Raw genomic sequence first — 55,697 nt, 5'->3', positions numbered from 1 at the left:
AAAGGCGAGGCATATTTTTTACGATAATAAGATATGAAATCTTAAAGAGCAGCAAGGGAGGCTGGTATGATCGTATACATCCTAATTGGGCTGGTTGCCCTTCTTCTGCTGATCTATGTCCTGTTTATTCTCCCGACCCAATGGCTGAAGATTGAGAGAGTGACATATAAGACAGGTGCAGGTATAAAAATCCTGCAAATCAGCGATATTCATATCGAGCATATCCGAATACCGGCAAGCCGGTTAACGCGGTTAATAAAAGCCGAGAGGCCCTCGTATATTGTCATAACGGGAGATTTCACGGAGCTTGCCCCTTATTTGCACAAGGTTCAGCGTTATATCAAGGAGCTTGCTTCTGCGGGCGTGCCAATCCTGGCCGTATACGGGAATCATGATCATCATCTGGCTCCCGAAGCTCTGCGGCAATTAACGAAGATACTGGAAGGTGCGGGGGTTCGGCTGCTCCATAACGAAGTGCTGGATAAAGGGCATTACCAGTTTATCGGCATTGACGATTGGACCAGCAAGAAAAGCAATCCGGAGCTGGCATTTGCCAAGGCTGATCCCGGGAAGCCGTCGATCGTTCTGACGCATGACCCGAATGTGGTGCTCCATATCAAGCAGCCTTTCAACTACTTGATGGCGGGGCATTTCCACGGGATGCAGTTCCATCTTCCGTTCCTGTTCAAGTACTTGAGGAAAGGCGCTTTGCCGGCGGCGGGAATCTATAAAGGGATGCATCAAATGGAGAACGGCATGATCTATATCTCCAAAGGAATCAGCCAGACGGGAACCAATGCCAGATTCCTGCTCAGGAGCGAAGTTACTCTTCATCAATTGTAGACAATGGGGAGCGGGCAGCCGTTGATGAATCAACAGCAGAATTCATGCAAAATCAAGCGGATAGGGATCGTGTTGGAAGTCAAGGAAGATCGGGTATTGCTTGAAATAGAGGGTAAGCCGGTAACGGTTCCCCGCAGCAAGACGGAGGAAGCAATCGCTCTTGATGACCGGGTGCACTGGAGCGGGACCTTATGGGTGAAGATCGAGGAAGAGGAGGTGAAAGACCGATGAAAATGAGCGTTACTCCTGCCGCAACGGCACTTTTCAAACAAGAATGGGGTTTTAAAAACAATGACAGCGTGCGGATCTTCGTCCGATACAGCGGCGGCGGAGAAGACGCCTTCGCCTTTGGCATTATGAAGGATAAGGCCCGCTATCCGGCGATCGAGACCGTTGAAGACGGCATTACGTTCTATATGGAGGAAAATGATGCGTGGTACATGGATGGAAAGGATCTTACCATCGACTGCCGCAATGACAATATCGTATTTCTTCGTTAATATCCGGCATAAAGAAAGACGCTTCAACCAAGTGAGAGCCTGGTGATGAAGCGTCTTTTCTATTGCTTGGCCTTACTTTACAAGAACGGTATCTTAAATGATTTCTTTACGAGCGGATACAGCCATTTCACGCCGCTTGGCGTTAACGTATCCGCAATCAGATGCGACAGGTAGCCGGCAACGGCAATGTACATGATGCCTTCCAGCTGAAGCTGCTTCTCAAGACCCCATGCAATGGCGCCCCAAGCGATAACGGCCCATACGGTATGGGTTAATCCGCGGTGCTTCAGCCATGGCACCCAAGCAACAAATACGCCAAAACCAATCATCCAGCTCATGTTCATGGTCAATCCGCCATAGATCAGTGCACCGCCAACCGCGCTGACCAGCGCATTGCGGATCGTGCCGCTCCGGACGACAAGTCCGAGCAGCAGGAGGGCGGCACAAGCGATGACAAGCGGGATGTCTATGTAGTGATCGCTTAAGTACAAGTATGCCGTAACCGCCGTTAGCAGCCATCCACTCCAAAGCAGCAGGCCATGCAGCCATTTGGACAGCTTGCCGGCTTTCGAGCTTAACAGGCTGGGTCCGTCGAGATCGGCGCTTAAGGCGGAGAATGCGGCGACGGCAAGATAGGTAGCTGCGTTTACAACGGTAAACGGGTAATGGGCCGCAGCGGCAGCGCCTATCGCAACGCCGATAGTAAGATGAGTCGTGCCTTTCATTAGACCTCCTGTGACTGTTTTGTTGGCATCAAACATATGTTCGCATGTCTATTATAGCGCATATTTACGCGGATTACTACATCGCTTTTATGCCCGCTGGCACGGTCTAATAAATTGGAACAAAAGGGTTCGGCTCAAGGGCTGAATCCTTTTTTATAGGGGTCGGCATACGGGCTCAAATCACGATAGATACCTTGTGCATCCAAACGCAATATTCCCGACGCTTTTATTTACATTTTCGAAACATCTGTTACTATTTTTGGAACATTCTTTTGATACATTTTATATGTGCTTAATCGAAGGCTTAAGACAAGATTGACACAAGAATAGAAATCATAGATAACAAAAGGAGAGAATAACATGATTAAACTTAAGACAGCAATGAAATGGATCCCGGTAATGGCCGCTGTATGCATGCTTGCGGCTTGCTCGACAGGAGGGACTGAACCGTCTTCCTCCTCTACACCATCAACGCAAAATTCGAGCAGCGCTCCGACGGCTTCACCCGTCCAGGAAGACAACGCGGCTGAGACTCCTCAGGCAGCAACGGAAACCCCGGCGGCTACGGAGGAGCAGACTTCCCAGACGGATCGTCCGCAAACCCAAAGCTTTGACCTGAGAACGGGGGAGACAACCGCCGCCTTGAAACAAGGGGAACAATTCTCCTTCTATGCATTCGAGGGATTCGACTTTGACGCTGCGACAGGCCGACTGAGTCTGGCGGCCAACGACGATTATTACGCGGATATGAAGCGTCTGCCGGAGGGCGAAGATTTGAAGCAGCTCCGTGAATCCGCCGAAAAAGAATTGAAGGCGTTCGGCAAAGTATCCGATTACAGCGGCGAGCTAGTCGAGCATCCGCTTGGCCATGCCGAGTTGTATCTTCAGTCTACAGGCGCGGAAGGGATAAGGGATTATATCGTGTGGAAATCCGAGACCGGAGAGCAATACCTGTTCCGCATAAGCAATCCGAAAGGAGAGGAAGCTTCGGCTTTCAGCGAAAAGTTATGGGTTTCTCTGTCTACGGTACGGGGAGAATAAACGTAATACGCAACCAAATGCTGTTAGGCAATCAAGGAGATGGGAGGAAAGGCCATGATTCGACTTCTTACGGCAATAAAAATGATCCCGATCGTAGCTGCTGCTTGCATGTTTGCCGCATGTTCGGCAGGAGACAACAATCCTTCTTCTTCGCCTACTCCGAAGATAACCGTCATTGACGATGCCAATAATCAGGCTGGCGAGCCCGGCGTGTCCGTTAAGAATATGGTGCATTTGGATCATGCGGAAGTCATGGATTGGGTTGATGAGAATACGATAGTCGTCTCGAAGGAAAACGAATCGCTCGATAAAATGTCCCTCGCGGAGCTAGCGGATTCTTATCCCCGGAGTCTATATCTGTACGACCTCGATACCCGTCAATACACGCTGTTGAAGCAAAAGGAAAATACGCATTTAGGCAGTGCCGTGCTGTCTCCCGACAAAAAGCATCTGATCTATTCCGAATACTCGCTAGGGGACCCTATTTATTCGGTCATGAATATGGACACTCTTGACACATTCCGTCTGACCGGGGAGTCGAACGGAGGAGCCGTAAGCGCCAAATGGGCGGATTCAGAGACGATTATAGGAACGGCTTACAACGGAGGAGCTTATACCGCGACCGTGGATGGCAAGATCACGGGGGTCGACAAGCTGGATGAAACGGGATTGTACATCGTGGAGAAGGTTGGAGATACGCTCTACTACAACACGCAATACGACGCCTCGCTTAAGGCGCTGAACTTAGTCAGCCTGGAACAGAAGAGCTTGAACCTCGACAACGTGATTAGAGCTCTTCCTTCGCCGGACGGCCGCCAGATGCTGGTTCTGCAGGCGAGCGGCTCCAGAACGACTCTCCTTCTATGCGACATTAACGGAAATATCGTCAGAACGATTGCCAAGGGAACGGAGCTAAACGGCATTTCGTGGTCGCAGGATCAGCGAATGATCGCCTACGGCATGAAAGCCGATGTGAGCGGGGCGACGGTAAAAGGACTCTATCTGTACGATATGCTAAGCGACAAGTCTACCCGAATCGCCGTCGATGTTGAACCGGTAACCACTGCTTGGAGTCCTTCCGGCGAGAAGCTCGTTTATACGGAATGGAACTCAAAGCCTTACAGAAGCGGCATCGTCGAGATTAACTATTCCTTGCAAAGATAGCTACAGCCGCAAGAAGGCGGCCCGTCTGTTGCCTTATGGGCAGTGAACGGGCCGCCTTTTTCGCGGCTTGATCGATATGATCAAGCTTCTGATGATCCATAGGCAGGGAATACGATACGGAACAAGGTGCCTTCCGAATCGGTATGAACGAGGGTGAGGGAGCCTCCCTGAGATTCCGTGTATTGCTTAGCCAGCGAGAGGCCAAGTCCGGTGCTTCCGATTTCGCGGGAACGGCTTCTATCGACGGTGAAGAACGGATCAAAAATCTTGTGGGCGACGTCACTTGGAATCCCGATGCCTGTATCGGCAATTTCAATAATGACTTGATCAGCAGATAGCTCCGTCTTCACGAAAATGCGGCCTCTGGTTTTGTTATACTTGATGGCATTGTCCATCAGATTCATAAGCACGATGGAGAGGTGCTCCTTGTCGGCATCCACGTAGGCCTCGATCAGATCGGTCTCCACCGTAATGCCGAACTTATCCATTTTCCCCTTTAGGCTATCCAGCACCGTTAACAGCTCTTGTCGTACGTCCAGCTTCTCCTTGTGGAATTCGAATTCGTATTTCTCCAAGGCGGACAGGTGCAGCACCTTTTCGACCATCTCGTATAGCCGCTGCGTATCGCCCAGAATGTTTGCTTTGGCGGTGTCCAGCAGCTTATCGTCGTCAGGATACATATCGAGCAGATCAATATACGATTTAATCGAGGTTAGAGGGGTTTTGAACTCATGGGTGACGTTGCCGATAAACTGCTTTTGCTGCTGGTCTAGCTGCGATAATTTGCGAACGGCCAAGGCTAGCTTCTCGCGCTCCTCGTCCTTATCCCGCATCGTCTTCATGATTTGCTCGCTCATCATGTGAATGCCTTTGCTCAGCTGTCCGATTTCGTCCTTGCGTCTGAGTACGGTGGACACCAAGTTGCCGGCGCGAATCTGGTCCACGATCCTATTCAGCTTAATGATTCCGCTGGCGAACGAATTGAAGTAGAAATAAGCGAGTATAAAGCTGAGAATAAACACGCTCGCGCCGATGTAGATAAACATCAGCTTGATCTGGTTGTAGAAAGCAAGGTTGTCCGTTAAGGAGTAATAGAACTGAATGACTCCAACCTGCCCGTCGCCGATCCGCAAGGGGGCAAAGTAATACAACGAATCGTTCTCGATGAGATAAGCCGTCTTATTGTTCAGGGCGAAGTCCAACGTCTGGCGGATACCGCCCGACATGGCGAGAGGGGGATCCGAGCTAAGGACGGTTCCCTCCTGATCGTACAGCACAACCGATTGTCCCGTAATCAGCTCCAGCTGCCTCGCGAAATCCCGGCCATTGGAGGCCAGATAGGTTTGCGGTACCTTGCGGGATTCCCCCATCAGCGTTTGGATAAAATAGACATTTGCGGTTGCGGCCTGTTGGGAGAAGAATTGCTCCAGCTGGGCCTGCTGATTTTTCTTGATGCCTTCGAGCACGAGCAGGCTAAGGATGAAGACCGTAAGAAGCAGCAGGAAGACCAGAAAGACGCTGAATTTAAGCTTAATGCTAATTCTCACGATACCCTCCCAAGGTTTTATAACCTACGCCATGGACGGTTTGAATCATTTTGCCGTATTCTTCCCCCAGCTTTTTCCGAAGCCTTTGCACGTGGATATCTACGGTTCTCGTGCCGCCGATATACTCTAAGCCCCAGACCCGGTCAAGGAGCTGCTCTCTTGTAAATACCTGATCCGGGCTCGATAGAAGCAACGTCAATAAATCGTATTCTTTAGGCGGCAAATCCAGAGCTCTCGTTCCGACGTAGGCCGTTCTCTTGTTGAGCTGAAGAACGACTTCTCCTAGAGAGATCTCGGCTGCATCTTGTTTTTCCTCGGCGGCTTGCATCCTTCTGAGCAAAGATTTCAGGCGGGCCAGCAGCTCCCGCATATCGAAGGGCTTTGTTATATAATCATCGGCGCCAAGTTCCAGCCCCAATACTTTATTAACGATATCTTCCTTGGCCGTCAGCATAATAACGCCGATTCGCCGGCCCTTTTCTCCAAGCTTCTTCAGTATCTCGTAGCCGTCCATTCCGGGCAGCATAACGTCGAGAATGATGGCGTCAGGCTGGAAGATAGGCAATCTCTTGAGAGCGGCGTCTCCGCGATTGACGACATCGACGAGATAGCCTTCCCTTTGCAGCGCATAGGAGATGGCATCAGCGATTTTCTTTTCATCTTCGATCACCATTATTTTGTCGCTCATGAAAAATTCCTTTCCTTCATTTATTCATAACGTCTCTATTTCATCTTATCATAGTTGCATTTTTCTTATTTTAACGATTGTAAAATAAAGTTATGGTGCATGGCCAGGAGGGAGATGGCGGACGAGTATGCATGGCGAAAAACGGGGGATCATTGATTGTTCTTCATTAATGTTTAATCTAGGAGATTACGAGCTAAGCAGATCCTATCAAAGCTTATAAAATTTATCAGTGACTTAGTCACGCAAATACGAAAAGCCCCATTTGGGGCTTTTCATTATGATACTAAGCAATAATAGGTTAACATAATTATATTTATGTAATAGCAGTACGTTTGTAAAAGTTTGGTTATCTATATTTTCCCATTCCCATAATGTGCTTTCGTTCCGTACCTGGCTCCTAACGGTTCCTCCGGGGACGGCGGTCGATTTCCTCGGACACCACAAACGCAAGCTCCTCATTGCCAAACAAAGAGAGCACCTGCAGCACGGTAGCATCATCAATATCGCCAGCTTGCTCCTTGGGAGCCGTTACAGTCATTGCCTCCAGCAGACGAACGTTTCCGGCTTGACGCGGATAGGCCCTCGAATACAATTCCACGGCATCGAGCCCATGATTTACGCACCATTGAGCGAACACGAGAATCATTGTATCTTCATCCTGTTTGTATCTTTCTATGATAATCTGTTCCATTTCTTTTGAATTCATTGCTATTTCTCCTTTAAGAAGGTAATATAATTTACGAAAAATTATTCATAATAGACGGATTGTAATATGAATATCGCCTGAAAACAATCCTCATTTTTACCTCGTATGGAAATCCAATTCGTAAGGGGAAATCATGCATGCCATCCTGCTATTTAACGGATCTTGACGGGACTCTGCTGCGTACCGATCAGTCATTATCGGATTATACGGTAGCTCAGTTGAAGGAAGCTCTCGAAGCGGGTACGATCGTGAGCTACGCAACGGCAAGAAGCTATATGAGCTCCGAGCGTGTCACTTCCATTATTCCTTGGCGTTATCCGGTTGTATTGTATAATGGAGCAATGATCTTTGATCCGATTGCGAAGCGGGTCATTGAGGGGAATTGGCTTAGTCCGCAACTATCGAATGATATTATGGAAGCGGGACGGCTATACGGGCTGATGCCGCTTGTATTTGCGCTGGATGAACGGGATCGGGAAAAGGTGCTTCATGAGAAGCTGTACCGGAGCGGGGAAGTGGATTTCTATAACAGCAGACCGGATGATCCCCGTTTTCAGGAAATGGATAATCTAAAGGTCGATGATTCTTACCGCCCTCTAATCCTGACATACATTGGGTTATACGAGGAGCTTCAGCCCTTGAAGCTGACGGTCGAGCAGCAATTTGGCGGGCTTGTTCATATTCAGTTCATAAAAGACGCGTATATTAAAGATCATTATTTTCTCGAAATGAGTCATCCCCTGGCGAACAAAGGGGAGGGCGCGCGAATATGGGCGAAGCTTGTCGGCTCAGAGCTTGAAGATGTAACCGTATTCGGAGATAACCTGAACGATCTTGGCATGTTCCGCGCGGCAGGCACCAGAATCGCCGTCGCCGATGCCCATGAGCAAATAAAACAATTGGCGGATTCCATCATCGGCAACAGCAATGAGGATGCAGTCGCCCGATATATAGCAGTAGAACGGTCGCGTTTGACTACATGAGGATAAAGAGGGGAATTATGAGACCACTTCAAGGCCTGATTGCAATGATGTTCATTATTCTCGCATTACTATCGCCAGTACCCGTATTTGCGGAAGAGTCTGTGCAGCCAGCCGAGGATCAGACCCAGCAGCCTGCCGAGCAGCTGCCCGAAATGCCGCATTCGGAATCAGCCGTTCTGATTGACGCCAAGTCCGGCGCAGTGCTTTTCGCCAAAAACGAAACCGAGCGTTTGTATCCGGCAAGCATTACGAAGATTGTTACCGGCATTATTGCCCTGGAGCAATCGGATCCTGCCGATATCGTGACGGTCTCGAAGAACGCGCGCGGCGAAGACGGGACCCGGATCTATCTGGCGGAAGGCGAGCAGAAGCCGATGCTGGATCTGATCGAGGGGATGCTGATCAACTCGGGGAACGATGCGGCTACCGCTATCGCCGAGCATATTGACGGCACGAATGAGCAGTTCGCCCAGCGCATGAACGAGTTTGTCCGCAAGCTGGGAGCTTGGGATACCAACTTTGTGAATCCAAGCGGACTGCCCGATGAGAATCAGTATACGACGGCAAGGGATATGGCTAAGATCGCGCAATATGCGATGGAGAACGAACAGTTCCGTCAAGTTGTGGCCACCAAGTCGAGGCCGTGGGTCGGACAGGAATGGGTCTCCAAGCTCGAAAATCATAATAAAATGCTAAAAAGCTACGAAGGTGCCATCGGCGTGAAAAACGGATTTACGCAGGCAGCCGGCTATACCTTGGTATCCGCCGCTGAACGCGGGGATATGGAGCTTATCGGGGTAATACTTAAAGGCGATACGGATGCAGGCGTGTATACGGATATGGCCAATCTGCTCGATTATGGGTTTGCCCATTATACGAGCTCGCAATATATGGCCGAGGATGAGAAACGCACGTTTGTGACGCGGGATACCGGCAAATCGATGGAGTTTATCGCCGACAAGCCATTCTGGGTGACCATGAAGGATGGTGTGGTTCCAACCGTAGCCGTTGATTCGAGCGGAAGAGCTTACGTCCAGTCCTCGGAGGTCTATAGCCCGTCTGAGACGGCTGCGGCATTAGTGCCCATCGTTCCGCTAGCAGAGCAGGCGGAGGTTCAGATAGCTTCCATCACAAAGTCTGATCCGCTGAACGGAACGACTCGAACGCACAAAGCTTCCGGCTGGAGCTTGGGAATAACGATTGCCTGGTCGGTCATGCTCCTCTTTATGCTCTTGTCTGCCCGGATCATGTATGTAAGACAACGCAGAAGAAAATTATATAAATAACAAGGTAAAGAGCCAAGACTGATGAGAAGTCTTGGCTCTTTTGCGCAAGCGGCTAAAGCGTTATTCACAAATGAATCAATAAATTTTATGTGCCGGGAACAATAGTTGTCCTAATTAAAAGCAAAAATTGTCGAATTCGATTACAATAGAGTTTGTGATTCATACAACAGGAGGAATAAGCAATGAACGGTAAAACACGAATTATTTTGGATGTAGATACAGGGATCGATGACGCGCTGGCCGTTCTGTATGCCTTGCTGTCACCGGACATTCACGTGGAAGGGTTAACAACCGGATTTGGCAATATTCATGTGGAGCAGGCAACCGAGAATACGCTGCGGCTCATTAAGCTGGCGAACTGCGGATATGAGGTTCCGGTAGCGGCAGGCGCAGCAGGTCCGCTGCAGCGGGATTACGCGGGTCCGGTTCCGCATATTCACGGTCATAACGGGATTGGCGATGCGAAGCTTGCGCCAACTGAGCAACAGCCTCTCAAGGAATCCGCCGCGGAATTTATCGTCCGTAAAGCACATGAGCTTCCCGGTGAGCTTGTTGTCGTAACGGTAGGACGAATGACCAATCTGGCGTTGGCGGTGGCTATGGACCCGTCTATTGCAAGCAAGATCCGAAACGTCGTAGTGATGGGCGGAACGGTATTTGCCCCCGGCAACGTAACGCCGGTCAGCGAAGCGAACCTGTGGGGAGATCCGGAGGCGGCACAGCAAGTCTTCCGCTCGGAGCTGCCGCTTACGATCGTAGGATTGGATGTTACGCTTCAGACGAGATTGTCGCGCACTCATCTCGATCAGCTGCGCCGGCTGGCTCCAGAGGACAAGCAGCCTATCGTTGATTTTTTACATACGGCCTTGGAGAAATATTTCACCTTTTACCTGGAACAGAATCAATACCTCGGGGAGTGTCCAATGCATGATCCGCTAGCCGTGCTGGTGGCAGTGAATCCCTCTCTCGTGAATACCAGAGTTATGCGTGCCGATATTGACTGCGGACATGGTCTCACGGCGGGCATGATCATCACAGATCGCCGGGTTAATCCGCAGGTCGGGAGAGAAATTACGTTCTGCCTGGAAGTGGATGCGGATCAGGCGCTGCGTCAAATGCTGTCCGTGTTTCTGGCGCCGTAAGCTTCATGAACGCGCACTCGCGGATGAAAGACCAATGAGTACCTAAAAGAAAAGCGAAGAGAAGAGGATGGCCCCGATATGGAACAACGATATTCTCGCGAATCCAGATGTTATAAAACGTCTAGAATTTTTCCTACGGACGTGAATAACCACAATACGTTATTTGGCGGCAAGCTGATGGCTTATATCGACGATATTGCTTCTATAGCGGCAACCAAGCATTGCCGGCGTGCGGTCGTTACGGCCTCAACCGACTCCGTTGACTTCCTGTATCCGATCCGGCCTTCCGATTCCGTGTGTCTCGAGTCCTTCGTTACTTGGACGGGGCGAACTTCCGTAGAGGTGTTCGTTAAGGTCATTAAAGAGGATTTGTTAAGCGGGGACCGCGATGTCGCGGCAACGTCCTTCCTGACCTTCGTTGCGCTGGACGAGAACAGGCGTCCCGTACCGGTGCCGAAGGTCATTCCGGAATCGGAAGAGGAATTCAAGCTGTATGAGACAGCTCCTCATCGCGCCGAAATGCGGCGGATTCGCCGCGAGGAAAGCAAGAAATTCGCGGATTTTCTGACGGTAGCACATCCTTGGGATTAGTCAGTCAACAAGAATAGGCAATAAAAAAGGCGCATTCAGCTCGAATGCGCCGCATTAACGACATATTGGATACAGCAATATACGAATAATGCAAGAGCTACACAGATTCCAACTACAATATAAACTGCCTTACGTCCGTTCATTTAAGCACCAGCTTTCTATGTACATCGATACTTGGTCTATTATATACGAATCCGCAGGCAAAGTCATGGCGAGGAGATGCTTGCTTCATCACCCGTTGTTACATATACTTTTAGAATCGGGTTAATCGCCCGGATAAAGAAGTATCGCAAGAGGGGAATGACGACAAAATGGAGCAAGCTTCCAAACCGCAGCAGGATGCCACAAACATTCCGCAGGAGGAATTTTTCGCTGCTGCCGCATTATTTTGCCGCGCATATCCAGTATTCGTCGCGGAGATTGACCGTGTAGAGGCCGAACGCGGAAGACTAAACGACTTCCAGCTTATGCGTGCGGTGAACAAGGCCAAAGAAGGTCTTGTGATTCTAGGCTGGGATTGTCGAAAAGCCGTTAATGCGCTATTTGATACGTATGTGGAAATCTATAAGCATAGCAGCAAGGATGACGCCAACCATTGGGCAGAATCCACCTTCGGGTGCAACAAGACGTTAATCTACGAGCCTCCTTTTGAAGAGGACGTGGTACTGGAGCATGGCGTGTCCCTGGATATGAGAATTGAGCAGCTAACTGCACTTATCCATGAACAGGAAACGACTCTTCTGCAGAACTACAGGGAGCTGTACAGGCTGAAGATCGCCGCCGCCCATGACGCCGAAGCAGATCACGGTCCGGAAGCAGCGGAGCAGGCAGAGAGCAACAAGCAGGAAGAAGAGTAAGAGGAGAAACCGCTGCCGCATTTGGCAGCGGTTTTTCGATATGCCTCCGTAATCGATTTCATGCGGGAGGTTGTATGCTATACTTAGGACATGCCTGTGCAGGCACGGAGAGGAGACGGGATACAGATGGTCAAAACGATGTTGGTGACGGGAGCGGATCGCGGTGTCGGTTTAGCGCTCACTGCACAGTGGCTGCAGGACGGCAGCCGGGTATTCGCCGGACAATATGCCGACAGCGCCGGATTGCAGGAGCTGCAGAAGGAATATGGCGAGCAGCTGTCGGTGTTTCCGCTTGATGTAGCAAGTGAAACAAGCGTCAAGCAGGCCTTTGAATGGGTAGAGTCGAGAACCGATAGGCTTGATGTACTTATAAATAACGCGGCAATCCTGGGAGAAATTGGAAATACCATTCACGATGAGCTTCAATATGAAGAAATGCTGAGCGTATTCAACGTTAATGCCTTGGGCAGCCTGCGCATGAGCCAGACCTTTACGCCGCTCCTCCTGCAAAGCGATTCCAAGCTGATCGCCAATATTTCCTCGGAAGCAGGTAGCATTGCAGACTGCTGGCGAGATGCCTGGTATGCTTACTGCATGTCCAAAGCGGCGGTCAATATGCAATCGAAGCTTATACATAACGGCCTTAAGCCTCAAGGCGGACGTGTGCTGGTCATTCATCCGGGCTGGGTGCAGACGCATATGCAAGGCAAGCTGGATGAAGCGGCAGAGCTGACACCCAAGCAGTCTGCGGCAGGTATTACGAAGGTCATTCATTCAGCCATAGGAAGAGAAGCTTCCGCGATGGAATGCGAATATGTAGATTATGAAGGTAGGAAATTGAAATGGTGAAGACACTTCTTGAAGCTTATAACACGGCAGAATATCCGGTTCTGGGACATGGAAAGCGTAATGTTCAAGTATTAAAGGATACATTCGATCATCTTCAAGGCGAGATCGATAGCGATATATACGGAACGGGAAAAGTAATCGAGGATTTTCAGGCGAAAATCGCGGCCTACCTGGGCAAGCCATCCGCTGTCTTCTTCCCAAGCGGAACGATGGCCCAACAGATTGCGCTGCGTCAATGGTGCGATGAGAAGGGTAGCAGGAAGGTTGCTTATCATCCATTATGCCATCTGGAGATTCATGAGCAGGACGGCCTGAGGGAGCTTCATCATTTGGAGCCCGTGCTTCTGGCGGACAAAGACCGGCTAATCACACTCCAGGATGTTCAGAGCATGGATGACGATATGGCTTGTCTGCTGCTTGAGCTGCCGCAGCGGGAAATCGGAGGACAGCTGCCTGCATTTGAAGAGCTGGAAGCCATTGCTGCCCATTGCCGTGCGAAAGGCATTAAGTTGCATCTCGACGGGGCAAGACTTTACGAGATTTTGCCGTACTACGGCAAGACGGCCGCCGAAGTCTGCGCTTTGTTTGACAGCGTGTACGTGTCCTTCTACAAAGGGATCGGAGGAATTGCCGGGGCCATTCTTGCCGGAGAGGAAGCATTCGCGAGTCAATCGAAGATCTGGAAACGTCGTCATGGCGGCGACTTGATCAGCCTCTACCCTTATATTCTTAACGCGGATCAAGCCTTTGACGAAAGGCTGTCTAAGATGGAGCAGTATTATAAAGCTGCCGTCGAATTAGCCGGGATGTACAATAACGGCATCGAAGGCGTCGAGACTCGACCGGTAGTACCGGTATCCAATATGTTCCATGTTCATGCGGCTCTGCCGAAAGAGACATTCGAGAAGATTCTGATCGCCGTATACGAAGAGACCGGGATAGGCTTGACCGGCAGCGTGCGCGACACGGGAGAAGGCGCTTCTTATTACGAAGTAAGCCTCGGAGACCGTTATTCATTTGTTCCGAAGGACCGACTGAGAGAGGCTTTCGTTCAACTTCATGAGAAAGTAAAACAAACCTTGAAATGATTATGGTACTATTTTCAATATAGAGGGTGAAGGAGGAATCGAGAATGTCGGATTATGATGAACTATCGGAAAGACGCAGGAATAAGCTGAAGCTTATGCAGTTCAGCAAGGATGAACAATCCTTTGTCGAGACGGATAAACCGAAGGAAACCTTCGAAGACGTCGGCGGCCTTGAAGAGGTGAAGAAGAAGATTCGGATGAACTTTATTCTGCCTCTGAAGCAGCCTGAAATCTTCAAAGCATATGGCAAGGAAGCCGGCGGCAGCCTGCTCTTGTTTGGACCTCCCGGATGCGGCAAGACCTTCCTGGCTCGTGCAGTGGCCGGTGAGATTGACGCGAATTTCATCCATATCGAGCTGCAGGCCATTCTGGGGATGTATGTCGGGCAAAGCGAGCATAACCTCCATGACGTGTTCCAGAAAGCCCGGGAGAACAAGCCCTGCGTGATATTCATTGATGAGCTGGATGCCATGGGAGGAAGCCGTCATCAAATGCGGCAGCATCATGAGCGGATGCTCGTCAATCAGCTGCTGACCGAGCTGGACGGGCTGCAATCCGGCAATGACCAGGTGTTTGTTATTGGGGCAACCAATACGCCGTGGTATCTGGATTCCGCCTTGCGCCGCCCTGGTCGTTTCAATCATCTTGTATTCGTGCCGCCTCCGGAAGAGGAAGAGCGGACAACGATTATGCAGCTTAAGCTGGCGGGCAAGCCTACGAATGCCTTGAATCTTGGCAAGCTGGCAGCCGAGACCAGGCTGTTCTCTGGCGCGGATCTGGAGCAGGTCGTAAATGATGCCGTCACGTCCGCCATGGAGCGTACCTTCGAGACGGGAGAAATTCAGCCGATTACGCAGGATGATCTTCGGAAATCGGCTAAAGCAAGGAAGGCGACTACGATTGAGTGGTTCGCGACAGCAAGAAACTATGCCACCTTCAGCGATGTGAACGGCGATTATCAGATCGTGCTTGATTATGCGAAGAAGCATGGCATCAAATAGTTTTTACGGCAGGAGGATTCTATGGTAGAAGAGACAATGACCCCAAGCTCTCCTACAGCCTATAGTGCCGTGTATCAGCTGATGTCCTGGAAGAGGTATAAGGAAGCATTAGCCGAGACGGAGAAGCTGTTGCGGGAAGATCCTCACGATCCGGATCCGTATGCCTTATATGCGCAGATTTGCGCGTTGATGGGAGATTACCAGAAAGCCCAGCATTGGGTAGAGGAAGCGTTAAGACGGGACCCCGAGCATCATTTAGGCTGGTATGTCCGTGTTTCCGTTTATTATGAGACGGGCAATGAGGCTGCCTTTGACGAGGCGATCCGGGAAGCGCTGAGGATTGATCCTTACGAGGCTCATTATTATTATCTGCAGGCCAACCAACTGAACAAGAAGGGCAAGTTCTCGGAAGCGAAGGAGCAAATCGAGACGGCTCTGGAGCTGGATTCCGAGAACCCGCAATATTTGTCTATTCTTAGCTACACGCAAGCCTTGCTTGGACAAGATCATCGATCGAGAGAAATAGAACGCGAAGCACTCCGCTATGGCGCTGAGGAGCCTATCGTTCTGATGTATCTCGCCTGGGCGGCTGCGCGGCGAGGTGATTATAAGCTGCAGGAGACGTACATGCGCAGCGCGGTGCGCCTCAATCCGGACGAGAAGCAATACCAGGACGAGTACCTGGAGTCCCTTCGTCATCAATATGTGCTGTACCGGATCTGTTTGTGGCCTAATAAATTATTCCGCAAAATGAAGCCATGGCAAATATTTGTCATGTGGGCCGTATGCTGGCTCTTGTTTAAACCGTTAGTATTGCTCTTTATTTGTCTTCATTTATTTGCCCATTGGTCGACCAGAGCTATCGTTCATGTAAAGGTCTTTGGCTGGCGCAGACGGCGCTCCTAAATAAACATAAACCGGATCGGATCTCCCTGGGAGTTCGAACCGGTTTTTTTGTTTTTCCTCTTAACGGCCCGTTTCCTTATCCCCCGGATGACTCCGCTTGAAAATATGTCCCGAGGAACGCCATGTACTGCTTAGCGGCCCGCGGCAAATACCGCTTCTCATTCCAGGCAATCGAGAACTCGCGCTCACAAGCCGGCGATTCAATGCTGAGCAGCTTAACATTTGGATCTTCATTCGTATTATGAGGGACAAAGGCGATGCCAAGTCCCGCTTGGACAAGGCTCCATAAGGCAGACGGCTCATCCACCTCGCAGATTACGTTTCTCGAGATTCCTGCAGCTTCGCAATATCTGTCGTTGATATGACGGAAAGGATGCTCGGCATGATACTCGATGAATGCTTCATTCTCCGTCTCGGCTAAAGAAATACTGTCTCTCGCCGCTAATCGGTGGGTAATCGGAACAGCAAGATTGACGGTTGCTTTCAATACGATTTGTTCACGAATCCAAGGTTGATTAAGAGGCGCGGCAATGAAGCAGAGATCAACATCGCCTCTCTCCAGTAGGGAGATCATGTCGCTTGAAGAGGCAGGAGGAATCTGGACGACGCGAAACAGGATCTCCGGGTTCTCCTTGCGGAATGCGCTTATGGAGGAGGAGAGACGATTCAGCGTAGATGTGGCAAGTCTAATCGTTCCTTGCTCTGCTTCCAGCATATCCGTTAGTTCCCGCCGTCCTTCGTCCAATGCTCCCAGCGCGGTCTCCACCTGCTGCAAAAAGGCTTTGCCAAAGCGATTCAAACGGATTTGCCGATTCTGCCGATCAAACAGAGGAACGCCGACATCTTCTTCGAGACGCGATATCGTCTTGCTAAGCGCAGGCTGAGCGATTCGAAGCTCCTCGGCTGCTTTTGTCATGTGTTCGTATTTCGCTACCGTGCGAAAATATTGAAGCTGAAGCAGTTCCATGGTCACACCCTCCAAAATCTGATCATCTATTCGTTTCATATACTAAAGTATATGATTTCATATAATAATATATATTATCATTTATCAATCTGGAAGGGTATAGTGGATCATGTAAAGATAAGCAGAAGGGAGATCACTATGGCCTCAGAACAAATAAATTCCAATCCACCCCTGAATGGGAACATTCTAATTCGGCTTCTGGCGTTCACACTCATACTATCCTCCATGAGCGCTACGATGTTTAACATCGTGCTCCCGGAGATTCGGGCAGATTACGAGCTCTCAGTCGCTCAGGTCAGTTGGGTATCGACCGCATACCTGCTCATATACGCGGTTGGTTCCGTTCTCTACGGCAAGCTGCTTGATCGATATCAAGCCAAGCATCTGATTACGTTCGGCTTGCTTGTATTCGCATCCGGCTCGCTTCTTGGGCTGCTCGCCGGATCCTACACGTTCGTGCTGACGGCAAGAATGATGCAAGCGGTTGGAGCTTCAGTCATCCCGGCGTTAGCGATGCTAATTCCTGTTCGATATTTTCCGCCGGAGAGAAGAGGTCATGCGCTCGGGATATCGGCTACCGGCTTGGCCTTGGGAAATGCTATTGGGCCGATTGTGTCCTCGCTGCTCGTGTCGCTTGTCCACTGGAGGTGGCTGTTTGCGATTCCCATGCTCATCCTGCTCACGCTGCCGTTCTATCGTAAGTATCTGAGTACGGAGATAAAATCAGCTGGGCGCATCGATTGGCTGGGAGGATGTCTTCTGGCAGGTACGGTAGCTTTGTTGCTGCTTGCGATTACGCAAGGAAACTGGTGGATGGCAGCAGGCAGCGCTTTGGTGCTTATAGGTTTCTTTTTGCGTATTCGCCTGGCATCTGATCCATTCATCTCCAGGACACTTATGAGAGACCGCGTTTATTTAACGGGATTAACGATTGCCGCGCTTGTCATGAGCGTGAGTTATGCCTTGCCATTCCTGACGCCTCAACTGTTGGCGGATATCAATCGTCTAGAGCCTGGCTGGATTGGCTTCGTCATGGTTCCCGGTGCCTGCGTATCCGCTTATCTTGGAAGAAAAGTCGGCAAATTGGCGGATTCGAAGGGGAATTCCTTTGTCTTTCATATCGCTTCTCTATTCCTGTTCAGCTGCTTCTTCTTGCTAGCCTTTTTCGTTGGAAGTCATGCCGTATGGATCGGCTTTATTTATACAATCGGAAATGTGGGATTGATGTTCATGCAGATTGCGCTCTCCAATACGATCTCCCGCAGTATCCCGAAGGATCAGGTTGGCGTTGGCATGGGGATGATGACCTTATGCAACTTCCTGTCCGGCGCTGTATCGACGGGGATCTACGGAAAGATTATGGACCAGGGCGCAGCAGTGAGCTGGCTACCATGGCATACGAACGCTGCTACCTATGCATTTAGCAATCTGTATCTGGTTCTGGCGATTATTCTCGTTGGGATTCTCGCGATCTACCGGGGCGTTTTTGTAAGCAGGAATAAGACTGAAGGTGTGCGTGTGGTCAGCAAGCATTGATATTCTCAACTTGTGATGAACCAAGCATATCGAGAATAATAGAGGAATATAGAAAACCGGATCGATTCTCCGATGGAGATGGGTCCGGTTTTTTGTCTGTGCGTTTAGGATTACTTTAGATTTTCCTGTTGATTACAGGTTGACAGATTTTTATCCTAAGATTAGAATAACTAATATTAGGATATTGAATGGCCGTATTCATCCTAATAAAAATTTTTGTTACACCCGGGTTGGTGGAATACTATTGCAGATATGATACTTGCGGTCTTACGACCTAATTATCAGGCCAGATAGGGGGATGAAAATTGACACAACGCGATTCTCAAGGCAAGGAACTTGATTTAAAGCTAATACGCGTATTAAGAAATATGGTGAAAGAGCTGTATGCGAGCTTAGAACGTGATATTGACAATCATGGCCTCAGCGGAGAGACCTTTCAAATTTTGGAGCTTCTTTATAATAAAGGACCACAGCCAATCCAGAAGATAAGCGATACCTTCTCCATTCCAAGCGGAAGTATCACTTACGTGGTCGATAAGCTTGAGAAGAAGGGGCTTGTGGAAAGGCTTCCCATCCCGGGTGACAGGCGAAAAACAAATGTGACATTGACTGCTGAAGGGCGAAGTAACTTTGATGATATTTTCCCCAAGCATGCTCAATTAATTTCTGACAATTTATCTTTTGCAACGGATGAAGAGAAGCTCGAGCTTATTCGAGTGCTGAAGAACATCGGATATGGGATCAAGGATCGTGCAGGCAATACCAAATCATAATGATAATGCAGGAGGTTTTTAATATGGAAATTGGTGTAGATACATTCGTTGAAACAACTCCGGATATTAATACTGGAGAGACCATAAGTCATGGTCAGCGTTTGCGTGAGGTTATAGAAGAAATCGTTCTTGCTGACAAGGTTGGACTCGATGTGTTTGGGGTTGGCGAGCATCATCGCAAAGAGTTCGGGGACTCCGCTACTGCCGTCATATTGGCGGCGGCAGCGCCCATGACCAAAAGGATTCGCTTGACCAGCTCGGTTACCGTGCTGTCAGCTGCGGATCCGGTACGTTTGTTCCAGCAGTTCGCTACGCTTGACGGCATTTCGAATGGTCGTGCCGAGATTATCGCGGGCCGAGGTTCAATGGTCGATGCGTTCCCGTTGTTTGGCTATGATCTGAAGGATTACGATGAGCTTTTCGAGGAAAAGCTGGAGCTCTTATTACTATTAAGGGACTCGGAGAAGGTAACCTGGAGAGGAGGGTTCCGGCCAGCCTTTACGGATTTGGGTGTATACCCGCGTCCAGTTCAGGACCAGCTACCGGTATGGCTTGGCAGCGGAGGCAATCCGGATTCGGTTATTCGCGCAGGAGTGCTTGGCCTGCCATTAGTTCTGGCCATTATTGGAGGGAGCCCAATGCATTTTGCTCCGCTTGTACCGCTATATAAGAAAGCAGCTGCACGTGCAGGTCATGATGTATCGAAATTACCGGTTGCCGTGCATTCATTGGGATTTGTGGCGGAGAGTACCTCACTAGCGGTTGATAAATACTTCCCACCTACTCAAGCATCGTTTAACTATTTCGGTAAAGAGCGCGGTTGGGGGCAGTATACCCGTTCACAATTTGATGCATCACGCACTTTAGAGGGTGCATTGTACGTCGGTGATCCTGAAACAGTGGCCAATAAAATTATTCATATGCGCAAACAGCTGGGCTTCACTCGGTTTTTCCTGCACCTTCCGGTTGGTACCATGCCGCATGAGGATGTCATGAAAGCTATTGAATTATTGGGCAAAGAAGTTGCGCCGCGGGTACGGGAAGAGGTTGCAAAATGGGAAGCCAATAACGAAGGCTGATCTGCTGAGCGGGAAAACCATGAAAAATAAATAAAAGTGCCTAGGATAGGGTTAGTAAGCTAGAGACAAGGGAGAGAAAGTCATGCATATTTTATCCATTATACTTCAGGTTATATTGGGATTAGGATTCTTGATGTTTGGGTTTATGAAGTTCGGATCGAAACAGATGGTTGAAGGATTTAGTCATTATGGTTATCCGGGTTGGTTTAGAATATTTACAGGAATTATTGAAGTCATCTCAGGGATTTTGGTTATCGTTGGTATCTGGAATGTGACATTGGCTGCATGGGGCAGTTTGATTATTGTTCTTACGATGATCGGAGCTATTCTAACTCATATAAAAATTCACGACAGTGTAAAACAAATGATGATGCCGATATTATTGTTCATTTTTGGATTAGTCGTATTGCTGATTAATTTCGATAATCTGATTTAAGTTAAATGATTCGGATTTACTGCAAGCTTACCTGACCATTGAATGATTTGGCAGCACTTATGCAATATTAAATTACACGGACAAGCCGAGGAGGAACATCATGAACAGCGAAACTTCAAAGGGCATACTTGATAACAAGATCGTACTGATTACTGGCACAGGGGGCGGTATGGGACGCGTTGCTGCTCTGACCTTTGCGCGTGAAGGAGCAAAGGTTATCGGATGCGACATCAACTCCGATGCCAATAACGAAACGGTCGAACTCGTAAAGAACGCCGGCGGTGAGATGACGGGCATCGCGCCGATCAATCTGACTGACCCCGAACAAGCGAAGAAACTAGTTGAGGAAGCAGTTGCCGCTTACGGCGGACTCGATGTGCTTTATAATAATGCAGCCATGCAACGATTTGGTCCAATGCCCGATTTCTCTATTGATGACTGGCGGATTACTATCGCCGGCGAACTCGATATTCCATTCTTTATGTCCAAGTATGCATGGCCACATCTGGTCAATCGCGGTGGAGGCGTCATTATCAACATCGCGTCCGTGGCCGGGATGATCGCTGGCGAGACTCCGCCAATGGTCGCGCACTGTGCGGCAAAAGCCGGTGTCATCGGCATGACACGTCAGCTTGCTCTTGAAGGCGCACGTCATGGAATCCGTGCGGTGACAATCAGTTCCGGACCGGTTCTTACCCCGGCCAGTGACCGTGACCTTGGCAATAACCAGGCAGCCCGGGATGCGATAACAAGCAAGACCCTTCTCAAGCGTTTCGGTCAACCTGAGGAGATCGTAGAGCTCGCGGCTTTCCTAGCTTCAGACCGAGCTGCCTACATCACAGGTGTTAACTACGCTGTAGACGGTGGCGCTTCAGCCTGGTAAGCTTGATAGATGAATGAAGAAGAGGCTGACCTTGAATAAATAGGGTCAGCCTCTCGATATTTGAAAAGAATTGTAAGCGTTTGCATTTTGATAATAAAAAAAGAGCATATTGAAGCTGAAATAAGCTCCACAAAGCAAAATAATCCCGGATCCTAGAAATGAATTGAATAAAAAAATAAATGCGGATTTAGGAAAAGATTTGACTGGATTAAACGTTAAACCAGAAACTTGTGCAGCTGAAGCTTGGAATCACTTAAGATATATTAAGAAAAATTCTAAGCTAGAAATTATAAGGATCAGAATTGCATATAAACTCAAGTTGAAAACTACATGATCAGAAATAAACCCAGGTTGAAAACTACAGTGAGTCAATTCCAGAGTGTATAAAAATATAGAGACTTAAGAATTCAACGGAAATCAACTGTGATTCTGGTTTTCCATAAATACTTTTTCACAAAACCCGTATTTTATACATATGTCTATATAAACGAAAACCTTCAGGTATAACCTGACGGCATGTGTCGGATGATGTCGGAGGACAAGAAATACTATCGATAAAAGACAAGAAGTTATTCGGTTTTACTCTCTTCACTACATTACAACGATAAAAAGCTGCCGGTACTAACCGGCAGCTTTTTGGGGCATTGTCAGAGGCGCTTACGTCATTAGGTTTCTAACATACTTTTCGACATTTCGTTGTAGTTCTTTATTCTGTTCGTTGGGATTATCATAGATTTTCATAGCCACAGCTTGTGGAGAGTGCGATTTCATTTCACGTAATGCTTGAATTGATGCCTTTGTTAAAAACGGACATTCGTATCTAATGTTTTTTGTCGTTTCCGGCATGCAATAGCATTCAATCAAATTATTATCACTTGGCACTATACTATATTTGAATGCCATAAGTGGGAAACTGCTATCGACCATTTTGTCTATGTGCTGCCAACTAGGGACTTTGACGTCACTTACCCCCTTCCCAGCTTGATGAAGCCATTGCCTGAAAAAGTTAAAACAGAATTTAGCTGTAATTTTATCCATTATCCAATAAAGCTGAATTAATCGAGTATTATGCGTTCTGTATTCTCCACTAGTATGGGACCAGAATCTGCTTCTCAGGTATGATAATTTATCACTGATTATTTGAGTAGCGATACCATTTTTTTCATCTATGTCGTCTCCCCAAGGTATTGAATAAAAATTCTTTGATTTTAAAACGGTTGTTCTCCAAAATACGTATGCGTAAGCATATGGGCAAATTGGTGGAAAATCCTCGCCTTCAGCTTTTAACAAACACTGTAGAGCGTTAATACAGTGACGATGATTTTTTAACATCTTCTTTCTTATGAACCGTTCGACAGCTTTAAAAACCTCTTTATTTCGATGGTTAAATTCGAGTTGTAATCGTTTTGAATCCCCCCACTGCTCGCTCTCTTTATTTTCCACAGAGCGCACAAATGCTCTATGTTGACATTCCTCAGCTATTAGATTGATTGTCATGTGCTGAAGCATGAAGAGCCACTGTGACTGGGAGTTTGTTCGTGCTGCACGTGACACCAAAGCTTTCACTGTTGAATCCTGAATGTCACCGACCGGTTCACCCCATACAACCTTCCATTCAGAGCAGATTGAACTTGATAATGAATAGCCGCAGACACACGTAAATGGATAGCTAAGTCCCTTATCACTAAGGAGAAAGGGAATATGTCCACCACACTTCGGACAACAATCATGTAGTACTGTCCCGTGAAAAGGGCAGTTTTTTATCAAAATAAATTGATGAAACCAACTGTGGTATCCTTTGGATAAACAAGCTGGACACCAATGAAGAACCTTAGGGAACCATTGATCTAGTGGTTCATGGAAATTTTTAAAAGGTTCGATCAGAGAATTGATTGATTGTTGGCAATTCCCGATTAAATCAAAATTCAACACATTGTTTAGCAAATCCGTGTTAAAACCGCTTAATTGTATTAACTCCCTTCTGCTATCACCGATATTAGGATTTTTGATTTTTTTTACGTCATTCCCCCCAAAGAAACGAAGAATATCATTTCTTTCAACGCGATTGGAAAATGCCAACTTTTCGAAAATGGACCAAGGCGTTTCATACGCCTTGATCCATTCCTTTCTCCAAACATAGTTCATTTTCAGCCTCCTTGTGCCACGGCCATATATACTTCTGATTCGATGTATCCAGAGGAACGAATTGCTTCTAACCATTGGTTTTTACTTATCCAATCACATTGGTCACCATGTACTCCATTCTTCTTTAGTGCATTCTCGACCGTAAAGGCAAAATACTCCATCGGAATCTCGAAACTGGTTGATAAGCCGTACTCCTTTCTAACATCCGTGAAGATCTCATACAGGGCTTTGGCTTCCTTTGCAAGCCGTTCGCCTCGTTGAAAGGCATCTGGGAAGAAATAGTCGGTATAGCTACATCCGCTTTTCTCGGGATATTCTGAAATCTCCGGAGAGTCGTAGCACGTAAGCGCCAGTTTTATATCATCCATAGATCGGATTCCATAAAACCGATGTTCATGTGTCATAAACCTCCCAATAATTTGTGATTTCTTATTCTCCAAGAAAAAGGTCCTTCTCGCCAGAAGTTCCTCCTGTCCAACTGATATTACGGACATACTCACCTTCTCTCTATCTAACTCATTGTAAATGTCCATCAGCCAATTGTACTGGAGCTCAGTTAAGCGATGAGCTTCTTCCATCACTAAGATTATTCTTCGTTGCTTAGACTTCTCTGCTTTCTCTAACATTAGATTTACGATTTGACGGCGCATTTCAGCAGGTTTACGCTTCGCAGGAAACGGAAACTTAAAGTCATTAAGCATATCCAGGAAGAATTTCTCCTCACTAGGCACACGATAGGCATTACAATTAGCCACCAATATAGGTAATGGTGCTCCCACTTGGGTTGGCAAGTTTGCAATGGCGAATTTGACAGCTGATGTTTTCCCCAACCGCGGTCTGCCATAAATGATCATTCCAGGTAAGCGATTGTTTACGATCCGGCTCATAGCATCCATGAGCCGGAGTACCTCCTTGGTCGGGATCAAATAGTGGCCTTGTTCAACTGGGTGAGTACCGATTTGCAGCATAGGTCTCTGCATATAAGTCTTCGCCTCCATTAAATTGATTTAGTTTTAAATTTACCAAGCATATTCTCATATCTTGCTATCTCCATCTCTGCTTGTTCTTGGTTGGATAGCTCACGAGCTTTGTCTAACGCTTCATTTCTTTTCTCTGCGACCTCCAAAGCTTCTGTTTGTCCTTGTGGCTCGTTAACTCTTTTTCGCTTGTCATTTACTACTTCATTAACATGCGTAATTTTATTTGCTGCACCACGTTTTTTCTCAGCAGCTTTTGTGATCAAATAATTCGTATAAGCAAACACCGGGTCATCCCAGGTTGTGTAGTGAATCAATTTACGTAAAACTAATTGGTTGATGGCTTTCCTCATATGAAGTGTATGAGGGGTAAGAGCCCATTTTCCCGCTGCTGTTAAATAGCCAAACTCGCTTCCGTCTGGGAGAAATGCCTTTAGAGTACGCAGATCATCAACATTTACGTGCAATGTCAATTCAGCATTGATCAAATGGCTTGAGTTAGAGAGCTTGTCACTCCGATACTCGACACCTTCATACTGCACATAAGGTCGTTTCCCAGATTGTAAAGAGCCGCGAACGACTCTAGTTATGGTTGTTTGCAGAAAGAGCACCTCCGACCGTTTATCTTCACTTAGAAGTCGAGGCAACAATCCGTTTGCCATTCGTTTACCCAATAGCTCGAGTGGAGTTTGGTGATAAATACCACCATGAGGCGTACCGTTGTAATTTGATATCATTACATCAATAAGCTCCTTCAAATGGTCGTACGTGATCTCCCACTTTAGTGCGTTCTCCTGAGGGCTAGTGCGACGAGGATCATCTGGAGAACTACCGGTCGTATTAGGTAATCTGTGGAAACCAGCTTCTTCGAGCGTTTTGAAGAAACGTTCAATTATCCCCCTACGCATAGGTAGATCAACTGGTCCCATATTAATCGAGCAGCCAATCAAGCAGTGTAATCGGTCCTGTACCAAATTAGCGAGATGTGCTTTGGCATTATCAAAACAAATCACATCCCATATCGCCCACTCAATATCAGGAAATACATCTGATGGAAATCCGCCTACAGAATCGTAGGACAAACCACTAATTGTTAGCGTCTTTTTTTGACGTGGCAAAACAGCGTTGCGAATACATTGCATGACATCACTCGCGTTATATTCTTTCATTAGACTTATCGAGTAACCGAGAACAGCTCGCGTTGCAACGTCAATAAGACAAAGTATCCAGAAACGATCAAGTAGACGTGTAATTTCATCTCCATCTGGGGTCGTTAGCTTAACGGCAAACATTCCGTCGATACGATGTGCATCGAACTGTACCTTTTGGTAAGGGGTTAAGGTTGAAGGGTGATTTTGTTCCCCAACACCAGTATGTTTTGCACGTTGTTCCGCATCATGTCCTTCACGAGATGAACTACTTACAAAGTGATCATATGCTAAGCGTCTCAGATATCTTTGAAGTGCCTTACTGCCCATATGTCTTGTATTAAAGGGATAATCCGACAAAGGGATTCCCTTCTTCCTGCATTCATCGATGAATCTTTTATGTATATGTTTAGGCTTCATAATAGGCTCGAGTGCTCTCCTATTTCTGCCCAAATAGAGGTCATCGATCAAGTCTTTGATATCTGGGTGTTTATCCAAAAGCTGTATGAACTCACCGCTTTTACGAGATTCATTTCGTTCCTCATGAAATGGATTTAGTCGATAAACCTTGACATGTTTATTTGGGATTAACGCCCGAAAGCCCCAAACGACGCCGCTTTCATCAGGACTTATGCACCGTCTCACCATGCGCCGCAAATTTTGCTCACCGACACCAGTCACATCTTTAATCTCATTGAAGGACATTCGCTTCTGGTAGAGCATTAAAATGGCGTCCCTTCGACGATGGTAAACTTCTTTATCCTTTTCATTTAGATTTGTTTCATCAACAGTTGGCCACAACTCAGGGTTAATTTGCTCTGGCAGTAACCCTTCTTGCTCGGTAATCCTTAGTCTAGTCAGTTTTCTTGCCTCCTATGGTGCGACTTATATTAGATAGGAAACTATTTGACCGGAGTACTCGTCTGTTATAGTTGCCATCCAAAACCGGTAAAAATTTAACGTATTATCTTTGTTATAATTTCCACACCTCCATTTCATTTCCCCATATTTTTGTGCAGATGTCAGCTCCGATTCTCCCCTCGTAAAACAACCAGTGACATGTTGTCTGCAGTTCCTGAACATTCACTGTCGACATCAATTCTTTCCATATCTCCCCTAGTGTTTGCTTGGATTCTGATATGTGATCTAGAATTTCTGCCCATGATGCTGGCTTAGGTAAGTTAGTTACCGACATGACAATTTTAGTTAGATTTTCAATATAGAATCTGCTTATGCGAATCGTTTTCTCTGTTCGTACTTCGTACAGGTATCCCTTCTGTTCGCACCATATCCTTTGTGCTTCAATCTGTCTTCTGGTACGCTCATAGTTCTTGTGGGATGGCTGTAATTCGCATTCGTACTTCACTTCAACATATAGCTCTGTTCCATCGGAATGTCTAATGTACATGTCCAGTATTGAAGTGTGCACTTTACCGTTGAAGACATAACTGATCTCTTTCTCTTGTTCACAGTATGTTTCAACGTTAAAATTGGCCTCAACAGTTAGCCAATGATCATATTCTAAATCGCTGTATAAAATCACCTCCCTTCTGCCGACCTTGAGTCCTTTTGAATTCCAATAATTGTTGCCATAACGAGAACTGCGTGGCATCACAATGGGCTTGTCCATTCAGTCTCACCTCCTTTCAAGTCGTTTCCATGATATGTATAACCAAAATGTTGGTAATGAATACAAAAAACAAAAATTTTCTTAATTTAAGTGTAATATGAATTTTGTTACACTCTGCCAGAGCTAACAAAAAATCAATTTTTTTTGATTCCTGGAGAGTTTTATTGCAATTCAAAGCTACAAATCCTATCGATAAGCTATGATAAGATTCTATTAAGTCACGGTGGTATATTAATTAAATTATTAATATATATATGAGAATGAGCTGAACTTTCAATTGAATATTCAATCCCCCACTTCCACTTTGCTTGTGATAGAGTTCTAGAATTCGAATACGTTGGGAATACTAGTAGAAATAAATAGATTCTAAGAGGAGAACTTCGAGATGAATAAAAAAGCGGTTTTTGACCATGTTGATTGGAGAAATGAAGCAAGGTTATATACCGAAATAGGGAGGCGTATTAGGGAAGCGCGGAGAAGAAAAGGATTTACCCAGGAGGACTTGAGTGATCGAGTAAGTCTTTCTAGACCATCGATTTCATTTGTAGAAAACGGTCAGCAAAATATTTCACTACATGCAATTTATGAAATCTGTTTTGTACTTGATGTTTCTATTCATAAAATTCTGCCAAACAATATGAAAGAATAGACTTAAGTTTCTATCCCTCCTTTTGCTCGACTAAGCTGCTCTTTCAATGCTCTAATTGCACTTTGATATTGAAGAGTTTGATCATCTACTAACGGAGCTTGAACAGTTGTAGCAATTTCAATTGCTTGAATTTCAAACAATAATATGTCAGTAGGATTTTGAGGATCGTGCAAAATGATAACCTTCCACTCACCTTTTGTGGCATGCTCGAACCACTTTTGTTTGATCATATTTGAACAAGTGTAGACCAGACCATTAAATAGTACCCCTCTGTTGGACACAGTCGCCAAACCCAATTCATATTTCTGTTGACTATCCATTTTTATCACCTCATCAATCATTTTGATCAGAAACACAAAAAATAATACCTACAGGTCTCAAAATATGAAAATGAGACCTGTATGTGCATGTTGCCACATTAAGCCTTTGAGTACTCTATATTTGAGGTGTAATGATGGATAATAATGTGCTAGTAATCATCGGTCAGAGGATAAGAGATCTTCGAAAACAACGCGGGTTATCTCAGGAACAACTAGGTGAGATGGCCGGCGTACACTTTTCATATATTGGTAAAATTGAACGAGCAGAGAAAAATGTTACGATCGTTAATCTAGAAAAAATAGCAGCAGCGCTCGATGTTTCGTTTTTTGATTTATTTCTATTTGGTAAGTTCGTTAGACCCGATCAAACAGAGAAGGATAAAATCCTGAATCAATTATTTCAAAGTCTTGCGCTTATGAAAGTCAAGGATCTGCGTAAGCTAAATATTTTAATTCATAGTTGGTTTCAAGAACAATGATACACCATCACCGCTTTTAGAATGATGGTGTATCTTTTATTTCACGACCAAATACTCCCCTCCCTTTCAAATTGTATGTTTACGGAGTTTAGACAGATCCAGTTTCATTGTTTTAATAAGGTTCGATACTCAGTCTTCTCATCTCTCCACAGCCCTTGATTTCTAGTGACTAAAAATTTACAACAGAGAACAAAAAAGGGGAAGGCCTTAAGACTTGCGTTGCTTGAATTGTCCTTGCTCTTGGTTAGTGGTTGGTAACACTGAGATAATTGTCTAGAATGCACGCTCGATAAACCCTAAAGTTCCTCGTTAGTGTAAACCCGAAATTACTCAACCGCCCGAGAGATGAAGGCCCTAATACTTAACTGCAGGACCTGAATCAACCGACATTATTACGCAACCAGACTAGCTTAATTTCATACTCTGTCAACAAATAGTCTTGCAAATTTTTCATTAGATCCATACAGATCTCAGGAATCGTATATTCAGCGCTTATCGTTATTTCGATTGGACGGTTGGAATACTTAGGATACTGTTGGTCCATTTCTCCGCTCTCCACAAAATCCAGATAACGATACACTTTCCCCTGGATCAAACTCATATGAGTTTCAACATCCGACCAGTCCAAATCATCGACTATTGTAAGTCTTGTTGTGTTCGAGGACGACTGTATGGATATGAAATCAATTATATCTAAATTGGTAATAGCCAAGAATCTTTCATCCTTTCATACCGTAAAATCCTCACTTCTCTTTCGGTAAGGGGATATATCCTTTCCTTACCGAAGTGTTGTGCTATCGTCTCCCGATAGTTCAACGCGCGTAAGTTCAAAACGTATTGTAGAGGGCATCTGAACCTTAGTTGCGAAAGCGAAGCTGCTAAGCGCTACTCTAAGCCGATTAAGTAACAATCATTACTGGGCTGGCTATAGTTAAATCACAAATACGGAGGTTTCGGTCGAGTGCTTCTTTTGAGCTCCATGCTCCCTCTACTGACCTCATAAACCATCTGATATTGACCATTCTCTTCACCTTTACGCCAACGTTCGGTGAATACCACATTATAAGTATCCTTTCGAGAGGATTTCTCAACTTTCGTTTCCCTCTCAATGTAATAGTTTTCAATTTTCAGCTTAACTTTTCCCTCTTCCTTAGGGAAAACGTCAATAGATGTGCCTTTACCGGCTGTGGCAAAATGTAAAGCATCATCTGCCGAAAATGGGGGCATCGGAGGCGACGGAGGCGATATCGCATTGATAGTACCCGCAATAAGCACTAAAGAAAAAATAGGCAAGGCGAAGAAAATTAATCCTGTCTTTAATCTAAGACTTAGGATGTAACGAACGATGAGTAAATCTAAACTGAAGAAAAGGAACGACGCGACTCCCCCAATGAGGCTTAATTGTGGAGAATGAATCAGAAGGCCAAAACAATGACCAAAAGTGACATGGAGTAAACCGGATACTAATACCGCAACCAGACCTTTTACCTTTAACCTCACAGCTATTGCTTCAAGGATTGAAGAAACTAGGACTCCATAAATAAAGATGACGGGACTTGCGTACAAAGCAATCACTTGAACCGAAAGCAAATAATCTGCTGCGTTCCAGTTGGCTCCTCTAAAAACTATGTTAGGAAAGGACAACCAAAGGGAAATTGCCCAAGAAGTAAAATAAGCGGCTACTAGTTTGCGAACAAGCATCTGAGTTACGTCTGCCTGAGTCAAAATAATCCCCCCACGAGTTACTCCTACAGTTTCTTCGAGTGTATCAGGAAGTTCATGTGAGAAGCAGTACTAAGTTTCGTAGGACCCGCAGTAAACGGCGGTGGAATCCATAGAATATGTGTGGGGGAAACTAAATGGACATATTAGAACTAAACTACATTAGTATATCATGCAAGGATTAATGACAAATTGCAGCTGATTAGCTACCCTTTTCTTATTCAACTAAAGTTATCCGTTAGCTTAATCCGTCAACCAAATTAATAGTCTGAACTACTCAATCGGGCAATAAATTTATTACTTTTTCAAACAAATTGAATTCTCCTTTGCTCACTCTGCCAAACTCATCATGAAAAAACGTAAGTTCCCCAGCTGCTCCTACAGTTCTGAAAAGGCTCGTCCTGTCATTTCCCAATTGTTTAATGGGTTTAAGTTCGTATTTATACCATGGTTCATACGATATATATAAATTTCCACCCTCTACGGTAATCACTGGATTGAATTTTTTATTGCTTGTTGAGTATCTACCCGAATAAATAGGATATAACGTATAATCCACTGAAATGAATTGAGGTTTCTGTACTATAGGAACATACTCTCCTAGTACAATACGTGCCAAATCATTTAAGATAACTGCCGGTTGCGAGGGATGGACATTGCTCATGACAACGATCATCAAATCATCATTTATAAATCTCTGATACTCGCACATAAAACCATCAATTCCTCCGCTAAGCCCAATCATCTTATGTGTCTGGAGTGAATTTTTAAATAAGACATTATTTGAGATGTTCAACCCATATCCGTAGCTGGTAGTACCATTAACGAGTACATGTGGTGTCATCATGGATTTTCGCGATGATTCAGACAGAATTGCACCTGAATAAAAAGCTTTATCCCACAGAAATAGATCTTCAACCGTAGAATAAAGCCCGCCAGCACCAGTCATAATGGACATATCAATAAAGTCAGCATGTACATAATCCCCCCAAACTTTATAACCGGAGGCACGATGAGGCAGCACAGTATCGTAACAGTCATTTCCCGTATTATGCATTTCTAATGGTTTAAAAATGGAGTTATCAAGAAAGTCGCTAAAGTTTGCTTCACTTATGAGTTCTACAATTCGTGCAAGCAAAATGTATCCCGAATTGCTGTAAAAAAATCTATCCCCCGGATCAAAATCGAGTGGTAATGTTTTAAACTGAGTTAGAGTCGATTCAGGCGGAGAAAACAAACGTGAAATTGATCTGTATTCTATAAAGTTGGTGAAATTAGGTATGCCTGAAGTGTGTGTAAGCAGATGATGTATCGTAATTTTGTCACCGTTTGGATAGTCACTAATAAACCTGTTTAGCTTATCATTGACAGATAATTTCCCTTGTTCTTGAAGCAACAAGATCCCTGCTGCCGTGAATAGCTTGCTGATTGATCCGATTCGAAATTTTGTCTCAGAATGATTCAGAGCCAGATGTTCACGATTTGCGAATCCCCATCCTTTACTGAGTAAACATCTACCTGATTGCGATACAAGAACAGTTCCGTTAAATCCATCTACACCTACTTGTCCTTCGATGTAGGCTTCTAATTTATCAACCATCTGCTGATCCATCCGTCAAGCTACTCCTTCCACACATATGATGTTTCTCTAGTAATCATCCAGCACATCAATCCGTAGAGGCATATGCCATCAGTACAGTTCTATCCAGTTGTTCAATTATCCTGCCCGTTAACGTAATAAAGCTGCCGATCAGCGCCGGCAGCTTCTTCCTGTTCCATTGTTCAACTATCGTCTCCCGTCCATTCATGCATCTGACATTTGCACCACAGAGCATCAAAGATAATCCGTTCTTTCATGGTAGTTTAATTTTTTGTCATCCGACCAAAGGAAATTTTATTGGGTAGATCAGTGCTTTTTGATTGTTCGTAAACTTCTATAATGTCTGGTACATTCTCCTTAGTAAGAATCAGTCCACTTATTACATTACTGGTAACAACTAATTCATCCTGGGTGAATGTTTGAAGTTCTGGAATTAAACTTTGGATCCTTCTTTCGAATACCTTTGATAATGCATCGCTTACCATTTTCATTTCCTTTTCAGTAAGCTTTTCACACAGATTTATAATTGTATTTATCATTTGTTCATACCTCTCCGGCTCCACTTTGATCCGATTATTATAATCCTACCATACATACTTTGAACTATAGGTTTTGGTTGCAACAAATCCCCATTAATGTAATGAAGTAGCCGTTCGAAACCGGCTGCTTCATCTTCGTCGTTTATTGAACTATTGTTCGCCGGTAGTTGAATACGTGGACCCTTGTTATTTTACCGATTGAGCTATCTTTAGCATATTCTTTTCGGGTAAATAACTTAACATCTCAATATAGGTACCATCCTGCACCCATCTTAAGTATCCGCCTGGTGTTTTATCTGCCCATGGAGTAAACCGAGCTTCAATACCACTAATATCTAATCTTTCACCACTTGTATCAAATTTGAATTCTTCTTCGACAATCGTCCTTGAACTTTTGTTTGTACGAGCATCAATATTTATTACTTCTTTTTTCATTATGTATCCGACAGCATTGTGCTGCTCTAATCCAAACATAAAGTTTTCTTCCTTATCAAAGTAGTTTAATATGATTCTTTGAATTGGCTTAGTGGTGTCAAGCGGATAGGGATATTTAAGCTCTACCGTCCATTCGTTAGGGATGCTTTTAGGTACAAGTAATTTAAATGCAGCATTATTCTTGACTTTGTCTTGTGTTGTTGCGTCCAACTTATGGTACGTTAACGCTTGAGAAGGCCTTACTTCTGCTTGAACCCCCGTGCTAGAAAAGAACATCATTGCAATAAAAGATACTAAAAATCTTCTCATGTTATCCCACCTAATGTTAATTAGGTGTATTATTCCCAATCATACCGCTTTAACAACCCCAAAATAATCAATTCTGCCCGTTAGATGAGAAAACGGCAGCTCATCATGTATGAGCTGCCGTAGTGTCTTTCTTGAGCTAATGTTCCCAGTTAGCGTAACGACTTGTTAATTCTCGGGGAACGGTTTCCAATTCTCATCTTGTTCGTCGTTAGCGGTTGGCTTACGATTAACACGTCCCAGTAAATAGGATTTTTGATATTGTCTTAATGATTCGATATTCGCACCACCTTCATAATCGGGGTCGTTATATTGAACACCATCATCCTCCCAAAAACAAATATCACAAATATCATAGGTGCCTGGTGGTTCATAGTCCAAAGTCTTATAACCACAACAGGGACATGCATACTTCATATTAATTCTCCTCTTAGAAAACCGTTTCGCACTTTGATGTGTCAGACAAACTGCTCCTGTATGGCTGAACTAACGTCTCCCGTTAGCTCAATAAATTTTTCAACATCTCAAATTCTTGATCAAGGTTACTATGCCAATATTCATTCCATTCTTCTTTGTTTAATTGCTGAATAGGAAACGCACATTTCTGTTTGACGTAAAACTTTAATTTCAAGTAACCACTTAGAGGAAAATCAGCAGCAAGCCAATTTGCCTTATATCCAACAATTCCATATTTGCAAAGCATATTTTCGAGAGAAACAACCAATAGGTTTATGAAATCATTCAATGCACATACTTGATCAAAAACAACCTTACCCTCTTCGCCAATTTTACCATCCTTATAAAGCCATACTTTTATACCTAGGTTAGTGTCACTCTGCCTGGTGAGAATCCACTTATGTATCGCTGGTTCCGAATCCCACTCAAATACAGATTGTTTCTTAACTTCATCTTCTGGTACACATTCAGGCAGAAGAGACATAACGCCATTCATTAGATCAATTAGTGGTTCAGAAAGATAGCTGGGATTAATAAAAAGTCGTTGACTATTAATTTCCAGCTGTACACTTGCCCAGCCGACAGATTCTAAATCGTAAGAGAATAGCATCAAACTGTCCTCCGTTCTGATAAATATTTATTTCACTAACGTTCGCCGTTAGCTTAACCTTCTATTGTGAATTCTCCACTTAATGACTCAACATCGTAAGTGTTTTTCTTCACGGGAACAAGCACCGGGGAAATTACCCTATATTGCCCGATAGGAATGTCATTTGTATATTTACTAATATCGTAAATGCGTGTGATTTGAGTATGAGGCTCTAAGCTTATCTGTTCTTGCGAAAAACCAATTGCCACTTCACTATATACATCTTCCCATTTACCATTAATTTTCTTTTGAATATAAAAGCTCTGTTCACATAATAATTGTTTGTCTGTATTGTTTTTCAATATAAAAACAATTTGCTTCGTTTTAGAAGGATAATTTGATTCTTGTGGGGTCACCGTAACACCCTTCACTGATAATCGAGCAGTATCAGTATCTCTATGCGGTGATGAGTCATCATCTGATATCCCATTCCCAACCAATGGCTGAGAAAACTTCATTTCAATTATTTTGATGTTGTATTTATTCGACAATTCATCTTCATTGATTACCCCAGTGGCAAGTGGACTTGAAATACTTACACGACCAGGACTGTAATCTGTGTAATTCTTATACCCCAAATAATATTGGGGATTCCCTATGTCAAAAATAATACTCGTACCGCCTTGACCTTTAATGAAACCATCAAATAATTTAACTCCATATTGATAATCTTCAGTAAATAAAAATGATGCAAGCTTATTTCCATTGGCTAAGCGTGCTTCCCATTTAATGTGTTTTCCATTCCCTTCATCCCAACCAAAACCATTAAATTCACAAATCAAAGTATCTTCGATTACTTTCATTTCCCCATCAATCACATAAACTAAGCGAAATGGAAATTCACCATATGTGTTTTCGGGTTTCGGGGGATTTGGTTCCAATTGTCCAAATATAAATATAAACAACCAAGGCAATGTAAAAAAACCTACGATTGCAGTTACTAAAATTAATGGAATGGCTATAATAAGTTTTATTTTCAAATGATTCCCCTTCTCTATGCATCTCCTGTAAATACTTAGTCCAATATAACATGTTGATTCATCAGAGGAAATAACAACAGTTTTTTCCACTATCCTGCCCTTTACTTTAATAAAAGATCAGCAGCGGATCTCTAATCTGCTGCCGGTCTTTGTTTTAAACTAATGTTTCCCGTCGTTGTGTATTGAATGCTAATGTTACCCGCTAGCGTAATCACAACTTGCTGTTAATTCCATAATTATACCGGTCTGGAACAGACCAGATGTGTTTTGTCATATGTGCTTCGTTATGAGCGGGAGATCAGATTCCCACGGACTGCGTATCCGTACGCCTCAGCATATCTTTACGCCGGTAGGCGCCAAGCATCAGCCCAACCGCTCCTAGCTCGATAAGCGTGATGCTCGACCAATTCATGATCGGCATCTGCATGCCACCGAGGATGGGCATCAGACCAACGGACATCAGCAGACTCCACGCATATTGAAACCCAAGCACCGTTGTTAATCCGATGACAATCCCTTTTGCGTAACCATCTTGCAGCCGCATGCCCATCTTCGCGATGCGAAACAGGAACAGCAGAGATAATAAAGCGATAACGATGCCGAAAAGCCAGCCAAGGCTGTACACTAGGTAAGAATACGTCATTTCGCTTGTAATAAGAGGCAACCGCTTTGTGACTATACCAAACCCTTGTCCCCACAGGCCTCCGTCGTGAATCGCTTCCATCGAGCGGAGAGTATGAAATGAACTCATTTCGCTGCGATCGAGAAAAGTCGAATACCGTTCCCATAATCTCAACAACAAATCTTGATTATAAAACGACTGCAAGATTAACACCAGCGCACCCATGGAGCAGCAGGCTGCAAGTAAAAACCGCCATCTTCCCTTCATAAGCAACAGAACCGTTACGCCGACAAGATACGTCAGGAGATTCCCAAGCGCCGGAGCCGCAATGAAGAAACCTGAAGGCACGACCATGTAGACAGCAATGTCCTTAACCAGCTTTTTAAACCGCTCAATATCGTTCCCCTCAACAGGTCGCTTTAACGTATCTCGGTGTAGCATGCCTGCCGTAGCAGCGATTAGCAGATAAGGGGCAATCGCGCAAACATTGAGTGAGAATGCACCCACGTAAATCCACTGCTTAGCTCCGTTCACGCCCACACCCTGCCAATGCGGTGCGGCCATTATCGCCAGCGCTCCTCCATACAGGAAATTAGAGTAATCCAGCAACCTCTGGTAATTGACGAAATACAACCCGCCCATCACGCTTATTCCCGCCAACACGAACAACATTTTTCGCTCGATGCTAAGCTGCCCGTCCATCGCATAATACAGCGATAATAACGTTACCGCCCCGATCCCAAGCATGCCAACGACGAGTCCAATGACGATCCACTCCGGTTTTGGCTTATGCGTGGCGTCCAGTTGCCTGCCCACCGTATCCGGATCGCCCATCTGCCCAATGGCGGCTTCGATCGCCTCATTCTCTTCCATTCCTCCGTCCATTTTCTCGTAGACAATAGCCTCCAGATGATCGAGCATCTCCAGCCGAATGTCCTCATGCACGTTCTTAGCCCTGACCTGCGCGCACATCCGCTCGAGAAACGCTTGGACCACCGGACGCTGCTCCATTCCGCTGCCGCTCATGCGCTTCCCTCCCCGATTATCCGCGATACCGTGGAGCTGAACAGCGACCACTCCAGCTCTTTCTCTCCGAGCTGCCTGCGCCCTTCTTCCGTGATCTGGTAATACTTGCGCTTGCGTCCACCCTCCTCGTGCCAATAAGCGACGACAAGCCGTTCCACCTCAAGCGTATGCAGAATCGGGTATAGCGTCCCTTCCTTAAACGTGAACAGACCTTCCGATTTCTGCTCAATCAGCTTCATCATTTCATAGCCATACAAATCCTTACTGTCCAGCAACTTCAGAATCAGAATGACCGTGCTGCCCTTCATGAGCTCCTTATTGATTCTCATAGCTAGACTTCCTCCTCACCTATTGGTTATCTATGTATCGGTTATCTAGGTATAAGTATAATACTATTTCCATGCGTTTACAATCAACACAAAGAAGCCGCCCCACTGGCCTGCCGTTATCCTGCCAGTTCAACAAAGGCAGCCGTTCGTGGACCGGCTGCCTTCGTGGGTTTACTCAGCTATCGTTCTTTGGTAGTTTAACATCCAGTCAGTTTTTTTGTCATCTTTGCCGATATAATCGGCTGGATCAATGTCCTCCATCAGTCCCCATTCGATCATATCTGGCATTTCGAGTTAGCACTTTCTTGTTCAATAAATATTGCACACAATTGCCTTGCTGCTTTATGTGTTCATACCCGTTGTTTTTCAAAAAATTATAGACTTGGGATGATTCATCATTCCCACCTCCGCCGCATCCAGCAAGCAAAATCAAAATAACAAGCCTCAGCAGCATTTGTCTCATTGGTTACGATTCCTCTCCATCCATCTCCCTAAGATGAGAGTACCCTCGTTAGGGTAATCAATGACCAATACCTGGTATCACTTAGCCTTATCATGAAGATATTGATTTAGCTCAACCAAATTATCAGTTCGAAATATCTCTTTTTCTGTATCGAATATAATATAAACAGGAAATTCATGTATGTTTAAGGTCCTTAGCTCAACATCATTTGGTGTTCCGTTTTGATAATAACCAGATATTCTTTCTTTATTCTGATCAAATACTTGTTGAAGTTCAAGATCTTGTTCTTCATTGGTTCCTAATGCAACGAGATAATATTTACCTTCTTCTTTAGAATGCATGTATGAAAGGTTAAAGGATGGTGTAGGTGTTGGTTTAATACTTGTTTCACATCCCGATAGAACAATCATAAATAATAAACTTAATAAATAAAATCTCCTCATTAAGAACCCCCTTGTTTAATTGGAATCAACAGTTTATTAAACCAATATTTATGACGGTTTTATCTAACGAAAGTTTCTTTAATCTGCCCTTTAGTTGAGTAACCTCAACAACAATTTATTCATAAGCCTGCTGCTACTCAACCATGTGCCTAAAATAAGTGACGATATAACTCTCTTCTTCGCTCCCCACGTAGCTGGCCGTATATTTGAGTATCGGTAGTAAAGTAAACTTCCCTTTGTTTGGCACCCTTGCCATTGACAATAGCTGAGCAGTTTTCCCAATTCAGGTCCTCAATGTTTATTTTTTCTACCTCTCCTATTCGGCAGCCTGTACTATAAAGAAACTCAAGAAGTGCTCTTTCCCGGAGTGACTTACAAGAGATCTTAAGATGAATAACATATTCCTCCACAAGAAATTTCGGAATACGTTTATCCATTTTGGGCTCACATAATTTTAAAGAAGGATTGCTAGGCAGATAGGTTTCCTCAAATGCAAACCGAAAAAGAGAACGAATAAATCGAATGCGGTGTCCTAGGCTACTTGGCTTTAATCGATTAGACTGCTTAGCCAAATACTCCTTCAACAAATTTAAGGTCACTTCAGTAATATTCAGATCACCAAGCTCTTTAACTAATATTTTCAGTTGCAATCCATAAGCTCTCAAAGTATTCGTGCTAAATCCCTGAATACGTTTATCTGCCTCATACAATGACCATAGATCGCTTATAAGCATAAGAAAAACCTCCCATTAGAGCATCTAATACTAGTTTGCTTCTAATAGAAGGTTTTAGACATCTTTATTAAGCTAGAGTTTCCCGTTCCTACAGGGATTTAGTGAGTTCCTCAGGCGGTAGTAAGCTCTTCCTATTCTGCTGGTCGAACAGGAGCTCCCCGCTCATATTAATTTTCACTGTAATTTTGACACTTTTTCCATTTTACTTAGTCTATATCATATAAAGAGTTTGGGGGCGAATTCGATTGAAGGGCGAATATATGAAATATTTAGCCGAGATCAGTCTAGTCGACTTCCGGCGGGCGGTTGAGGATTACTCGGAGGTTGTGTGGAATTATGCGTATATTTTAACCCGCGACAGGCATCTGGCGGATGAAATCGCGCAGGACAGCTTCGTGAAGGCTTATCGTTCCTTTCAAACCTTCCGAGCAGAGGCTTCCATGAAAACCTGGCTACTCAAAATTACACGAAATACATGGCTCACCTACCGAAGGTCCGCTTTCATTCGAAAAGTCGTTTTAGCTCCATTCCTGCCCGATACTAGTTCAGTGCCATCGGCTGAGAATCAGTACATGAATAAGATTGCTGCCAGCGAGATGTGGGAGATCGTGTTGCAGCTTCCTGCCAAGTATCGGGAGATTCTGCTGTTGCATGCACATCATCAGCTCGATCTGCAGGAGATTGCTGAATCCCTGGGTATCTCGGAGAGCGCTTGTAAGACAAGGCTGCGAAGAGCCAAGCAGATGGCACTGAAAATCATGAATGAGAAAGGAGATTCGTGATGACCAACAAATCAGAAATTAATTGGGAACATATGCTAAAAGAGCCCCCTTCACGCGGTATGCTCAGTAATGAGATGTGGGATCATATCGAGCATAAGATCGAAGCAAGGAACGCTCCTTGGCTCGGCATGCGATGGAGAATTAGTGTCGCAGCACTGGCAGCCTTATGTGCCGCTATCCTTATCATTGGAACGCTGCTGAATCTGCCAAAAGAGTCTTGGAATTCAGCGATGGTTGGAGATCCGGTCTATGCAACGATTGAGCAAGAAGTGCTTAAAGAGATCTACAACAGCCCAGGTACTGAAATCATCCAAGATTACAGAGGACATACAGATAATTGGGTTGTCGTTTTTCTGGATTATCAAAAGGCAGGCGAAGATATACATACGCAGCGTATCTTCCTAAACTATATCGGCGAGGGGCCCGAGCCAAGTGGACGATTCAGTTATTATTACACAGGCGGAGATAGTATAGCTTCGGATATTACTGGCGCATATGATTGGGATCATGTCGTTGAAACAGGCTCTAGCGGACACAGCGCGGGAGATGAGCCGATCCCTTCCTCCATTAAAATAAGCATCAACTGGAATTGGCATACAGAAGAGCTTACGCTGCACAATCATCATCCTGACAAGGTTACCGATGTATTCGGAGCCGCCAGCTCGTGTGAAAGTCCGCCGCTGGAGGTTAGACTTTCAAGCGGCGCCTACTATAAACTCACCGACAAGAATGCTTTCGTCGAGCCCGGGATGAAGCTCGCATCGGTATCCTGTACCGAAGGGCTGTTCAAGCAAGATCTGGAGCCAGACAATACTTCCTTCACTGTATACGCTGCCAGTGATCAGCCTGACGGAAGCAAATCAATACTTCTTATTGGTAAATGGGGACGGGCGCTGTACACTGCGTTGAAGTAGAGTAGTTTACAACAATTACCTATATAGAGGAGTTTACTCATAAATTAGTCTTATAAGACCTCAGTTCATGTTACTTATCTAGTTTCCGTTGAAAAGATAAGGAGCAAACTACCCCTGAACTGCCCTCCTCGTCAAGTAGATAAATTAGTTAGGCGGTTTATGTCCTGAATTCTCAGACTGAGGCCGTCTAATTTGCCTGTAAGTAGTTTAGAACACAACAAAGCAGCCGAGTAATCAGCTGCTTTTGTGTTCTAAACTATCGTTCCCCGTCCCTCGATTTGTAATTCACTTTACTTTGGTCGGGAATAACTCCGAAAAAGTCGTATACCAATCAGATCGTTTGGATTTAATCAGTCCCAATGCTTCTTTTAAAGCAATCCCTGTCAGACTTCCTAATTGCTTAAAATCGATGATACTTCTTCTTATCCAAATATCTGCTAAAGATTCTCCTGCACTGGCTCTTATCATGTCATCGAATGAAGCTTCATTTGCTAATTTCATAAGAATATGGATCACATCATCGTCATCAAATTTGGATATATCCATAACGGCATCATCAATTTCGTCATCTCTTGATGTATCGTTATAAATAACCTCTATCAATTTTTCTTTGTCCGTCTTCACCGCCGTCACCCCTGACAAAATTATACCGCATTTCTAGTATAGGTTGGTTGCGCTAAACTGCCCTTTAGTTCAATAAAAGCAGCCGGTCTATAAAGACCGACTGCTGCCGTATTGTTGAGCTATAGTTTTCCGTTAGCGTAACTTGACTTCAATCTTCATCTTTTCTGTCCTTCAAAAAAACACCGGTTACCCCTAAGATTACACCAGCAAACACAAGGAAAACCTCATAATCTCCTCTAACAATCTCAGAAGTATTCAAGTACAATGCTACTACCACACACAGTATTCCTAGACATAACAACTTTAGACCATTCATTGTTTCACTCCTCCCAACAAAAACCTAATATCAAATAATTTGTAAGTCGACTTTTCCAAAATTTAGACGCGACGCTAGCCAACTTAGTTGCGTTAAACTGCCCTTTAGTTCAACAAAAACGCAGCCGAACGTAATGCGCCGGCTGCTGTCTTGTTGCTGAACTATCGTTTCTCAATAGCTTAACCTAAGGTTTTTAATTCAAGCGGAGTGCTGGGTCTGGTATTACAGTAAAAACACTCGCTCTTGCCGCAATTTGGAGTTACCCATTCATCACAATACACACAGAAGGTAGCATCATATTTATCGTAGTAAAAGAGCTCTTTACCACAAGACACGCAATAATTATCAGGCTCAGGAACCCCACCAATTCTAAAGTAATTGTCAATAATAATAAGCCTTTCCTTACGCACTATCTTTATTTTCAACCTACACCTCCGAAAAGTTATTTTAACTTATTTTACCACAATTATTGGAAGTATCCTGCCCTTTAGTTCAACAAAAAAGCAACCGGTCGTTGACGCCGGCTGCTGTCTCATTGTTACGCTATAGTTCCCTGTTAGTCATAATGAACGAGGCGGCCCCATTCGCTTAACGTAGGTTACGTTTGGTTAAAATGTGTAGTGGATTCTACTTAAAACACATGCAGAGCTACACTCGAAAGGAGCCGCTAATATGAAGGATTTCATAAAATTTGTTGGTTTAGACGTATCAAAAGATATCATTTCTGTTGCTGTCGCAGATACTGGTCGTGGTGAACCTCGTTTCCTAGGGAACTTTCCACACACACCTGAAGCCATGCGTAAACTCATGAAGAAGATTGGAACACCGGAGCAATTGCACGTCTGTTACGAAGCTGGACCAACGGGGTATGGTCTCTTCAGGTTTTTGTTATCGCTTGGAATTGACTGTGTTGTCGTTGCGCCAACACTCATTCCTAAGCGTGCTGGAGATCGTATCAAAACCGATCGAAGAGATGCCTTACGATTAGCACAACTTCTTCGAGCTGGAGAACTTACGCCTGTTTGGACCCCGGATGAAGATCATGAAGCGTTGAGGGATTTGGTTCGTGCTCGTCATGACGCAAAAGAAGACTTGCACCGTGCTCGCCTTCGCCTTGTCCAGTTTTTACTTCGTCATGACCTGCGTTCACCAAAGGGTACACGCAACTGGTCCGTCACACATCGAGAATGGCTGCATGGTCTTCGCTTTGAAAAATCTTCATTACGAATAGTATTCCAAGAATATCTTCATGCCATTGATGAAGTTGCGGATCGAATAAAGCGAATCGAAGCTGAAATCCATGAACAAGCAACATCCAGTACTCACGCCCCTGTTATTCAGGCTCTTCAAACAATGCGTGGCGTAGCAGAGGTAACCGCAACCACGTTAGTAGCGGAAATTGGGCAGTTCTCTCGCTTTTCAAGTCCCAGGCAGTTAATGTCGTATGCAGGGCTCGTTCCGAAAGAATATTCAAGTGGTGCTAGTCGTTGGCAGGGATCCATTACGAAGGTTGGGAATGCTCATATTCGTCATGTCATCGTAGAATCTGCTTGGTCCTATCGCCACTCTCCTTCTCTAAAAGGACAACTCCGCTCTCGCCAGGAAGGTCAGGATCCAGAAGCCAAGCGTATTGCCTGGAAAGCTCAACACCGTTTGCATCAGAAATATGAGGGCATTACTTCTCGGGGGAAAGCCGGGAAGCAAGCTGCTGTTGCTGTTGCCAGAGAACTCATCGGGTTCGTTTGGGCTATTGGATGTGCCATTGAGAAAAAGCAGTCGGAAACCATATTAATCGCTTAGTTTGTAAGGAATGCGCAAAACTACGGGGATTTGAAATCTTGGCTCGGGGGCAAACACCGGTAAGGAGAACCCTCATGTTAAGCTATGCACTAGGCAGGGATTTTTAGCCGAACGTGCGCCTTTAGTCCGAGGCAGCTCCGCGACGGATGGATTGAAATGCGGTACCCAACCCGCGCATATCAGACTGTTAACCACCGTCAACGCTTTGCCTTCGTGCCAAGATTTTAAAGCAATTCCCCATTATAAAATGATTTTAAATGATTTTTGAAAAAAAGGGGTATTGACCGCCTCGTTCATATCGAAAAAGGCAACCGATCTTAACACCGGCTGCCACATTGAGCTAATCGTAACATTTTATTATAGAAGTATGTTTAAATCCTGCCCTTCTTACTCCTGGGACATGGTACTCATGTCCATATAAGCAATTTCCCACAAGTGCCCATCTAGGTCCTCGAAACTTCTGACGTACATAAAGCCATGGTCTGCCGGTTCTTTGGACTCCTTGCCTCCGGCCGATAAAGCTTTGTCAGCCAGTTCATCTACATGTTCTCTGCTGTCTGCAGAGAGTGCAATAATTTTTCCAGCTGCGATAGAGACATCGGCAACCGGTTTATTGATAAAAGTCTGAAAATACGATTCTACGAGCAGTTGAACGAAAGTATTCTCGTTGATCACCATACATGCTGAATTTTCGTCTGAGAACTGTGAGTTAAACTCGAAGCCAATACTGCCGAAAAAATTCTTTGTACGATTCAAGTCTTTAACCGGTAAGTTTATATACGTATAATTCGATTTGTAAGAAGCCATGATTTCACCTCATTGATAATAAATTTTAATACATCAACTATTCTTAGTTCCTCATAAGGATAAGATTCGTTTCGCCAGTGCACTGAACGATTAATAAAATGTTGTTATTCCTGATCAGCAAGGTCATTGTATGTTATTAGTCAACATTTATCAATATGGTTTTCTCTATTAAAATGATAGATGAAATAAATTAAGAAAAGTTGTTAGACATCTACGTTAGTACAATGCCAACAAGTCAAATGGACGCTTATCCTTTTGATAAATCCGTTAAACATAAAAAGAGTTATCAACAGTTATGTTGCGTTAAACTGCCCGTTAGTTGAGAAAAACGGCAGCTCATCATGTGTGAGCTGCCGTAGGCCTTTATTGAGCTAATGTTCTCCGTTAACTTAAATCGCTTAATGCACCTGGCTTAAACAACGCATATCTATTGATTTATTTTTCAATATTTATAGATTAAGTCGTCATAATACGAATCCCATTCTCCGGTAACGAACTTAGCTTTGACTGCCTCCTCTAAACATACAGGTGACCAAGATTCAAAATCTTTTATTTCTTTAATCTCACTTGAGCTAGGGTACTCATTAATTACTTCTCCCTTATAGTTTACCAAGTTATATCCATTTTCTGTATCCGCTTTATAAAGTGGGAAGTTAATTGTTGGTATCGTATCGTTTCCAATTACCTCCCAATGTCCATCCTCAATTCTAGAATTCACAGTTTGAATTATGAAAATAATGGGATTTGAAGTAATATAATTAGCAGCTGGATGCTCTTTAGTTACCAAGTCAAATACAACCATACAATCAGAGATACTTCCTTCAGCAACTACTTGCCCGTAACTATATCTTGCATGATCAAGCTTAATAGCAAATATATCCCCAATATTCACCTTTTTTTTGCGTGCCAAAGTCTGCCCCTCCCCCGCTAAAAGCCGAAGCTGAAAAATAAATGCCGCAATGTTGTTATGAACTATCGTTCCCAGTTAGCTCAATGAATGTTTCAATTTATATATCGTTGGAGAGCCCCACAACTTTGAAAGGAGATTATATATCCCTTGCTTTAAATTCTTTTAAAACCCTACCTTTGTAAGTTGCAGTACCATAAGTACGGACATTTATATTAGCGTATACATCTGGATCTGTAACATTTAATTCGATTGTCTCGTTATTCTCATTTACTGCATATACTCTTCGAGACATAAATGAATAATTAACTCCTTGAACTTTCTCTTCCTCTTTACTTAAAATGTAACAATTCATCTGGATAGGTTTAGACCCATAAAAAAACTTATAATGTAATAACATTATCAACAAGATCAAGATAACACCAAATATCACCATATCGTTCTCCCTCAATCATTAACGAATTCGATAACAATTTATGTGATATTACTTAAAATTTTTTTTGAATAACCTGATTCAAAGATGATAGGTAGCAATAGCAACTTCCATAATAAGGTACGTTATAAACGATTAAAGGTTGCCTTTTTATTCAAATAAAAGCGGCAGATGTTGAAATTGCCTTTCCGACATACACATATCTTAGGAATCTAATAGGTTATGATAGATGTCGTAGCTTTCTTCATCAAAGCACACGAAGATGATTTTCTCCAGTATTCTGCACTTATAAGACTTTATCACTTCAAGACTAAGCTCAGCGGCTAATCTTTTTGGAAAGCGATATATACCTGTTGAAATACATGGAAAAGAAATTACTTTAGCACCGTAATCATCGGCTATCTGTAGTGATTTTTTATAACAGTTCTTTAGCTTTTCCTCTTCTTCATTCTGTCCACCTATCCAAACAGGTCCGACAGTGTGGATGACTTTATTTGCAGGGAGCCTGCCTGCGGTTGTTATTACAGCATCACCTGTTTTACACTCCCCCTGCCTTGCCCTAATTTCTAGACATTCTGCTAGGATGGCTGGCCCACCAGCCCGGTGAATGGCACCATCTACCCCGCCCCCTCCAAGAAGGCTGGAGTTTGCAGCATTTACTATAATATCAACTGGAATTTTTGTTATATCGCCTTTAACGATAATTAGTTCCATAACCATCATCCCCTCTTATATATTTCTTTCGCAAAAAAACAACAGCAGTTACAATACTAGCTGCTGTCGTGTTGTTTTAAACTAATGTTCTTCGTTAGCGTAATCACATGCCGCTCATCGGTACATTTGAACAAACCACATCTTAAAACCGTGCTTCTCATAGAAACCAACGATTTTCTGCCATTGCTTACTTGCGGAATACACGTGGAACGAGTTATACCATTGCTTTCGGCTGATTGGAGCAGCTTATCAACCATCGCATGCCCGATACTGTCGCTCCGATTATTCCTTGAGGATTCCCCCCAAGGTCATCAATTATTTGATTAAGACTATAATTGGTCTTGTATTTGTATTGACTGATTAAACTTGTTAATAATAGGGGAAATACGTTGATAATAATTTTCCTTTGATTTCACTGCGATACATAATACTTGTGTTTCAACATTTTCAATAACATAAAATACATACTTTGCATTTACAACTGAATCTCCATCTTCTAAAACAATACATCTAAAAAGATTATCTAAAATTAATGCTCTTTGAATAGATTCAGTAGTTATTGTTCTGTACCAAAGTATCTTCTTAGATTCTATAAAAGCAGGTCTTGAGTGAGGAAATATCCATTCGTCACCAACATAATACTGATGTGATTGTAAATAACTCCTAGTTTCTTCCGATTCATACTTTAGATTTTCCTCAATTGTAGCGAACAAAATTATTTCATCCTGACTTAAAAATAAGGACAAGAATTGTGAAATTTCGACATTACCCAATCTATTAATATCTTTGAGATAATATATTCCTTCATAATTCATTAGCAATTAACACTCCTACATTTGGAAATAGATATGTTCATTCATTAGTTTGGTAGTACCTGGTTCATATTTTTGAAAATGGGTCGGATAGTAATAACAGTCTGGAGTTAGGCCCCGCTATATTCGCGTCAACTCTATTAACCCAGGCGGTACAGAAACATAGGGTTAACACGAACATAGTTTGATCGGTAATCCATACATTATTGACCTTGTCAATCGGCGCCACTTGGGCGGCTCGTTCAACCGGAAGATATAGGTCTCGTGACAACATTCATCGCATCAGAGGATGCAAGATGGCTGCCGGGCGAGGTTCTCCTCGTTTCAGGTGGCTTGCGTCCGTAAGTGTTACCTAACGGTTTTTAAACTATTGTTCCCAGATAGCTTAATCACCTATTGTGCCATGGCTCAGACTCCCAGATAGACTTTCGAGCGAGATACATTATATTCTCGTTCGTTTTATTAAACATTTCCTTTGGGCTACCTCTATACACATCAAACAAGTGTGTAGGCAATATAACTGCGTCAAATGCCCATATATTCTCTTGTATACCACAAACCAACGCTTCCCAAGGTCTTCCGTCTGTAGCTTCGTTTGTGAAATATACTCCACTTTCTTTAAAATGCTCCGAAAACTGTTCCATCAGTGTCCAAATTAAAGACTTGTGCTCATCCTTTAACTGCCCTGTACTACTATCAAATTGAATTTCCTCTGTCCAAAATAACAAACTAACTTCTAGCCATGGTTCTTGTAGTTCATTTATCACTTCTGGAGTCCATCCCATAACAAACGGTCGAATATGTAGTTGGTAGCTGTTATTATCAAATAGCTGAGTGTAATCTCCGCCACCAACATACATATTCCCATCGTCCGAGAATTCCCATTCCAGTTCAGTTGTGAAGTATTTAGAATCAAGTGCCAGAGAGTTTAACATATTTGAAAAATCCTTAATAACATCTTGAAAGTTATTTTGATTACACTTGAGATACGTTTGGATTTGGGAATATTCGGGCATAGGAACACTTCATTTCTAAGTAGTTTATAGCCATTATACTCCAACTTTTTAGTTCATCACCACGCTATCCTGCCCGTTACTTCAATGAGCATCAAAAAGGAGCTGGCCTCGTGGCAGCTCCCCCACTATCGTTTTCCGTTAGCGTAAAGATTGAATCAAACCAAGCAGGTGTTTGCGATGGTTTGATAGTAAGAAAAACCGCTCTCCTATAGTGTGAGCGGTTTTTCGGTTTTTCTACGGGTTCTTTGTGAATTAAAGCTTTCCCTATAGTTCGTATGTTGGGAAATTATTATTATTTAGAACTGAAGTTGTCTGAACCTGTTTCATGCTTAAATGCGATTACTTTCTTCGTATAGTTGAGACTTAATTTTCTACTTATACCGAACGCTCCTGGGTATTTGACGGTTATATGGATGTTGTATGATGATGTCCAGGTTATTGAGAACTGAACAAATTTAAAAGAAGGAACGGAAGAGTCTGAATTTAATTGATAAAGGGCTTCTTTTTCAACTAGTCCTATATTCTTGTCTATCCGCGCAAAATAGTACGGCAAACTATTCGACGATTGATTCACCTTAGTACGCTCAACATAGAATTGAACATCATATACGGCATTGTTTATCGCCGCTTCCATTTTGCTCTCCATGAGCTGGTCTTTTGAACGATTATACGACATCCAGCCAAACCAACCAACCGCGACGATAAAAATGAATAGGATGGTTACCACTTTCTTTATTGCGTTGTTTTTCATGTTACGTTAACTCCACCTACAGAACGGCATCATACATGAAATGCCTGAATTTTCTTAATCACTGCCAATTATCTCACAGTGCGAAATGTTTGTTCAGTAGTAATATTTAACTCTGCCCTTAGTTCAACTCTAAAGCAGCTGAGCGTAATACACCAGTTGCTTTAGAGTTGTTGAGCTATAGTTCTTACGTTACATTAATCTATGTTAACGGAGAAAGCTGTACTTTCTTAATAATAATTGGCTCGTCTATAATGACTTCATTAATGTTCCTAACTTTTAATTCTTCAAGTAACTTTATAAAAATTCTAGCTATCAATACACTATCACCCAAGGCATCATGTCTTTTGATGTCAGAATCATTTATATTATAAAAATCTATTAGGTAATTTGTAGTAATTCTCTCTTGAACCTCAGGATGCAAAAAAGAGAACAAAACTTTCGTATCTAATGCAACGTTATCAAACATTAGCAAATTATTACGTTGACATTCTTTATTTAATAGCGGGTAATCAAATTCATATCCAGCTTGAGTTACAAGCACGCAACCATTTATAAACTCAATAAACCTTTGATAAACGCTTGAAAAAACAGGCGCTCTTTTCATTTCATCATTCTTAATTCCAGTAAGTTTTTCAATTAATTGAGGTATTTGTTTAGGTGATTTCACAAGAGAGTTGAATGATTTATTTATTACAATTTGATTATTCTCAATAATTACTGCACCCATCTGCGTAATATGTTCTTCATCTTGATTGGGACCTGTAGCTTCTAAATCAAATGCACAATACCTTTTACTTAATAAATGACTTACGCTTAATCCTTCAATGGAGTATTCTGTATCCGAAATGTTTATTATTTTCATGGACTTCCCCCCAAATATTAATCCCCCAACAATATACCACATATTGTCACTAAACTGCCCTTTACTTCAACGGGAAACGGCAGCCGATCATCTGGCCGGCTGCCGTCGTGTTTGATTCAACTATCGTTCTTACGTTAATCATTTATATTTTATACTAAGAGTCGTTCAGAGATATTTATAAGTTTTGGAAGGAATAGATAGCTAAGATTGCTGTTGAAATAGTAACAAGTAAAAAAAATAAAAAAGTAAGGAGTAGAACTATCCAAATAGAAGCATTGCAAAAGTGTTTTAAGATTTTCAAAGGATCGCTTCCTTTTCCCTTTTCCGGATAAGCATTTAGTTCTTTGTGCAGTGTGAGGCAGTCTATAATGCCTGACCTCTCTTCATTCGATTCTGATAATCAAAGATAGCCGCATAAAGAAGCTCTTCATTAAAATCTGGCCACATTTCATCAGTGAACCAGAGTTCTGTATAGGCGGACTGCCAAAGTAAAAAATTACTCAGCCTTTTCTCACCGCTTGTTCTAATCAGCAAATCTGGAGATGGATTTTGTCTAGTATAGAGAAATTGTTCAAAGAGTTCTTCAGTAATTTCATCTGCTTTTTTTGTTTTTACAATTGACCTTACGGCTTGCAGTATATCGCTCTTACCTCCGTAGTTCATAGCAAAATAAACCTGAAGTCCAGTGTTCCCTTGAGTTAGATTGGAAACATTAATCATGGCTTGCTGGGTATCATTAGGAAATTTAGATGTATCTCCAATAAAAGATACTCTTATGTTATTTTCATTTAAATCTCGAATATTTGTCTCCTGTACAAATACACTTACCAAACTAATGATATATTCTACTTCTTCTTTAGGCCTTTTCCAGTTTTCAGTTGAAAAGGCATATAAGGTTAGAAATGCGATTCGATTTTTGTGACACATGCTTATCGTTTGACGCATTGTTTGCATCCCAGCATAATGCCCAGCGGACCTAGGTAATCCTTTGCGTTTTGCCCAACGCCCGTTTCCATCCATCATGATCGCGATATGTTTTGGAAAGTAGTTATTCCAATCTATTTTATTTTTAAGATCACGCTTACTTTGACGACTCAAATTAAACCACTTCATGCCAATCCTCCCTTAAAAGGCTTTAACTTATTAATCAACATAATACCACATATTGGAACTATCCTGCCCTTTAGTTCAACAAAAAAGCAACCGAGCATGTAAGCCGGCTGCTATCATATTGATCTCAACTAACGTACGTTCCTAGTTAGCTTAATCATATAATGGACAAGTTATTGTAAGGGTTTCCCATATGGTTTCAGGAATTCAAGCATTAACTTATTGGATAATGTCAAAGCTTCTTCACGTGTTGTTGCGGGGGCAGATAACATCTTTCCATTCTCAGCGTTCCATACACTTTGAGAAGCTCCATTTTCATATTCTGACTGTTGGTCAGGTGTTTTTAGAAGCAACGTGACTTGACTGAAATCTTTGTTTGCAAATATAATATGTGACTGGTAAATTCCAGGTTTTGTTCTGGATCCCTGCTCTCCATACTTGTCAAAAATACCGTAGGGGTAATTCATCACTCCCCAACCGTCGCTTGAAAAATGAATTGCCAGTTTCCTCTGGTCTTTCGGTACTGGAATCACTTCCCCGACTATCGTAATGTAACCCTTGAATACACGCTCACCTTTTAAGCTCTTATGTAACTTCCCCTTAATGACAACCGTAGCTGGCTCCCTTTCCGACTTTGCACCTTCGGAACCTAATTGATATTTAACGCCTATCAGTTCTAAATCAATGGTTCGGGGGTACTTTAGATATATTACCCAAGCTGCACCAATGATGAACACAATTAGGCTGAAAGATACGATCCACTTTTTCATCTGCAACGCACTCCCATAATCACATATATAATACTTATTCCAATATATACACTCATTATGGTCTGTAGTTGCGCTATCCTGCCCGTTCGTATTATGAGGTCACCAGTTCTTTCTGGTCGACCTCTTTTTTGTATGGTCGTAAGATAGCGGTAGCCGGGGATCGAACGTTTCTGCCCGTGGGACCTGGATTCCGAGAGCTATACTGTTCATCCCCCCTACTTGTTCAACCATGGTTAGGCTGGTTGGGACGTTGATCCCGGATCACATGCGATAGTGTGGAATGACAAGAAGGTTAGGGGTTGCCGGTGAAATTACTACAGGAGTGATGTCATGAATCCAGTCATTGGTTTGGATGTATCTAAGGGAGAGAGCCATTCGCAAGCATTTTTAGACCGTGGTGTACCTCATGGGAAGATCTTTAGATTTAATCATGATCTAGAGGGATTATCGTCTTTTCTTAGTTATGTTAGAACAGTGGAATTAGCTGCAGGAATGAGCCCTTGCATTGTAATGGAGGCAACAGGCCATTATCATAGCCCTGTTTTTCAGTTTCTGGATGAGCACCGTTATCTGTACATCGTCATTAATCCGTTAATCTCATATGAAGCCAAAAAAACGAATTTAAGACGGGTTAAGACAGATGCTGCTGATGCCTATCAACTTGGGGTGCTGTTCTATAAAGAAGAGTTTGAACCCATCAAAAAACGGGGTCAGCATCTCATGAATTTACGCTATCTCACTCGTCAGTATGAATCTCTAACAGGTATGTATGTTCAAGCGAAGTTGCAGTTCCAGGCTATTCTGGATCAGGTTTTCCCTATATACCATGGCGTGTTTGGGGATCTCTACTCGAAAGTTTCGCTTCGATTTTTATCCTTACACCCGACATCTAAAGAAGTTCTGGATATGACTGTAGAAGAGATTTCAGTAACAATCCAACGCCTAACAGGACGCGGTAGATCTACTTTATGGTGTTTGGAGCGCGCTCATATATTGTTAGCGGCAGCAAGGAGAAATCCCTTTAAGGAGACAGCTTTTCCAAGTCATCTGATCTCCCTGCAGTTGCTCATCAAATTGCTTCTTCAATACCAGGACCATCTAGCAGACCTTAATAAATCGATAGAGACCCTGGCTGAAGAGTTACTTGAATATGATTTAATCCAATCCATACCCGGTATCGGCACTAAAATCGCTGCAACAATTTGGGCTGAGATTGGGGAAATCGATCGGTTCGATCATGCTAAGAAGCTGGTGGCCTTTGCTGGTGTTGACCCCAGTGTGTTTGCTTCAGGTAAGTTTGTGGCAACCCAAAATAGGATCACCAAACATGGCTCCAGAAGGCTTCGTACAGCACTATATCAAGCTGTGAGATGTGGTATTCGTAGTAATAGAAACAAGAAGTTAAGAGCTTTCTACGATAAAAAACGTGCTGAAGGAAAACTGTTTAAAGTAGCCGTTATTGCTTGTGTAAACAAACTCATCCACTGGATTTTTGCCATTTTGACTTCGAAAGAAGCATTTCGGCTAGAGTAACTAGCATGGAATAGTAAAAGATGAAATATATTCCTGTGCCGAAAGGGACGGTTATTTGTCATACCCTTTTTTAAGTATATCATCTCTAGAAACGGCTATTAACATTTAAATATTGACAAGCTATTAGCTGGAATAGTTGTGAAAACGGCAGCTCATCATGTGATAAGCTGCCGTCGTGCTGTCCTGAACTTTCGTTCCCCGATAGTTTAATGAGTCAGAGCGTAATGAACTAAGTCTTCATAAACTCCAGATTTTAAAATTTGCTTAGGGAAGTTATCTTCGGATTTCATCCCTATTTTCTTCATTACGTTATATGATGCTGGATTTCTCGTCATTGCAGCTGCGAAAATACGTTTTAAGTTTAGGTCTGTAAAGCCAAAATTACATACTGATTGGGCTGCCTCTGTCGCATATCCTTGACCCCAATAAGGATGACCCACCCAATATCCTAACTCAGCCTGATTTTCACTTTTGGCAACACGTAAACTTACGCAACCAATTAGCACCTCATCTGTCTTCCTTACCATTGCAAAAGAATATATATCTCCATTATTGAATGCATTCCGAATACGTTCAATCCATGCTTCAGCTGCTCCATCAGGATATGGATGAGGAATAGAGAGCGTAGTCCGAGCAACTTCTTCATTTCCAGCTAATGATTGAACTGTTTTAGCATCCGATGGTTCAAACAATCTAAGAATTAATCGGTTAGTATCCAATCTCGGACCCATAATTTACCTCCTATAAAAAACAAGAATTTAACTTGGAAATATTCGCCAAGCATTTGAACTATCCTGCTCAACTGCTTATGAAAAAAAAGAGAGTAAAACAAAAAGAGCAGGATGCCGCGGTGGCAAACTGCTCCTGGATAGGCCCTCAACTAACGTTCCCAGTTAGTTCAACAAGTGACTGGGTTAATTATCCTGATCTGGCCAGGAATCCCCTTCTCTTCGGCATACCCAGTCATAATGCATACCGGATTCAAATGGTTCGGTTGCCATCTTAATGCCATTCTTGACGATTTCGAACCCTTCAAGATTGATCTGATCAGTCAAGTAGACAAGTACATCATGAATCCCGCCGTCTCGAGCCAATTGGGCAATTAATGCGACTACCTCTTTTTGTTCTTTCGTCAATTCACTCAAGACGTTATTGATCTTCTCATTCTCAACTGTTTTAGGCCAGCCATTACCCATTATCCGACGAGGATACACACTTGGGCGAAGTTCTACCAGATCATCAATGAATTCCTTATATATATCTAATGCTTGTTTCTCCATCTATTGGCCCCCAAATTCATTTTCCCAGCTCTGAAGCTATGTATTTATTGAGTTTCAACTAACGTTCCCAGACAGCGTAATAAACTTGGTAGGAACAATAGTTGAATGGCCCGAAGAGGGAACATGGTGCTGTCAGAAGTAATCAGACATCCTCGAATTCCACAGGATAATAATAGAAGAAGTTCAGACCATTATCAATTGAAGTGCCAGTATTATCTGCGTGTGAATGAGCTTGATAATTATGTTTTGATCGATTATCTATATTTTTAAATGAATCTGTCTGATAAGCGAGATGAATTAACATTTGTTTGTCAGCTGCAATTATTAAGTTCTTCCCATGAGCTTTTGTATTTAATGTCCTTTCGAGTTTCCAGTACTTCCATTCATCAATATGTTTCTGAATCAGTTGCTTATCTGGCACTACATTTATTGTTTGCGAAGGTAGATATTTAAGTGAAGATATAATTGTTTTAGCCTCCTTAACATCAACATGTGTGAACTGATAATTAAACAGGATTAGACTAAGATTGTATTCGCCTACCTTATACCATTCTTGTATTTCTGGAATGGCCATGATGGGGCTTTTATATGCTCTATTAGGAATTGGTACATAATATATTGTGTTTTCTTTATTGCTTTGAGCGGCTATTAAAAATAAATCTCGAATAAAAGTAAAACCATCAGCGTTGGCAAAAATTGCTCTTGAGGAAACAACTGGCTCAGCAAACCATATAAAATTAGGAATCTTCTCTGGAATAAGTATTGAATATAACTTCTTGTTAGATTCTATACTTCTAAATGAAAAATTCATTGGCGGCCTGCTTTCTTGATAAATATTAACTAATTATGTTTCATTGAACTCCCTCGGTACGATTCATTTTTCTCACGAATGCTCGCTTATTCGCAGGATTTCGCCCTTGCCAGAAAAGAGGAATAAAAGTAAGAGAGCCATTGTAGTAGACCAGAACAACATGAAGGCGTGATGAAATACAGGGAAGGTTATTCCCCCATATTATTCCATAT

The 55,697-nt window shown here is 43.6% G+C and carries 64 protein-coding genes and 1 pseudogene (1 of these 65 running past the window's edge); 27 read left to right on the top strand and 38 right to left on the bottom strand.

The annotated features are described in order from the left end of the window. The 4 genes in view from M3194_RS00315 to M3194_RS00300 are tightly spaced (at most 29 nt apart) and all read left to right on the top strand, a layout consistent with a single transcriptional unit that may run on beyond the window. Positions 1-37 carry the 3' portion of a metallophosphoesterase family protein gene (locus tag M3194_RS00315; protein WP_251651037.1) on the top strand. It extends 470 nt beyond the left edge of the window, so the window shows 37 of its 507 coding nt (coding positions 471-507); its start codon lies off the left edge, out of view; the stop codon is at positions 35-37. Between the two features lie 29 nt (positions 38-66). After that, positions 67-843 carry a metallophosphoesterase gene (locus M3194_RS00310; protein WP_251651035.1) on the top strand — a complete coding sequence of 259 codons (777 nt, stop codon included), beginning with the start codon at positions 67-69 and terminating at the stop codon, positions 841-843. A 24-nt stretch (positions 844-867) separates the two neighbouring features. Then, positions 868-1,074: a hypothetical protein gene (locus M3194_RS00305; RefSeq protein ID WP_251651033.1), complete on the top strand. Its 207-nt coding sequence runs from the start codon at positions 868-870 to the stop codon at positions 1,072-1,074. Beyond that, a complete protein-coding gene (locus M3194_RS00300) occupies positions 1,071-1,343 on the top strand; it encodes a HesB/YadR/YfhF family protein (RefSeq protein ID WP_251651031.1) in 273 nt (90 codons plus the stop codon). Before M3194_RS00305 ends, M3194_RS00300 begins: the two co-directional genes overlap by 4 nt. 77 nt (positions 1,344-1,420) lie before the next feature. Here M3194_RS00300 and M3194_RS00295 read toward each other — a convergent pair whose 3' ends face one another. Beyond that, positions 1,421-2,068, bottom strand: coding sequence for a metal-dependent hydrolase (locus M3194_RS00295; RefSeq protein WP_251651029.1), 648 nt, complete (start codon positions 2,066-2,068; stop codon positions 1,421-1,423). 360 nt (positions 2,069-2,428) lie between these two features. Here M3194_RS00295 and M3194_RS00290 point away from each other — a divergent pair, with 360 nt between their 5' ends. Continuing rightward, positions 2,429-3,109 carry a hypothetical protein gene (locus M3194_RS00290; protein ID WP_251651027.1) on the top strand — a complete coding sequence of 227 codons (681 nt, stop codon included), beginning with the start codon at positions 2,429-2,431 and terminating at the stop codon, positions 3,107-3,109. A gap of 54 nt (positions 3,110-3,163) precedes the next feature. Continuing rightward, the gene (locus M3194_RS00285; protein WP_251651025.1) at positions 3,164-4,273 is read left to right on the top strand and encodes a hypothetical protein; all 1,110 of its coding nucleotides are present in this window, start codon (positions 3,164-3,166) and stop codon (positions 4,271-4,273) included. A gap of 80 nt (positions 4,274-4,353) precedes the next feature. On the opposite strand, the gene M3194_RS31420 is transcribed toward M3194_RS00285, so the two are convergent. The 3 genes from M3194_RS31420 to M3194_RS00270 all read right to left on the bottom strand — a co-directional run bounded on the left by M3194_RS31420 (position 4,354) and on the right by M3194_RS00270 (position 7,214). Beyond that, positions 4,354-5,820: a sensor histidine kinase gene (locus M3194_RS31420; protein WP_251651023.1), complete on the bottom strand. Its 1,467-nt coding sequence runs from the start codon at positions 5,818-5,820 to the stop codon at positions 4,354-4,356. Then, entirely contained in the window at positions 5,810-6,508 is a 699-nt protein-coding gene (locus M3194_RS00275) for a response regulator transcription factor (RefSeq protein WP_251651022.1), read from the bottom strand. The genes M3194_RS31420 and M3194_RS00275 overlap by 11 nt, the downstream gene beginning before the upstream one ends. A 397-nt stretch (positions 6,509-6,905) precedes the next feature. Further along, on the bottom strand, positions 6,906-7,214 hold the full coding sequence (locus M3194_RS00270; RefSeq protein WP_251651020.1) for a hypothetical protein: 309 nt from the start codon (positions 7,212-7,214) through the stop codon (positions 6,906-6,908). A gap of 137 nt (positions 7,215-7,351) precedes the next feature. Here M3194_RS00270 and M3194_RS00265 point away from each other — a divergent pair, with 137 nt between their 5' ends. From M3194_RS00265 to M3194_RS00225, 9 genes are all read left to right on the top strand, one after another. Then, positions 7,352-8,197, top strand: a complete 846-nt coding sequence (locus M3194_RS00265; RefSeq protein WP_251651019.1) for an HAD-IIB family hydrolase — start codon at positions 7,352-7,354, stop codon at positions 8,195-8,197. Between the two features lie 17 nt (positions 8,198-8,214). Then, positions 8,215-9,483, top strand: coding sequence for a D-alanyl-D-alanine carboxypeptidase family protein (locus M3194_RS00260; protein ID WP_251651017.1), 1,269 nt, complete (start codon positions 8,215-8,217; stop codon positions 9,481-9,483). Between the two features lie 182 nt (positions 9,484-9,665). Beyond that, the gene (locus M3194_RS00255) at positions 9,666-10,625 is read left to right on the top strand and encodes a nucleoside hydrolase (RefSeq protein WP_251651015.1); all 960 of its coding nucleotides are present in this window, start codon (positions 9,666-9,668) and stop codon (positions 10,623-10,625) included. Positions 10,626-10,703: 78 nt separating this feature from the next. Beyond that, the gene (locus M3194_RS00250) at positions 10,704-11,216 is read left to right on the top strand and encodes an acyl-CoA thioesterase (RefSeq protein ID WP_251651013.1); all 513 of its coding nucleotides are present in this window, start codon (positions 10,704-10,706) and stop codon (positions 11,214-11,216) included. Positions 11,217-11,527: 311 nt separating this feature from the next. Continuing rightward, positions 11,528-12,073 (top strand): hypothetical protein, encoded by a 546-nt coding sequence (locus M3194_RS00245; RefSeq protein ID WP_251651011.1) that lies wholly within the window; start codon positions 11,528-11,530, stop codon positions 12,071-12,073. Between the two features lie 126 nt (positions 12,074-12,199). Next, positions 12,200-12,922, top strand: a complete 723-nt coding sequence (locus tag M3194_RS00240) for an SDR family NAD(P)-dependent oxidoreductase (protein WP_251651009.1) — start codon at positions 12,200-12,202, stop codon at positions 12,920-12,922. Further along, positions 12,916-14,010 (top strand): threonine aldolase family protein, encoded by a 1,095-nt coding sequence (locus M3194_RS00235; RefSeq protein ID WP_251651007.1) that lies wholly within the window; start codon positions 12,916-12,918, stop codon positions 14,008-14,010. The genes M3194_RS00240 and M3194_RS00235 overlap by 7 nt, the downstream gene beginning before the upstream one ends. Before the next feature lie 44 nt (positions 14,011-14,054). Then, positions 14,055-15,011 carry an ATP-binding protein gene (locus M3194_RS00230; RefSeq protein ID WP_251651006.1) on the top strand — a complete coding sequence of 319 codons (957 nt, stop codon included), beginning with the start codon at positions 14,055-14,057 and terminating at the stop codon, positions 15,009-15,011. Positions 15,012-15,032: 21 nt separating this feature from the next. Then, positions 15,033-15,917, top strand: a complete 885-nt coding sequence (locus tag M3194_RS00225; protein ID WP_251651004.1) for a tetratricopeptide repeat protein — start codon at positions 15,033-15,035, stop codon at positions 15,915-15,917. A gap of 76 nt (positions 15,918-15,993) precedes the next feature. Here M3194_RS00225 and M3194_RS00220 read toward each other — a convergent pair whose 3' ends face one another. Further along, positions 15,994-16,884: a LysR family transcriptional regulator gene (locus M3194_RS00220; protein WP_251651003.1), complete on the bottom strand. Its 891-nt coding sequence runs from the start codon at positions 16,882-16,884 to the stop codon at positions 15,994-15,996. Between the two features lie 138 nt (positions 16,885-17,022). Here M3194_RS00220 and M3194_RS00215 point away from each other — a divergent pair, with 138 nt between their 5' ends. The 5 genes from M3194_RS00215 (at position 17,023) to M3194_RS00195 (ending at position 21,591) form a co-directional block, all read left to right on the top strand. Next, the gene (locus tag M3194_RS00215) at positions 17,023-18,420 is read left to right on the top strand and encodes an MFS transporter (RefSeq protein WP_285889026.1); all 1,398 of its coding nucleotides are present in this window, start codon (positions 17,023-17,025) and stop codon (positions 18,418-18,420) included. Positions 18,421-18,725: 305 nt separating this feature from the next. Continuing rightward, positions 18,726-19,193 (top strand): MarR family winged helix-turn-helix transcriptional regulator, encoded by a 468-nt coding sequence (locus M3194_RS00210; protein ID WP_251651001.1) that lies wholly within the window; start codon positions 18,726-18,728, stop codon positions 19,191-19,193. Between the two features lie 23 nt (positions 19,194-19,216). Further along, on the top strand, positions 19,217-20,272 hold the full coding sequence (locus M3194_RS00205) for an LLM class flavin-dependent oxidoreductase (protein ID WP_251650999.1): 1,056 nt from the start codon (positions 19,217-19,219) through the stop codon (positions 20,270-20,272). An 82-nt stretch (positions 20,273-20,354) separates the two neighbouring features. Continuing rightward, a complete protein-coding gene (locus M3194_RS00200) occupies positions 20,355-20,708 on the top strand; it encodes a DoxX family protein (protein WP_251650998.1) in 354 nt (117 codons plus the stop codon). A gap of 100 nt (positions 20,709-20,808) precedes the next feature. Then, positions 20,809-21,591: an SDR family NAD(P)-dependent oxidoreductase gene (locus tag M3194_RS00195; protein WP_251650997.1), complete on the top strand. Its 783-nt coding sequence runs from the start codon at positions 20,809-20,811 to the stop codon at positions 21,589-21,591. Between the two features lie 657 nt (positions 21,592-22,248). Here M3194_RS00195 and M3194_RS00190 read toward each other — a convergent pair. From M3194_RS00190 to M3194_RS00175, 4 genes are all read right to left on the bottom strand, one after another. Continuing rightward, complete coding sequence (locus M3194_RS00190; protein WP_251650996.1) at positions 22,249-23,736, bottom strand: TniQ family protein; 1,488 nt, start codon at positions 23,734-23,736, stop codon at positions 22,249-22,251. 2 nt (positions 23,737-23,738) lie between these two features. After that, positions 23,739-24,632: an AAA family ATPase gene (locus tag M3194_RS00185; protein ID WP_251650995.1), complete on the bottom strand. Its 894-nt coding sequence runs from the start codon at positions 24,630-24,632 to the stop codon at positions 23,739-23,741. Between the two features lie 101 nt (positions 24,633-24,733). Next, positions 24,734-26,662, bottom strand: a complete 1,929-nt coding sequence (locus M3194_RS00180; RefSeq protein ID WP_251650993.1) for a hypothetical protein — start codon at positions 26,660-26,662, stop codon at positions 24,734-24,736. A gap of 172 nt (positions 26,663-26,834) precedes the next feature. Next, on the bottom strand, positions 26,835-27,491 hold the full coding sequence (locus tag M3194_RS00175; RefSeq protein ID WP_251650992.1) for a TnsA endonuclease N-terminal domain-containing protein: 657 nt from the start codon (positions 27,489-27,491) through the stop codon (positions 26,835-26,837). A 385-nt stretch (positions 27,492-27,876) separates the two neighbouring features. On the opposite strand from M3194_RS00175, the gene M3194_RS00170 reads away from it, so the two are divergent. Continuing rightward, on the top strand, positions 27,877-28,140 hold the full coding sequence (locus M3194_RS00170; RefSeq protein WP_251650991.1) for a helix-turn-helix transcriptional regulator: 264 nt from the start codon (positions 27,877-27,879) through the stop codon (positions 28,138-28,140). A gap of 2 nt (positions 28,141-28,142) precedes the next feature. Here M3194_RS00170 and M3194_RS00165 read toward each other — a convergent pair whose 3' ends face one another. Continuing rightward, positions 28,143-28,460 carry a Mu transposase C-terminal domain-containing protein gene (locus M3194_RS00165; RefSeq protein WP_251650989.1) on the bottom strand — a complete coding sequence of 106 codons (318 nt, stop codon included), beginning with the start codon at positions 28,458-28,460 and terminating at the stop codon, positions 28,143-28,145. 131 nt (positions 28,461-28,591) lie between these two features. Between M3194_RS00165 and M3194_RS00160 the strand changes: the two genes are divergently transcribed. Further along, entirely contained in the window at positions 28,592-28,939 is a 348-nt protein-coding gene (locus M3194_RS00160; RefSeq protein ID WP_251650988.1) for a helix-turn-helix domain-containing protein, read from the top strand. A gap of 379 nt (positions 28,940-29,318) precedes the next feature. On the opposite strand, the gene M3194_RS31565 is transcribed toward M3194_RS00160, so the two are convergent. The 14 genes from M3194_RS31565 to M3194_RS00095 form a co-directional block, all read right to left on the bottom strand. Continuing rightward, on the bottom strand, positions 29,319-29,651 hold the full coding sequence (locus M3194_RS31565; RefSeq protein ID WP_397334255.1) for a DUF6572 domain-containing protein: 333 nt from the start codon (positions 29,649-29,651) through the stop codon (positions 29,319-29,321). A gap of 224 nt (positions 29,652-29,875) precedes the next feature. Next, a complete protein-coding gene (locus M3194_RS00155; protein ID WP_251650987.1) occupies positions 29,876-30,664 on the bottom strand; it encodes a hypothetical protein in 789 nt (262 codons plus the stop codon). Between the two features lie 274 nt (positions 30,665-30,938). Continuing rightward, complete coding sequence (locus M3194_RS00150; RefSeq protein WP_251650985.1) at positions 30,939-32,273, bottom strand: serine hydrolase domain-containing protein; 1,335 nt, start codon at positions 32,271-32,273, stop codon at positions 30,939-30,941. Positions 32,274-32,328: 55 nt separating this feature from the next. Then, a complete protein-coding gene (locus M3194_RS00145) occupies positions 32,329-32,469 on the bottom strand; it encodes a hypothetical protein (protein WP_251650984.1) in 141 nt (46 codons plus the stop codon). A gap of 55 nt (positions 32,470-32,524) precedes the next feature. Next, positions 32,525-32,800, bottom strand: a complete 276-nt coding sequence (locus tag M3194_RS00140) for a hypothetical protein (RefSeq protein ID WP_251650982.1) — start codon at positions 32,798-32,800, stop codon at positions 32,525-32,527. 186 nt (positions 32,801-32,986) lie between these two features. Then, on the bottom strand, positions 32,987-33,544 hold the full coding sequence (locus M3194_RS00135; RefSeq protein WP_251650981.1) for a DUF4367 domain-containing protein: 558 nt from the start codon (positions 33,542-33,544) through the stop codon (positions 32,987-32,989). A 165-nt stretch (positions 33,545-33,709) separates the two neighbouring features. After that, on the bottom strand, positions 33,710-33,958 hold the full coding sequence (locus tag M3194_RS00130) for a CPCC family cysteine-rich protein (protein ID WP_251650980.1): 249 nt from the start codon (positions 33,956-33,958) through the stop codon (positions 33,710-33,712). An 82-nt stretch (positions 33,959-34,040) separates the two neighbouring features. Then, positions 34,041-34,607, bottom strand: a complete 567-nt coding sequence (locus tag M3194_RS00125) for a hypothetical protein (RefSeq protein WP_251650978.1) — start codon at positions 34,605-34,607, stop codon at positions 34,041-34,043. Positions 34,608-34,660: 53 nt separating this feature from the next. Beyond that, entirely contained in the window at positions 34,661-35,626 is a 966-nt protein-coding gene (locus M3194_RS00120) for an immunoglobulin-like domain-containing protein (protein ID WP_251650977.1), read from the bottom strand. 298 nt (positions 35,627-35,924) lie between these two features. Continuing rightward, a complete protein-coding gene (locus tag M3194_RS00115; protein WP_251650976.1) occupies positions 35,925-37,274 on the bottom strand; it encodes an FtsW/RodA/SpoVE family cell cycle protein in 1,350 nt (449 codons plus the stop codon). Next, positions 37,271-37,603, bottom strand: coding sequence for a PadR family transcriptional regulator (locus M3194_RS00110; RefSeq protein ID WP_251650975.1), 333 nt, complete (start codon positions 37,601-37,603; stop codon positions 37,271-37,273). The genes M3194_RS00115 and M3194_RS00110 overlap by 4 nt, the downstream gene beginning before the upstream one ends. Positions 37,604-37,850: 247 nt before the next feature. Beyond that, entirely contained in the window at positions 37,851-38,066 is a 216-nt protein-coding gene (locus M3194_RS00105) for a hypothetical protein (protein ID WP_251650974.1), read from the bottom strand. A gap of 77 nt (positions 38,067-38,143) precedes the next feature. Further along, on the bottom strand, positions 38,144-38,509 hold the full coding sequence (locus M3194_RS00100; protein WP_251650973.1) for a hypothetical protein: 366 nt from the start codon (positions 38,507-38,509) through the stop codon (positions 38,144-38,146). Positions 38,510-38,658: 149 nt separating this feature from the next. Further along, entirely contained in the window at positions 38,659-39,243 is a 585-nt protein-coding gene (locus M3194_RS00095) for a tyrosine-type recombinase/integrase (RefSeq protein WP_251650972.1), read from the bottom strand. Positions 39,244-39,503: 260 nt separating this feature from the next. Here M3194_RS00095 and M3194_RS00090 point away from each other — a divergent pair, with 260 nt between their 5' ends. Beyond that, the gene (locus M3194_RS00090) at positions 39,504-40,025 is read left to right on the top strand and encodes an RNA polymerase sigma factor (RefSeq protein WP_251650971.1); all 522 of its coding nucleotides are present in this window, start codon (positions 39,504-39,506) and stop codon (positions 40,023-40,025) included. Then, positions 40,025-40,939, top strand: a complete 915-nt coding sequence (locus tag M3194_RS00085; RefSeq protein WP_251650970.1) for a hypothetical protein — start codon at positions 40,025-40,027, stop codon at positions 40,937-40,939. The genes M3194_RS00090 and M3194_RS00085 overlap by 1 nt, the downstream gene beginning before the upstream one ends. A gap of 285 nt (positions 40,940-41,224) precedes the next feature. Here M3194_RS00085 and M3194_RS00080 read toward each other — a convergent pair whose 3' ends face one another. Further along, positions 41,225-41,563, bottom strand: a complete 339-nt coding sequence (locus tag M3194_RS00080; protein ID WP_251650969.1) for a hypothetical protein — start codon at positions 41,561-41,563, stop codon at positions 41,225-41,227. 988 nt (positions 41,564-42,551) lie between these two features. Here M3194_RS00080 and M3194_RS00075 point away from each other — a divergent pair. Then, positions 42,552-43,679, top strand: coding sequence for an IS110 family RNA-guided transposase (locus M3194_RS00075; protein ID WP_251650968.1), 1,128 nt, complete (start codon positions 42,552-42,554; stop codon positions 43,677-43,679). A gap of 387 nt (positions 43,680-44,066) precedes the next feature. Here M3194_RS00075 and M3194_RS00070 read toward each other — a convergent pair whose 3' ends face one another. The 5 genes from M3194_RS00070 to M3194_RS00050 all read right to left on the bottom strand — a co-directional run bounded on the left by M3194_RS00070 (position 44,067) and on the right by M3194_RS00050 (position 47,355). Further along, complete coding sequence (locus M3194_RS00070; RefSeq protein ID WP_251650967.1) at positions 44,067-44,486, bottom strand: VOC family protein; 420 nt, start codon at positions 44,484-44,486, stop codon at positions 44,067-44,069. A gap of 442 nt (positions 44,487-44,928) precedes the next feature. Next, positions 44,929-45,396 (bottom strand): Imm26 family immunity protein, encoded by a 468-nt coding sequence (locus M3194_RS00065; RefSeq protein ID WP_251650966.1) that lies wholly within the window; start codon positions 45,394-45,396, stop codon positions 44,929-44,931. A 136-nt stretch (positions 45,397-45,532) separates the two neighbouring features. Then, complete coding sequence (locus tag M3194_RS00060; protein WP_251650965.1) at positions 45,533-45,829, bottom strand: hypothetical protein; 297 nt, start codon at positions 45,827-45,829, stop codon at positions 45,533-45,535. Positions 45,830-46,030: 201 nt separating this feature from the next. Continuing rightward, positions 46,031-46,540 carry an O-acetyl-ADP-ribose deacetylase gene (locus M3194_RS00055; RefSeq protein WP_251650964.1) on the bottom strand — a complete coding sequence of 170 codons (510 nt, stop codon included), beginning with the start codon at positions 46,538-46,540 and terminating at the stop codon, positions 46,031-46,033. A gap of 329 nt (positions 46,541-46,869) precedes the next feature. Beyond that, positions 46,870-47,355: a hypothetical protein gene (locus M3194_RS00050; RefSeq protein ID WP_251650962.1), complete on the bottom strand. Its 486-nt coding sequence runs from the start codon at positions 47,353-47,355 to the stop codon at positions 46,870-46,872. Between the two features lie 225 nt (positions 47,356-47,580). Here M3194_RS00050 and M3194_RS31560 point away from each other — a divergent pair. Then, positions 47,581-47,697: pseudogene (locus tag M3194_RS31560) on the top strand (hypothetical protein); the annotation flags it as partial. A 44-nt stretch (positions 47,698-47,741) separates the two neighbouring features. Here M3194_RS31560 and M3194_RS00045 read toward each other — a convergent pair. The 5 genes from M3194_RS00045 to M3194_RS00025 form a co-directional block, all read right to left on the bottom strand. Continuing rightward, positions 47,742-48,368, bottom strand: coding sequence for a hypothetical protein (locus tag M3194_RS00045; protein ID WP_251650961.1), 627 nt, complete (start codon positions 48,366-48,368; stop codon positions 47,742-47,744). A gap of 292 nt (positions 48,369-48,660) precedes the next feature. Further along, positions 48,661-49,119, bottom strand: a complete 459-nt coding sequence (locus tag M3194_RS00040) for a hypothetical protein (protein WP_251650960.1) — start codon at positions 49,117-49,119, stop codon at positions 48,661-48,663. Positions 49,120-49,318: 199 nt separating this feature from the next. Further along, a complete protein-coding gene (locus tag M3194_RS00035) occupies positions 49,319-49,981 on the bottom strand; it encodes a 3'-5' exonuclease (protein WP_251650959.1) in 663 nt (220 codons plus the stop codon). Positions 49,982-50,344: 363 nt separating this feature from the next. Then, positions 50,345-51,094, bottom strand: a complete 750-nt coding sequence (locus tag M3194_RS00030) for an isoprenyl transferase (protein WP_251650958.1) — start codon at positions 51,092-51,094, stop codon at positions 50,345-50,347. 170 nt (positions 51,095-51,264) lie between these two features. Beyond that, positions 51,265-51,861, bottom strand: coding sequence for a hypothetical protein (locus M3194_RS00025; protein ID WP_251650956.1), 597 nt, complete (start codon positions 51,859-51,861; stop codon positions 51,265-51,267). A gap of 330 nt (positions 51,862-52,191) precedes the next feature. Here M3194_RS00025 and M3194_RS00020 point away from each other — a divergent pair, with 330 nt between their 5' ends. Further along, positions 52,192-53,394, top strand: coding sequence for an IS110 family RNA-guided transposase (locus tag M3194_RS00020; RefSeq protein WP_251650955.1), 1,203 nt, complete (start codon positions 52,192-52,194; stop codon positions 53,392-53,394). 206 nt (positions 53,395-53,600) lie between these two features. Here the strand turns inward: M3194_RS00020 and M3194_RS00015 are convergent, their stop codons facing one another. The 3 genes from M3194_RS00015 to M3194_RS00005 form a co-directional block, all read right to left on the bottom strand. Next, positions 53,601-54,125, bottom strand: coding sequence for a GNAT family N-acetyltransferase (locus tag M3194_RS00015; protein WP_251650954.1), 525 nt, complete (start codon positions 54,123-54,125; stop codon positions 53,601-53,603). A 183-nt stretch (positions 54,126-54,308) separates the two neighbouring features. Further along, on the bottom strand, positions 54,309-54,674 hold the full coding sequence (locus M3194_RS00010) for a DUF6547 family protein (protein WP_251650953.1): 366 nt from the start codon (positions 54,672-54,674) through the stop codon (positions 54,309-54,311). 142 nt (positions 54,675-54,816) lie between these two features. Beyond that, a complete protein-coding gene (locus M3194_RS00005) occupies positions 54,817-55,485 on the bottom strand; it encodes a hypothetical protein (protein WP_251650952.1) in 669 nt (222 codons plus the stop codon). Positions 55,486-55,697: the final 212 nt, after the last annotated feature.

The sequence above is a fragment of the Paenibacillus glycanilyticus genome, from assembly GCF_023715145.1.
GTDB lineage: Bacteria > Bacillota > Bacilli > Paenibacillales > Paenibacillaceae > Pristimantibacillus > Pristimantibacillus glycanilyticus_A.
The sequence above is the reverse complement of the archived record's forward strand: the minus strand, read 5'-3'. Positions and strand labels throughout refer to the sequence as shown.

What these genes read in the sequence shown, in the direction of transcription:
- M3194_RS00310 (WP_251651035.1), top strand. Translation starts at nt 67, where the DNA reads ATGATCGTATACATCCTAATTGGGCTGGTTGCCCTTCTTCTGCTGATC.
- M3194_RS00305 (WP_251651033.1), top strand. Translation starts at nt 868, where the DNA reads ATGAATCAACAGCAGAATTCATGCAAAATCAAGCGGATAGGGATCGTG.
- M3194_RS00300 (WP_251651031.1), top strand. Translation starts at nt 1,071, where the DNA reads ATGAAAATGAGCGTTACTCCTGCCGCAACGGCACTTTTCAAACAAGAA.
- M3194_RS00295 (WP_251651029.1), bottom strand. Translation starts at nt 2,068, where the DNA reads ATGAAAGGCACGACTCATCTTACTATCGGCGTTGCGATAGGCGCTGCC.
- M3194_RS00290 (WP_251651027.1), top strand. Translation starts at nt 2,429, where the DNA reads ATGATTAAACTTAAGACAGCAATGAAATGGATCCCGGTAATGGCCGCT.
- M3194_RS00285 (WP_251651025.1), top strand. Translation starts at nt 3,164, where the DNA reads ATGATTCGACTTCTTACGGCAATAAAAATGATCCCGATCGTAGCTGCT.
- M3194_RS00275 (WP_251651022.1), bottom strand. Translation starts at nt 6,508, where the DNA reads ATGAGCGACAAAATAATGGTGATCGAAGATGAAAAGAAAATCGCTGAT.
- M3194_RS00270 (WP_251651020.1), bottom strand. Translation starts at nt 7,214, where the DNA reads ATGAATTCAAAAGAAATGGAACAGATTATCATAGAAAGATACAAACAG.
- M3194_RS00265 (WP_251651019.1), top strand. Translation starts at nt 7,352, where the DNA reads ATGCCATCCTGCTATTTAACGGATCTTGACGGGACTCTGCTGCGTACC.
- M3194_RS00260 (WP_251651017.1), top strand. Translation starts at nt 8,215, where the DNA reads ATGAGACCACTTCAAGGCCTGATTGCAATGATGTTCATTATTCTCGCA.
- M3194_RS00255 (WP_251651015.1), top strand. Translation starts at nt 9,666, where the DNA reads ATGAACGGTAAAACACGAATTATTTTGGATGTAGATACAGGGATCGAT.
- M3194_RS00250 (WP_251651013.1), top strand. Translation starts at nt 10,704, where the DNA reads ATGGAACAACGATATTCTCGCGAATCCAGATGTTATAAAACGTCTAGA.
- M3194_RS00245 (WP_251651011.1), top strand. Translation starts at nt 11,528, where the DNA reads ATGGAGCAAGCTTCCAAACCGCAGCAGGATGCCACAAACATTCCGCAG.
- M3194_RS00240 (WP_251651009.1), top strand. Translation starts at nt 12,200, where the DNA reads ATGGTCAAAACGATGTTGGTGACGGGAGCGGATCGCGGTGTCGGTTTA.
- M3194_RS00235 (WP_251651007.1), top strand. Translation starts at nt 12,916, where the DNA reads ATGGTGAAGACACTTCTTGAAGCTTATAACACGGCAGAATATCCGGTT.
- M3194_RS00230 (WP_251651006.1), top strand. Translation starts at nt 14,055, where the DNA reads ATGTCGGATTATGATGAACTATCGGAAAGACGCAGGAATAAGCTGAAG.
- M3194_RS00225 (WP_251651004.1), top strand. Translation starts at nt 15,033, where the DNA reads ATGGTAGAAGAGACAATGACCCCAAGCTCTCCTACAGCCTATAGTGCC.
- M3194_RS00220 (WP_251651003.1), bottom strand. Translation starts at nt 16,884, where the DNA reads ATGGAACTGCTTCAGCTTCAATATTTTCGCACGGTAGCGAAATACGAA.
- M3194_RS00215 (WP_285889026.1), top strand. Translation starts at nt 17,023, where the DNA reads ATGGCCTCAGAACAAATAAATTCCAATCCACCCCTGAATGGGAACATT.
- M3194_RS00205 (WP_251650999.1), top strand. Translation starts at nt 19,217, where the DNA reads ATGGAAATTGGTGTAGATACATTCGTTGAAACAACTCCGGATATTAAT.
- M3194_RS00200 (WP_251650998.1), top strand. Translation starts at nt 20,355, where the DNA reads ATGCATATTTTATCCATTATACTTCAGGTTATATTGGGATTAGGATTC.
- M3194_RS00195 (WP_251650997.1), top strand. Translation starts at nt 20,809, where the DNA reads ATGAACAGCGAAACTTCAAAGGGCATACTTGATAACAAGATCGTACTG.
- M3194_RS00190 (WP_251650996.1), bottom strand. Translation starts at nt 23,736, where the DNA reads ATGAACTATGTTTGGAGAAAGGAATGGATCAAGGCGTATGAAACGCCT.
- M3194_RS00185 (WP_251650995.1), bottom strand. Translation starts at nt 24,632, where the DNA reads ATGGATGCTATGAGCCGGATCGTAAACAATCGCTTACCTGGAATGATC.
- M3194_RS00175 (WP_251650992.1), bottom strand. Translation starts at nt 27,491, where the DNA reads ATGGACAAGCCCATTGTGATGCCACGCAGTTCTCGTTATGGCAACAAT.
- M3194_RS00170 (WP_251650991.1), top strand. Translation starts at nt 27,877, where the DNA reads ATGAATAAAAAAGCGGTTTTTGACCATGTTGATTGGAGAAATGAAGCA.
- M3194_RS00165 (WP_251650989.1), bottom strand. Translation starts at nt 28,460, where the DNA reads ATGGATAGTCAACAGAAATATGAATTGGGTTTGGCGACTGTGTCCAAC.
- M3194_RS00160 (WP_251650988.1), top strand. Translation starts at nt 28,592, where the DNA reads ATGATGGATAATAATGTGCTAGTAATCATCGGTCAGAGGATAAGAGAT.
- M3194_RS00150 (WP_251650985.1), bottom strand. Translation starts at nt 32,273, where the DNA reads ATGGATCAGCAGATGGTTGATAAATTAGAAGCCTACATCGAAGGACAA.
- M3194_RS00145 (WP_251650984.1), bottom strand. Translation starts at nt 32,469, where the DNA reads ATGAATGGACGGGAGACGATAGTTGAACAATGGAACAGGAAGAAGCTG.
- M3194_RS00140 (WP_251650982.1), bottom strand. Translation starts at nt 32,800, where the DNA reads ATGATAAATACAATTATAAATCTGTGTGAAAAGCTTACTGAAAAGGAA.
- M3194_RS00135 (WP_251650981.1), bottom strand. Translation starts at nt 33,544, where the DNA reads ATGAGAAGATTTTTAGTATCTTTTATTGCAATGATGTTCTTTTCTAGC.
- M3194_RS00130 (WP_251650980.1), bottom strand. Translation starts at nt 33,958, where the DNA reads ATGAAGTATGCATGTCCCTGTTGTGGTTATAAGACTTTGGACTATGAA.
- M3194_RS00125 (WP_251650978.1), bottom strand. Translation starts at nt 34,607, where the DNA reads ATGCTATTCTCTTACGATTTAGAATCTGTCGGCTGGGCAAGTGTACAG.
- M3194_RS00115 (WP_251650976.1), bottom strand. Translation starts at nt 37,274, where the DNA reads ATGAGCGGCAGCGGAATGGAGCAGCGTCCGGTGGTCCAAGCGTTTCTC.
- M3194_RS00110 (WP_251650975.1), bottom strand. Translation starts at nt 37,603, where the DNA reads ATGAGAATCAATAAGGAGCTCATGAAGGGCAGCACGGTCATTCTGATT.
- M3194_RS00105 (WP_251650974.1), bottom strand. Translation starts at nt 38,066, where the DNA reads ATGAGACAAATGCTGCTGAGGCTTGTTATTTTGATTTTGCTTGCTGGA.
- M3194_RS00100 (WP_251650973.1), bottom strand. Translation starts at nt 38,509, where the DNA reads ATGAGGAGATTTTATTTATTAAGTTTATTATTTATGATTGTTCTATCG.
- M3194_RS00095 (WP_251650972.1), bottom strand. Translation starts at nt 39,243, where the DNA reads ATGCTTATAAGCGATCTATGGTCATTGTATGAGGCAGATAAACGTATT.
- M3194_RS00090 (WP_251650971.1), top strand. Translation starts at nt 39,504, where the DNA reads ATGAAATATTTAGCCGAGATCAGTCTAGTCGACTTCCGGCGGGCGGTT.
- M3194_RS00085 (WP_251650970.1), top strand. Translation starts at nt 40,025, where the DNA reads ATGACCAACAAATCAGAAATTAATTGGGAACATATGCTAAAAGAGCCC.
- M3194_RS00075 (WP_251650968.1), top strand. Translation starts at nt 42,552, where the DNA reads ATGAAGGATTTCATAAAATTTGTTGGTTTAGACGTATCAAAAGATATC.
- M3194_RS00070 (WP_251650967.1), bottom strand. Translation starts at nt 44,486, where the DNA reads ATGGCTTCTTACAAATCGAATTATACGTATATAAACTTACCGGTTAAA.
- M3194_RS00060 (WP_251650965.1), bottom strand. Translation starts at nt 45,829, where the DNA reads ATGGTGATATTTGGTGTTATCTTGATCTTGTTGATAATGTTATTACAT.
- M3194_RS00055 (WP_251650964.1), bottom strand. Translation starts at nt 46,540, where the DNA reads ATGGAACTAATTATCGTTAAAGGCGATATAACAAAAATTCCAGTTGAT.
- M3194_RS00050 (WP_251650962.1), bottom strand. Translation starts at nt 47,355, where the DNA reads ATGAATTATGAAGGAATATATTATCTCAAAGATATTAATAGATTGGGT.
- M3194_RS00045 (WP_251650961.1), bottom strand. Translation starts at nt 48,368, where the DNA reads ATGCCCGAATATTCCCAAATCCAAACGTATCTCAAGTGTAATCAAAAT.
- M3194_RS00040 (WP_251650960.1), bottom strand. Translation starts at nt 49,119, where the DNA reads ATGAAAAACAACGCAATAAAGAAAGTGGTAACCATCCTATTCATTTTT.
- M3194_RS00035 (WP_251650959.1), bottom strand. Translation starts at nt 49,981, where the DNA reads ATGAAAATAATAAACATTTCGGATACAGAATACTCCATTGAAGGATTA.
- M3194_RS00030 (WP_251650958.1), bottom strand. Translation starts at nt 51,094, where the DNA reads ATGAAGTGGTTTAATTTGAGTCGTCAAAGTAAGCGTGATCTTAAAAAT.
- M3194_RS00025 (WP_251650956.1), bottom strand. Translation starts at nt 51,861, where the DNA reads ATGAAAAAGTGGATCGTATCTTTCAGCCTAATTGTGTTCATCATTGGT.
- M3194_RS00020 (WP_251650955.1), top strand. Translation starts at nt 52,192, where the DNA reads ATGAATCCAGTCATTGGTTTGGATGTATCTAAGGGAGAGAGCCATTCG.
- M3194_RS00015 (WP_251650954.1), bottom strand. Translation starts at nt 54,125, where the DNA reads ATGGGTCCGAGATTGGATACTAACCGATTAATTCTTAGATTGTTTGAA.
- M3194_RS00010 (WP_251650953.1), bottom strand. Translation starts at nt 54,674, where the DNA reads ATGGAGAAACAAGCATTAGATATATATAAGGAATTCATTGATGATCTG.
- M3194_RS00005 (WP_251650952.1), bottom strand. Translation starts at nt 55,485, where the DNA reads ATGAATTTTTCATTTAGAAGTATAGAATCTAACAAGAAGTTATATTCA.